Source organism: Lentzea sp. NBRC 102530, assembly GCF_030269365.1.
In the GTDB taxonomy this organism is placed as follows: Bacteria; Actinomycetota; Actinomycetes; order Mycobacteriales; family Pseudonocardiaceae; genus Lentzea.
In genome coordinates this window covers 55,609-112,817 of the sequence record NZ_BSTF01000013.1, presented here as the reverse complement: position 1 = coordinate 112,817, position 57,209 = coordinate 55,609, and the positions used below count along the sequence as shown (strand labels likewise).

The window sequence follows — 57,209 nt, the reverse complement described above, 5'->3', positions numbered from 1 at the left end:
CACTGGTCGTGGCCGGGAAGGAACTCGAACGGCTCACGGGCTGGTTGCCGAACGGTATCGCCGCGCGCGTCTCGGTGATGGGACGCGATGATGGGTGCTGGTGGGCGGCGATCGGCTGAGGAGACGTGGAATGACCCGGTGGAAGCTGGTCGCGGTGCTGACCGCGGTGGCCGCGCTCGGGGGGTGCTCTCCCGCGCAGTCCTGGGCGGTGAAGCTCACGCCGACCGGACTGCCGCAGTTCGTCGACACCGGCTGTGACGCGCCGGCGGTGGCGGACCTGCGGGTCGAGCAGGGCGAGAAGGAGATCTGGCGGCTCGAGTTCGCGCAGCCGGTGAGGATCGGCGAGGTCACCGTCGGCCAGAAGCCGGAGGGCGCGCGGGAGAAGGTCGCCTGGCAGCCGCCGAAGGGCGATCAGCCGGTCCGGCTGTCGGTGCGGCAGGACGACGACACCTCGACCGTCGAGTTCACGCTGGACGCGCTGAAGGACGGCAAGGTCAAGTTCGACGGCGACTACCTCACCACCGACGAGTTCGCCGGGAAGCGCGAGAAGTGCTGACAGGCCCGGCCGCGGACGGACGGGCCTGACAACGGAAACCGTTACGGCAGCACCTGCACCTGCTCGCCGATCATGAGGTTGTCGTAGAACACCAGCGAGGCGTCCGACGGCATGCGGATGCAGCCGTGCGACTGGACCGCGGTGTCACCCTGGTGGAACGCGATACCGGTCGTGGTGAAGTACACCGCGTTCGGCATCGGGCCGTTGTAGGGGACACTCCAGTCGTTCTTCACCTTGCGCAGCACCGAGAACGTGCCCACCGGGGTCTCGTACCCCGGCTTGCCGTGGCTGATGGTCACCGGCCCGTAGCTCACGTTGCCGTTGAAGACCAGCCACGCCTGGTTCGTGTGCTTCTCCAGGCACGCTCCGTTGTAGACGGTGCATCCCGCCTGAGCCTGTGCGGGAACAGCAAAGCCGAGGATCAGGAGCACCGTCGCGATCAGAACTCGCATCTCTCATCACCCCTCAGTGGTGGAGTAGCCACTATGGGGTGACTTCAATCACCGGATTATGGAAGTACCTGGACGCGCTCGCCGGGGAGGAGGTTGTTGTAGAAGACCTCGGAGTCGTTCCAGGAGAGCCGGACGCAGCCGTGCGACTGGGAGTTGAGGTCGCCCTGGTGGAACGCGATGCCGTCGGTGGTGAAGTACACCGCGTTGGGCATCGGGCCGTTGTAGGGGACGCTCCAGTCGTTCTTCACCTTGCGCAGCACCGGGAAGTTGCCCACGGGCGTGCCGAAGCCGGGCTTGCCGTGGCTGATCCGGACCGGGCCGTAGCTCGTCACGCCGTTGGTGACGAGCCAGGCGAGGTTCGTGTGCTTCTGCACGCACGCTCCGTTGTGGACGGTGCAGCCGGAAGCCTGTGCGGGAGCGGTGAAGCTGAGCAGGAAGAGGGCCGCGACGGCCAGGACTCTCATGGCTGATGATCATGAGACCACCTGGACGGTCTCGCCAATCGAAAGGTTGGTGAAGTAGTACTGCGCCGCCTGCGGGTCGAGGTGGATGCAGCCGTGCGACGGCACGTCCAGCTCACCCTCGTGGAACGCGATGCCGCTCTCGGTGAAGTAGGTCGACCACGGCATCGGCGCGTTGTACGGCCGGCTCCACTCGTTCTTCACCTTGCGCAGCACCGGGAAGTTGCCGAGCGGCGTCTCGAAGCCCTTGCGGCCGTGCGTGATCGGCACCGGCCCGAAGACGATCTTGTCGCCGCGCACGACCCACGACTGGTTCGTCGACAGCTGGATGCAGGCGCCGTCGCTGATCGAGCACGGCGTGGGCTTCACGACGGGCGGCGGAGGCGGCGGGGTCTCCGAAGACGGTGCCGTGGAGGACGGCGCAGTGGAGGACGGTGGGGTCGAGGACGACAGCACCGAGGACGACGAAGGTGGGCCTGACGTGGGGGTTTCCGCCTGCACGGAACTCTGTGCGCACCCCGCGAGCGACATCAACGCAACCGCTGCGACCACCATCCGCACGGCCCACCCCCTGGTCGTTCCATCCCTTGCCGAAGTAGACGACCGGAGGATCACCCGGGTTGCACAGCGGAGGCCCGCCTCCCATAACGGTTGGGAGACGGGCCTCGGAGTGCGTTACCGGGCTACCGGACTCAGACGGTGCCGGCGTACTGGCTGATCCACGAGCGGAAGTACGGGACGTCCACGTAGATCGACGGAGCGGTCGCGCAGGTCGCGCCGCCACCGGAACGGCTGGTCGCGCCGATGAGCTCCCAGCGGCCACCCACGGACTTCACCTGCGGGCCACCCGAGTCGCCGTAGCAGGCGCCCTTGTTGCCACCGGTGTTGTTGGTGCAGATCTCCGACGCGGCGCTGATGCCGGCGCAACGGCTGTCCGTCACGATCGACGTGTTCAGCTCCTGCAGGGTGACGGGAGCGCCACCGCAGCCGCGGGTCGGGCAGGTCTGGCCCCAGCCGATGATGCGGGTGGCGGTGCCGACCGCGCCGGACGACGCCGACACGGCCGCGGGGGCCTGGCTGACCGAGGTGTTGAGCTGCACGAGCGCCAGGTCGGCGGACGGGTGCGTCACGATCCGGGACGCCCCGGTGGTGGTGCCGCCGCTGGTGCGGTTGGTCGTGCCGATCCGGGTGCGGATCGACGCGGCCGACGAGCCCTGGACGCAGTGCTTCGCCGTCACGACCCAGTTGGCCTTGATCAGCGTGCCGCCGCAGAAGTGGCTGCCGGAGGTGCTCTGCAGGGAGACCATCCAGGAGTAGACCTGCGAGGCGTTGGTGCCACCGACGATCATCGGCGAGACCTCGCCGTCGGCGGTGGGAGCCGGTGCCGCGGCCGCAGCGGTGACCGTGGCGAGCAGGGCGCCCGCGGCCACGACGATTGCGGAGAACAACGAACGTGCCCTCATCGTTGAGTTTCCTTTCCTGAACCCGGCGCAGGGTTGCCGGGGTCAGGAGGGAAGTTATGGACGAAGGTCACACTGTCACTAGGGTCACTCGTCTGGTTACCGAGCGTTCACAGTTCACAGTGAATGGGACGATTACGGCAAAGGTTGCTGAACGTCCTCGGGCAGGTCGAAGTCGACCGAGGCGTATTCGCGCAGCTTGTGGAGGCTGTGGAAGCCGTCGATCATGCGGACCGTGCCGGACTTCGAGCGCATGACGATCGACTGGGTCGTGCAGCCGCCCGCGCGGTAGTGCACGCCGCGCAGGAGGTCACCATCGGTCACACCGGTCGCGCAGAAGAAGACGTTGTCACCCGAAACGAGATCGTTCGTGGTGAGCACGCGGGACAGGTCGTGGCCCGCGCCGATCGCCTTCTCGCGCTCCTCGTCGTCCTTCGGCCACAGCCGGCCCTGAATGGCGCCACCGACGCACTTGAGCGCCGCCGCCGCGATGATGCCCTCGGGGGTACCGCCGATGCCCACGAGCATGTCCACACCCGACGTGGGGCGCGCGGCGGCGATCGCACCGGCCACGTCGCCGTCGGAGATGAAGTGGATGCGCGCACCGGCCTGGCGCACCTCCCGCACGATGCTCTCGTGCCGGGGCCGGTCGAGGATGCACACGTTCACGTCGGAGACGTCGCTGTGCTTGGCCTTCGCGACGCGCCGGATGTTCTCGGCGAGCGGCGCGGTGATGTCGATGACGTCGGCCGCCTCCGGGCCCACGGCGAGCTTCTCCATGTAGAACACGGCGGACGGGTCGAACATGGCGCCGCGCTCGGCGACCGCGAGCACCGCCAGCGCGTTCGGCATCCCCTTGGCCATCAACGTGGTGCCGTCGATCGGGTCGACCGCGACGTCGCACTCGGGGCCCTCGCCGTTGCCGACCTCCTCGCCGTTGAACAGCATGGGCGCCTCGTCCTTCTCGCCCTCGCCGATCACCACGACGCCTCTCATCGAGACGGTGTGGATGAGCTTGCGCATCGCGTCGACGGCCGCGCCGTCACCGCCGTTCTTGTCGCCGCGCCCCACCCACCGGCCCGCGGCCATCGCCGCAGCCTCGGTGACGCGCACGAGCTCCAATGCCAGGTTCCGGTCGGGGGCTTCGCGACGTCGTTCCGCGGGGGTGTTCACCATTGCGCGCCTCCATGCGACTACTCAGCGTGCCGGATTTTGTGATCGGCAACTGAATCCTTGCACGGGATCACGCGTCCGAAACGTCCTCCTCGACGACAGCCAGAGCTGCATCGATTCGCTCGCGCGCACCGGCGAGATGCTGCTCACACGTCTTGGCGAGCGCCTCGCCGCGTTCCCACAGCGAGAGGGAGTCCTCCAGCGACAGGCCACCGGCCTCGAGCTTGCGGACCACCTCGACCAGCTCGTCGCGGGCGGCTTCGTAACCGAGTGTTTCCGAACTCACGCGGATTGACTCCTCAGACGGCTCAGCACGGTCGCGACGGCCAGGTCGTAGCCGACCAGCGCCTCCGCGAACTCCTCGCCGTCACCCTCTCGCACCGCCTCGTCGATGAGCGCCTCGGCCTCCGCGACGCGCCGGTACTGCACCGTGCCGGCGGTGGCCTCGCTCAGGTCGTGCAACGTCAGGACCAGCGTGCGGCGGCTCGGGGTGTCGCAGTCGCCCACCATCGCCGTCCAGCACTCCGACGCGGCGCGGTTCGCCGCCTCCGCCAACGTCTGCAGACCGGTCCCGCAGGAACCCGCAGCCTCCAGGGTGAGGGGCAGGAACACGGCATCACGCATCATCGGTACCTCCCCCTTCCTCACTGGTGACGATCGCCCGCACTGCTCCGTCAACGACGCGCACCCGCAGCTGTGTTCCGCTCGGCGCGTCCGCCACCGAGCGCAACACGCCGTCAGGCCCGTCAGGTGTGACGAGTTGCACAACGGCGTATCCGCGGGCCAGCGTGGCGGCTGGTCCGAGGGTCGTCAAGCGGGCTTTGGTCCCCGACAGGTGGACGTCTTCCCGATCGAGTCGTTGCGTGATGGCCCTGCGACCCTGGTCGCGAAAACGCTTCACTTCTTCGGAACGGCGCTCCAGTGGGCCGTGAGGGTCCGAAAGTACTGGTCGGGACCTCAACGCGTCGAGCAGTTTGCGTTCTCGATCAACCCAGCCGTGCAGCGCGCGCCGGCCGCGATCGCGCATCTGGCGAACGCGTTCACTCTCCTCAGCGACATCCGGAACCACCCGTTTGCCAGCGTCGGTCGGCGTCGAACATCGCACGTCAGCGACGTGGTCGAGCAGCGGCGTGTCCGGTTCGTGGCCGATCGCGGACAGCACCGGCGTGCGGCACTGGGCGACCGCGCGGCACAGGGCCTCGTCGGAGAACGGCAGCAGGTCCTCCACGCTGCCGCCGCCGCGGGCGATGATGATCACGTCGCACTCGGGGTCGCGTTCCAAAGTGGACAGCGCGGTCATCACCTGGGTCACCGCGGTCGGGCCCTGCACGGCGACGTTGATGACGCGGAAGTGCGCGCCGGGCCATCGGTTCCGCGCGTTCGTGAGCACGTCGCGCTCGGCCGCGGACGCCCGTCCGGTGATGAGGCCGATCTTGCCCGGCAGGAACGGGGGACGGCGCTTGCGACGCGGGTCGAACAGGCCCTCGGCGTGCAGCAGCTTGCGCAGCCGTTCGATGCGCGCCAGCAGTTCGCCGATGCCGACCGCGCGGATCTCGTCCGCGCGCAACGACAGCGTGCCCCGGTTCGGGTAGAAGCTGATCTTGCCGTGCACGATGACGCGGCTGCCTTCGGTGAGCTGCAGCTCGCGCACCAGCGACGAGTTGGCGGTGATCGACATCGACATGTCGACGCTCGCGTCGCGCAGCGTCAGGAACGCCGTGGAGCTGCGCGCGTTGAGCTGCGTGACCTGGCCCTCGACCCAGACGTCGCCGAGCCGGTTGATCCAGTCGAGCAGCTTGCGGGCGACCGTCCGCACCGGCCAGGGGTTCTCCGGCGTGGATTTTGCTTCACTCACGATTGCGCTTTGACCGTCGCGATCCGCCGGTTGAGCATGCCCACGAACTCCGGCCGTGCCTCGTGCGCCTTCTCGTAGCTCAGGAGCTCCTCGAGCTGCGCCACGCCGAGGTTGCGCAGGCGGGCGCGCAGCTGCGCGATCGACAGCTCGTCGTAGGCCGGCAGGAAGCCGGGCACCTCGGCGACGATGGCCCGTTCCTCCTCCTCCCACGGGTCGTCCGCCAGGGCGTCGACCGGGGGAGTTTCCTGAGAAGTCGTGACGGGCGTCTCGTCCTCGTCGAAGGTCGCCCACTCCGGTTCTTCCTCGGCGGGCCTCAGTCCGGAGAGGACGTCGTCGCCCTTGATGGCGAGTTCGGTCACATGCTGCTGCACGCGCATGGACAGCTGCATCGCCTCGCTGACCACCGTCAACGGGAGTCCGGCGAGCTGCTGGGGCAGCCTGCGGGCCTGTTCGAGGGCGGTCACCGCGAGGCCGGCGGCGACGCGAACACCCAAAGGCAGTGGCTTCATGGTCCTAAGCCTGCCGCAACCGCGTCTGAAATGCCTAGGAACGCAACTGGGTACCCTGGAGCCATGCCCAAGCGAGTCCTGTTGGCGAAGCCGCGTGGTTACTGCGCGGGCGTTGATCGTGCCGTCGAGACGGTCGAGCTCGCCCTCGAGAAGTACGGCGCACCTGTCTACGTGCGCAAGGAGATCGTCCACAACAAGTACGTCGTGGAGACGTTGTCCGATCGCGGCGCCATCTTCGTCAACGAGACCGACGAGGTTCCTGAGGGTGCGCTCGTGGTGTTCTCAGCGCACGGCGTGTCGCCCGCGGTGCACGCGGAGGCCGAGCAGCGCTCGTTGCGCACGATCGACGCCACCTGCCCGCTGGTGACGAAGGTCCACAAAGAAGCGGTGCGCTTCGCCAAGGAGGACTACGACATCCTCCTGATCGGCCACGAGGGGCACGAGGAGGTCGAGGGCACCGCCGGTGAGGCGCCGGACCACGTCCAGCTCGTCGACACCGCCGAGGACGCCGCGAACGTCCAGGTGCGCGACCCCAACAAGGTCATCTGGCTGTCCCAGACCACGCTGTCGGTCGACGAGACGATGGTGCGCGTGCGGCAGCTCAAGGACCGCTTCCCCGAGCTGCAGGACCCGCCGTCCGACGACATCTGCTACGCCACCTCGAACCGCCAGACCGCGGTGAAGACGATGGCGCCGTCGTGCGACCTGGTGCTGGTCGTGGGCTCCAAGAACTCCTCCAACTCGGTCCGGCTGGTCGAGGTCGCGCTGCAGCACGGCGCCAAGGCCTCGTACCTGATCGACTACGCCAAGGAGGTCGACCTGGCGTGGCTCGAGGGCGTCGAGACCGTCGGCGTCACGTCGGGCGCGTCCGTGCCGGACCTGCTGGTGATGGAACTGCTGAAGTTCCTGGAGACGCACGGCTTCGGCGAGGTCGAGGAGATCACGACGGCGAACGAGCGCATCACGTTCTCGCTGCCGCGTGAGCTCCGCAAGGACCTCGTCCGCTAGTCCAAGGCCTTCTCGGCGTCGAGCGGCCAGACGGTCATCGCGTCCGCCCCCGCGGACACCACAGCGGTGCCGTCCGGCCGCCACGCCAGGTGCGTGATCGGCTGGCTGTGGCCGCGCAACGACGCCCACAGCGACCTGGTGCCGACATCCCAGACGATCACGTCGCTGTCCCTGGCGCCGCTCGCGAGGCGTTGTCCGTCAGGGCTGAACTCCAACGCCGTCACCGCTTGCGTGTGGCCGCGCAGTTCGCCGATCCGCTGCCACGTCGTGGCGTCCCACAGCACGATGAGGCCGTTGTCGTCCGCGCTCGCCAGCACCTTGCGGTCCGGTGACATCGCCAACGCGCGCACGCTTTTCTTGTGCGGGCTGGGCAACGCCGTCTCGTCGTACGTCGTCGTGTCGCGTGCGCTGATGCCGCCGTCCTCGCGGCCGATCAGGATCTCGTTGTCGTTCCTGCCGAACACGGCGGAAGTCCGCTGACCCCAGGACAGGCCGCCGATCAACGTCGGCCGCACCCGGTCGACGGGCCACAGGCCGTCCGGCACCTCACCGCCGACCGTGAGCACCGTCCGGCCGTTGAACTCGAGCGCCACCGGCAGCGCGCCCTCGCTGCGCACGCCGATCGCCCACTGGGGGCTGACCGGCTTGCCCGTCACCACGTCCCGCACCGCGAACGGCTCGCTGGTCGCGACGAACCGGCGGTCGGGGCTGAAGCGGGCCATCCAGTTCTGCGCCACCCCCGTCTCCAGCCTCTGCGTGACGCGCAAAGCGTTGTCCCGCCGTTCGATCACACCTTCGCTGTCGATCGTGAGCACCGTGCCGTCGGCATCCGTCGCGAGTGCGCGCACCGCTTTGTTCGTCGCCCGGGGGATCGCCGCGGCGGGCCAGAACCGCATCTTGTGCTGGGACAGGATCGCGAGCGACCCGTTCGGGGCGTAGGTCACGCTGTTCACGGGTTCGCCGACCGCGAGCGTGGCGAGGGTGGTGCTGCGCGCGACGTCCCACAGCCGCACCCGGCCGTCGTGGCCGGCGATGACCAGCGTCCGCTGGTCGGGGCTCAGCGTGATGGACGTGACGGGGCCGCCGGTGTGGCTCGGTGGTGTCGCGATGATCGCGCCCGTGGTGACGTCGCGGATCTGCACGAGACCCTCGTCGGTGGAGACCGCGGCCTGCTTGGCGCCGGGCAGCAGGACGACCCGGTGGACGAAACCGGACCCCAGCGCGAAGCCGCCGACGCGGTGCCGCGTGGTCATGTCCCACACGTCGACCGAGCCGCTGGACGCGACCGCGAGCATCTCGTCCCGCATCGAGAACGGGCCGGTGATCTGCCCGACGGGCAGTTCGTCGAGCTTCCGCTTCGTGGCGATGTCGTAGGTGGTGCCGCCGACGAGGAGCGACTTGTTGTTGTTCAGGAAGCGCACGCCCATAGGCCGTGAGGTCGTCACGAACAGCACGGGCTCGGCGTTCGGCGCCCGCAGGGAGATGCGGCCGAAGCCGTCGGAGATCGCCAGCGTGCCGTCGTCCGCGACGTCCCAGCCGAAGATGTAGGTCGCTTCGCTCTTCGGGATCGCCTTGATGCGCTTGAAGGTCGTGGCGTCGTGCACGTCGAAGCCGCTGTTGCCCGCGAGCACGATGGTGTCGCCGGTGAAGCCCATGCTCCACGCGCCGTTGTGCTCCAGCGCGCGACTCGTGTCGAGGGTGAGCTCGTCGCCCCTGGACTTGGCCGCGGCCACGCTGATCACCCGGCCGCGCGCCTCGGCGGTGGGGTAGGTCCGGTACGCCTCGGCCGCGGTCTGCGCGGCCCGTTCCGGATCGGTGGTCTGCAACGACTCGGACAGCTCCGCCAGTTGCTGCGACTTGCGCACGAGTTCAAGGCGGTCGACCTCACCGCGCTGCTGCACGGCCGCGACGGTGGTGGCCGTGGTGGCGAGCAACAGCGCGGACAGGCCTGCCGCCACCCAGCGCAGTCTCCTGGCCTTGCGGCGGTGCAGGGCCTGGGAGGTGCTCAGGAACTCGCGTTCGGTGCCGGTCAGCTCGGGCCGGGCGCGGGTGAGCCACTCGGTGGTCTCGGCGAGCCTGGTGGCGCGGTAGAGCGAGTCGGGGTCGCGGCCCAGTTCCTGCCACGTGCGGGCGGCGTCGGTGAGCCTGCGGTGCGTCCGGAGGCCTTCGCGGTCCTCGTCCAGCCAGGCGCGCAGGCGGGGCCAGGCGCGGAACAACGCCTCGTGGGTGATCGCGACGGTGTGTTCGTCGACGGTGATCAGCCTGGCGTCGGCGAGGGTGTCGAGGACCTCCTCCCCGACGACCTCCTGCCGTGCGATCGAACGCCGCGTCTCGTTGCCGCTCAGGCGGAGCAGGAGTTGCCGGGCGAGGCGTTGCTGCTCGTCGTCCAGGCTCGCGAACGCCGCCTCGGCGCTCTGGGCGAGCGCGCCCTGGATGCCGCCCGCCGCCTGGTACCCGGCGAGCGTGAGCGTGTTGCCGCGCCTGCGGTGCCACGTCTCGAGCAGCGCGTGCGACACGAGCGGCAGCACCCCGCTGCGTCCCGCCGCCTCGGCCACGAGCGTGGTGAGCAGGGCCGTCTCGACCGTGCAGCCGACCGTCGCCGCGGGCTGGGTGATCGCGCGGCGCAGTTCGTCGGGGGTCATGGTGCCGAGCAGCACCTGGGCGTCCGTCAGGGCCTCCGCGAGCCGCGGGTACCGCGCGCAGTGCGGGTAGAAGTCGGACCGGACGGCGATCACGCGGCGGCAGCCGGCGGTCAGCAGGGCGTCGAGGAACGCCTGCCGTTGCACCTCGTCCTCGCAGAGCGTGAACAGCTCCTCGAACTGGTCGACGACCAGCAGGTCCGGGCCCTGGTGGAGGGCGTCGGCGATGGCCGCGTCCGGGTCGGGGCCGGGCGTGCAGACCACGGCGTTCGTGAACTGCGCCGCCACGCCCGCTCGCAGCAGCGACGACTTGCCCTCGCCGGACGCACCGAACACGGCCAGGAACGGCTGCCGTTGCAGTCGGTCGACCAACGTGTGTGTGAGCGCTTCACGGCCGAAGAAGCGGTCGGCGTCGTCACGCGTGAACGGCGTCAGGCCGACGTACGGCGACGGCCCGTCGAGCGAGCGGCTCTGCGCCAGCGTGACGGCGAGGTCGTGCCAGCGCTGCTCCCACCCGGCCTCGTCGCCGTGGCACGCGCGGACGTACGCGAGCGTCACGTCGAGTCCCGGCAGCTTCCGGCCGCCCGCCGCGTCGGACAGCGTGCTCGCCGAGAAGTGCGCGCGCCGGGCCAGTTCCCGGTAGCTCGGCTTCCCCGCGTCGGTCCGCAACCGGCGCAGGTCCGCGGCGAACTGCAGCAGCGGACCGTCGCCCTCGTCCAGTGGACGTTCTCCCCTAGGCATCGCACTCATGTTCGCAGAATGCGTGCTGGTCAGGGCGTTGTTGTGCGGGATCCGTTGTACGGCGTTCGAGGGTCCGACGGCGAACAACCAGCCCAGCGCGGCGAGCGCCTTGTCGACGTCGAGCTGCCATACGAGGAGGGCCGCTGAGACCACCGCACGGCCGTTGGGCATCCACGCGACGTGCGTGACGCCCTCGGCGTGACCGCGCAAAGTCGCCTACGCCTGTGTGGTGTTCACGTCCCAGACGACGGTCTTGTCGTTGCCGCCGCTCGCGATCCGTGGCTTGCCTCGCCGGACGCTCACAACACGGCCAGGAAGTCGTGCGTCTCCAGGCGGTGCTTCAGGGCGTTGGTGAGTTTTCGCGGCCGAAGAAACGGTCCGCGTCCTCTCTCGTGAACTCGCTCAGGCCTGGGCACGGCGAAGGGCTGGTCTTCGAGAGGGTGCAGCTCTCGTCGACCTCGTGCCAGCGTTGCGTCCACGCCTGGTCGTCGCCGCCGCACGCGCGTACGTAGGGGAGCGTGACGTCCAGGCCGGGCAGTTCGCGGCCGCCGGTGGCATCGGACAGCGTCGGGACGGAGAAGTGCGCGCGTCTGGCGAGTTCGCGGTAGGTCGGGGTGCCCGCGTCGGCGCGGAGTCGGCGCAGATTCCTCGCGAACCGCGGCAACGGGCTGTCGCCCTCGTCCAGTGGACGTTCTCCCCCAGGCATCGCACTCATGCCGGCAGAGTGCTGCTGTGCTTCCCCGAAGTTGTTCCGACCTCGTTGTTCGCGGTTGGGGGAGTGGCCGCGAACAACGCTCTAGCGGTCGTCGCGGGGCGGGCGGGGCCTGCGCTGGCCCGCCGGACGCTCGCCGCGGGCACCGTCCGGGCGGGGACGGCGGGCGGGCGCGCCCTCGGGACGCGGGCGGCGCGGGCGGTCGTCGTCGGGACGCTCGGCGCGCTCCGGGCGGGGGCGGCGCGGGCGGTCCTCACGCGCGACGTCCTCGTCGGCGTCCTCACGCGGGCGGCGGACCGGCTTGGAACGTTCCCTGATCTCGGCCTTGGCCTCGCGGACCTCGTCCTTGGACGGCCGGTTCGGGTCCTTCTGCAGGAAGATCCGCAGGATGCCGAGGCCGACCGTGACGACGGTGGTGACGGCCATGACCGGGAAGCTGTCGATCAACGGCTTGCCCAGGCCGAGCGCCATGGCGGACAGGCCGCCCTTCTGGACGCCGCCGGTGAGCAGCACGAGCGTCGGCACGGTCGCGGCGAGGACCAGCGGCGGCTGCACCATCGGCCCGAAGAGGCTGCGGCGCTGCACCAGCACGATCGCGGCCAGCGCGCCCGCGAAGAACACGACGTTGAACGTCCAGCCGACGGTCTTGCTGGAGTTGATGTCGATGAAAGCGCCGATGAACGCCGGGACCAGGGCGGCCAGGATGGCCGCCCACCAGGGGATGCCCTTGAACTCGCCGAAGAGGGCCCGGTAGTTCCACGGCACCGCGTCGTAGTCTTCGACGTCGTCATCGAAGGCCGCTGAACGCTCGCGCAACTCACTCACGACGCACACGGTAGCCGTTCGGCCATTCGGTGTTCGTCAGTCCGTTCGTTTCTCACCCAGAAGCAACCTGCGGACACAGTGCGTGCGTTTTAAGCGGACTGTTCGTCAGCCCTTCGGACGAGAGGAAGGGGCGTGGGCGTGGCGGAGGCGTCCGTCAACGGCTCCACGCTCGCCCGGAAACCCTCCAACGCCTCCAGTTCGCGGCGGCGTGCGCTCAGGAACCGCTGCAGGTGCGTGGTGGAGAGGTTGACGGCCTCGATGGCGCTGTCGGCGGCCCGGTTCGCGCGCCCGGCGGACAGCCTGACCTGCTCGACGTCCTCGGCCAGCGCGCGTTCGGTCACCGCGAACATCGCGCTCGACGCGATCACCGCGAACCCCGTCGGGCCGCACAGGAAGACGCGCCGGTCGAGCAGCCAGCGCAGCAGTTCGGGATCGGTGTCGAGCGCCGCGACGACCGCGCCGTCGTTGGGGACGAACATGATCGTGCCGTAGATGGCGTCGGCCCAGCGCTGGTAGCCCTTGCCGGCCAGTTCGGCGGCCCGCGAACGGATGTTGCGCACGTGCACGCGGAGCGCGTCCTGGCGTTCCTGCGGATCGTCCGTCTCGACGGCCTCTGCCCAGGTGGCCATGGACATCTTCGAGTCGACCGGGACCGCGCGGCCGCCGCCGACGTTCAGCACCATGTCCGGCCGGACCGCGCCGCCACCCGCCACGTCCGTCTGCAGCGTGTAGTGGAGGTTTTCCCTCAGACCGAGTGCGCGCGCCGTTTCGACGAGGACCTGTTCGCCGAGTTCGCCGCGTCCGCTCACGCTGGAGAACGCCACTTCGTAGCGCTGGAGCGCTTGCTGCTGGGAGTCGTAGCGCGCGCGTTCAGTGCTGATGGCTGCCAACGCTTCGTCGGTGCGCCGGACGCTGTCCTGGTACAGGCGCCAGACGAACAGCAGCGCCCCGGCGCTGACGAGCGCCAGGACGATCAGGGCGGTGATGATCACTGCGGTCACGGCACCGATGATGCTCCCCCAGAGATGTTGAACTCGATCGGGTGACACGCCGGGAACCCTCCCGGAGATTTGTCAGACCCCGTCTCTACGGTTGGTCCCATGCGACTCCTGCACACCTCCGACTGGCACGTGGGGCGGACGTTCCACGGCCGTGACCTGCTCGTGGAGCAGGAGTCGGTGCTGAGCGGCCTCGCTGACCTGGTGTCTTCCGAGAAAGTCGACGTCGTGGTCATCTCCGGCGACCTGTACGACCGCGCGGTGCCCTCGGCGGACGCGGTGGCGTTGTGCGCGCGGGTGCTCATGCGGATCCGGGCCGCCGGAGCGCGGATCGTGATCACCCCGGGCAACCACGACTCGGCGGCGCGGATCGGGGTGTTCGGCGAGTTCGCCGCGGCGGGCGGGCTGCACCTGCGCACGCAGATCTCGTTGCTGGACAAGCCCGTCGAGTTGGCGGACGAGCACGGTCCGGTGGCGGTGTACGGGATCCCGTTCCTCGAACCGGAACCGGCGCGGCACGTGCTCGGGGTGGCGGACAAGGGGCACGCGCCCGTGCTCGGCGAGGCCATGCGGCGGATTCGCGCCGACCTGGCGTCGCGGGATGCCCGTTCGGTGGTGCTGGCGCACGCTTTCGTGACCGGAGGGGCGCCTTCGGAGTCCGAGCGGACCATCGCGGTGGGCGGTGTGCAGGACGTGTCGATGCAGGTGTTCGCGGGCGTCGACTACGTGGCCCTGGGGCACCTGCACGGGCCGCAGACCCTGGCGGAGAACCTGCGCTACTCGGGTTCGCCGCTGGCGTACTCGTTCTCCGAGGCGCGGCACCGCAAGTCGGTGTGGCTGGTGGAGCTCGACGCCGGTGGGCTGGTCGGCGTGGAACGGCGTGATCTGCCGGTGCCGCGGCAGCTGGCGGTGGTGTCGGGAACGCTGGCCGAGGTGCTGGAGGATCCGGCGCACACGCCGCTGGAGGACCACTTCCTGTCGGTGGTGCTGACGGACCAGGTGCGCCCGATGGACGCGTTGCGGCAGCTGCAGAAGCGCTTCGAGCACGCGGTGCACGTGGAGTGGCGGCCCGAGCAGGGCCTGCAGCACGACATGACCTACGCGGAACGGGTGCGCGGCCGTTCCGACGAGGAAGTGGCGTGCTGCTTCGTGTCGGACGCGCGCGGCTCCGAGCCGACGGCCGCAGAGCAGGCGTTGTTGCGCGAGGCGTTCGCGTCGGTGGCGAGGGAGCAGGAGCAATGAGACTGCACCGCCTGGAGCTGACGGCGTTCGGGCCCTACCCGAAGCCCGAGGTCGTCGACTTCGACGAACTGGGCGCGGACGGCCTGTTCCTGCTGCACGGCGACACGGGCGCGGGCAAGACGACGCTGCTCGACGCGGTGGCGTTCGCGCTGTTCGGCCGTGTCCCGGGTGCACGCGGTGACGTGAAGAAGCTGCGCTGCGAGTACGCCGACCCCGAGGTGCCGACGGAGGTGTCGCTCGAACTCACGGTGCAGTCGCGGCGGTTCCGGATCGTGCGCTCGCCGGAGTTCGACCGCCCGAAGAAGCGCGGCGGCGGCTTCACCACCCAGCCCGCCAAGTGCAGCCTGACGTGGCTCGAGGGCTGGGACGGCGAGGGCATCACCCGCATCGACGACGTGGCCCGCGCCGTCGAGGACATGCTCGGCATGTCGTACGAGCAGTTCTTCCAGGTGGTCCTGCTGCCGCAGGGCGAGTTCGCCCGCTTCCTCCGCTCGGACACCGCCGAACGCGAGGTGCTGCTGGAGAAGCTCTTCGGCACCGAGCGCTTCCTCGACGTCGAGAAGTGGTTCCGCGACAAGCGCGTGGCCGCCGGCCGAGTGCTGGAAGAACGCCGCAGGGGCGCCGACGAGCTGCTGCACCGCGTGGCCGAGGCGGCCGCCGCCGAACCGTCCGGCGAACCGGGCTGGCTGGAATCGGTGCTGGACCGCCTCTGTGCGGCCGTGAGCGAGGCACGCACGCTCTCGGAGGAGACGGCGGGCGTGGCCGACGGCGCCGACGCGCTGCTGGCCCAGGCGCGCGTGCACGCCGACCAGGTCCGCCGCGTGCGCGAAGCCCACGACCTGCTGGCGAGGGTCGAAGCCGCCGACTCGGCGTCGTGGTTCGCCGAACGCGACGCGGCCCGCCGAGCCGTCCCGGTGGTGCCGGCCCACGGCGAGATCGCGAAACTCCAGCAGTCCTACGAGTTCGCCGTCCGCGACGAGGCCCGTGTAGCCGAGTCGGTGCACCGACTCGGCTACACGGGCACGTCGTTGCGCGAGGACGCCGAGCGCTACCGGGAGGAGGCGGGCGGCCTGGGCGAGTTGGCCGCCGAGGCCGAACGCCAGCAGGCCGACGTCCGCCGCCTCTCCGTGCTGAAGAACTCCTCGCACCAGGTGGAACGCCGCCTGCTGGCCCTGAACGCCGACCTGGAGGTGCTGCCGGAACGCCTGGCCCAGTGCCGCCTGCAACTGGACCAGGCGGTGGAAGCCTCAGCGCGCCTGGAATCCCTGAAGGCCCGCTCCGACGCGGCGCTGGCGTTGCCCGAGGCCGTGAAAGCGTTGGAGCGCACCAAGAAAGAGCTCCACGAGGCCATCGACGTCCACCAGAAGGCGAAGGACGTCCTCCAGCAGGTCCGCCACCAACGCCTGGAGAACATGGCCATCGAACTGGCCGGCGCCCTGAAACGGGGCAAGCCCTGCGCGGTCTGCGGCTCCCCGTCCCACCCCCACCCGGCGCAGCCGATGCTGGGCGGCGTGGACGCCGACGACGAGGACTCGGCGTCTGCCGAGGAACAGTCGGCCCTGGACCGCCGCAACGAGGCCGAACGCTCCGCCCACGCCGCCGAACTCCGCATCCAGGCCTGCTGGGAAGCCCTGGGCTCGGACGAGCCCGCCGTCGCCATCGCCGAGTACCGCGGCGCGTCGGAGCTGGCCCGCACCCGCTCGCAGCGCCAGACCGAGTTCGTGGGCCTCGAAGCCAAGAGCCGCGAACTGGGCGCCGAGAAGGCCCAGGTGGAACAGGACCTGGTCGTCCTGCGCACCGAACACACGTCGCTGGTGACCGTGGTGGAGCAACGAGGCGCCCGCCTCGACAAGGCCCGCGGCGACCACGAGGACGTCCTGACCCGCCGCGACCACCTGCTGCGCGTCTCCAAGGCGCTGGTCGAACTCGCCGACCGCCGTGCCGCGCGCGACGCCGCTCTCGGCCGGGTGGAGGAGCAACAGGCCCTGGTGGCGGCGTTGGCCGCCGAGGCGGGTTTCCCGGACGTCGACGCTGCTCTGGCCGCTGCCCGCCCGGCGGTGAAGCTGCAGGCGCTGGACGAGCGGATCGCTGCTTGGGAACGCGCGCGTGCCTCGGCGCTGGCGACGCTGGAGGAGCTGGACGGGGTCGACCCGGCCTCGTCGGTGGACGTCGGCGAGGTGTCCGCCGCAGCCGCGGCGGCTCGTGCCGCGGCTTCCGCCGCGGCCACCGGCTTGGCGCAGGCTCAGGCCGCGTTCGAGCGGGTCGGGCAGTTGGCGGCCCGGTTGCGTGCGGAGTGGAAGTCGCTGGAGCCGCTGGAGGCCACCTACGCCGAGCTGGACGCGTTGACCGACGTGATCAACGGCCGCGGGCAGAACTCCAAGAAGATGACCTTGCGGTCGTACGTGCTGGCGGCTCGCCTCGAAGAGGTCGCCGTCGCCGCCTCTGCCCGGCTGCACCGGATGAGCCAGGGGCGGTACAGCTTCGTGCATTCCGACTCGGCCGGTGCCCGCGGTACCCGCGGTGGGCTGAACCTCGACGTGCTGGACGACTACTCGGGGCGGGCTCGGCCGGCCAAGACCCTGTCCGGCGGGGAGTCGTTCCTGGCTTCGCTGTCGCTGGCGCTCGGGCTGGCCGACGTGGTGGCCAACGAGACCGGCGGGGCCTTGCTGGACACGCTGTTCGTGGACGAGGGGTTCGGCACGTTGGACTCCGACACCTTGGACATCGTCATGAACACCTTGGACGAACTGCGCGCCGGCGGGCGGGTCGTCGGGCTCGTGTCCCACGTGGAGGAACTGCGGCAGCGGATTCCCACCCGGTTGAGGGTGCGCAAGGCGCGTTCCGGATCCACGCTGGAGGTCTCGCTCGGTTAGGCCCCGTCCCGCAAGTCTCGTCGGGCGAGAGCGGCGGCCGAGGTCCCTTCGGGACTCTCGTCCGTGTCTCCCACCTGACGAACTTGCAGGACAGGGCCTACCCTCGGCCGGTGCTGTCCCACGTGGAAATCACCGCGCGCGTCACGGTCACCGAGGCCGCCCACTTCGGGTGGTCGAACAAGGTGGAGTACTCGCACGACTGCTTCGTGTGCCGCCGGGCGGGCCGGACCGTCAGCCTGCGGCACGGTGCGGAGCACGGCGTGTGCCACTCGTCCCAGGCACCGCTGGAGTGGCAGACCGGGCAGGCCGGGCAGACCGGGATCCGGCCGGGTACCCACCCGGCGCCCATCCGCGTCACCGGCTTCGACTCGGCCGGTGACGGTGCCGACCGGACGTTGCGCTGCCGGTTGTCCTTCTGGTGGTCGCCGTTCACCGACGTCGAGCGTCCGGCGGCGCAGACCGGTGAGCTGGGGGCCGGTCCGTGGGTCCGGTTCTACTACCGCGTCGGCTGCCACACGTGCCGTGACGCGGGCGTGGCCGACTGGTACGGCGGTGAGCAGTCCGTGCAGACGAACCTCGTGTGGCCGATCACCAGGCCGTGCGCGCGGTGTGGCACGGACCTGGTGACCATCGGCGGGCCGCCGGAGATCAACCTCGTCGGTTAGTTCTCGTGGGCCAGCAGCCAGCGCTTGACGTCGAGGCCCCAGCGGAAGCCGCCCAGGTCGCCGCCCAGGCGGATCACCCGGTGGCAGGGGACGTAGAGGGCCGCCGAGTTGCGGGCGCAGGCCGAGGCCGCCGCCCGGATCGCGGCCGGGCGGCCGGAGAGTCGCGCGTACTCGGAGTAGGTGACCGGTTCGCCGGGGCGGACGGTGCGCAGGACGTCCCAGGCGTGCTGGAGGAACGGGCCCGACTTCTGGCGGACCGGGATGCCGTCGATCGCCGTGAGGTCGCCCTCGTGGTAGGCGATCGCCGCCTTGGTGACGTCGCCGAGGTCCGGGCGCTGGGTGATCTCCGACGGCATCAGGGTGGCGTGGATCTGGGGCGTCAGCAGGGCGAGGTCGGCGGTCCAGCCGCTGGCCAGGACCGCGCCGTCGGGGGCGACGATCGCGGTGAACGGGCCCGCTGGGGTGTCCACTGTGGACGCGTGGGCGACGGTCATGATGATGTTGCTGCCTTCCTCGTCAGGTGTGCTGCCGCGTACGAACGCCACGGGCGCCAGTTCTGGGACTCGGCGGCCAGGTGCCGTGCCGAGGCGGGGAGTGCCGGGACGTCCGGGGCGCCCAGGACCCGCATGGCCACCTCGTCGGCCACTTCGGCGCCTGCGACGGTGGTGAGTTCTTCGGTCAGGTCTTCGAGGGTCCTGCCCACGTCCACGGCGAGTTCGCCGGTGGTCAGGGCCTCGGTCAGGGGGTGGTCGGCCGCCGAGTAGAGGTGGGTGAGGGTGCCGTCCGGGATCCGGAGCGGGACGCCGGCGAACGGCGCCACGAGGCGCAGGAGGGTTTCGGCGCCGTCGACGCTGCCCGGCACGCGGATGCCCGGGGTGGCCCTGACCAGCGGGCCGATGGTCGGGTCAGCGCCCAGGAACGTGTCCACGGCGACCGGGTCGGCGTCGAGGTCGAGCAGGCGGCGGACGCGGGCCACCGCCGCGCCCAGGTCCCTCATGTCGGCGAGGCGCAGGGAGCACAGGACGTGGTCCGCGGGGAACGTCAGGCGGACCGTCGCCTCGCCGTGGGGCAGGGCCAGCGTTCGCGCGTAGGAGTCGGCGGTGACCTCCTCGACGCCGGGGAGCGCGTGGGCGCGGAAGTGCAGCAGGAGGCCCTCGGCGTCGAACGGCGAGCGGTACGGCAGGCGCAGGACGATGCGGCCCGGCGTGCCGATCGGCGCCTTGCCCCGGCCCCGCATGTCGGACGGGGTGGAGGCGAAGACCATGCGGATCGTGTCGTTGAACTGGCGCACCGAGGCGAAGCCCGCGGCGAACGCGATGTCGGCGAACGGGAGTTCCGTCGTCTCGATCAGCAGGCGGGCCGCGTGGGCCCGGTGCGCGCGGGCCAGGGCGAGCGGGCCCGCGCCCAGTTCGGCGGTGAGGACGCGGGTCAGGTGGCGTTCGGAGTAGCCGAGCCTGGACGCCAGGCCCGTCACGCCGTCGCGTTCCACGACGCCGTCGCTGATCAGGCGCATCGCCCTGCCCGCGAGGTCGGCGCGGAGGTTCCACTCCGGTGAGCCGGGGACGGCGTCGGGCAGGCAGCGGCGGCAGGCGCGGAAGCCCGCGGACTGGGCGGCGGCCGCCGTCAGGAAGAAACGGCTGTTGCGGCGCTTCGGGGTCACCGCGGGGCACGACGGACGGCAGTAGATGCCGGTCGTGCGGACCGCGTGGATGAAGCACCCGTCGAAACGGGCGTCACGTGCGGAGCACACCCGGTACGCGTGTTCTTCGTCGATGACCATGCCGACGATCCTGCCAGCGAGAACGGGCGTTGGCTCGCGGGAATCGGACACGACCGTCGGCTGCCGTAGACTCGCTCCCCGTGAGTTTGACCCTCGGTATCGTCGGCCTGCCCAACGTTGGCAAGTCCACCCTCTTCAACGCGCTCACGCGCAACGACGTGCTCGCCGCGAACTACCCGTTCGCGACCATCGAGCCGAACGTGGGCGTCGTGCCGCTGCCGGACGCGCGCCTCACCAAGCTCGCCGAGATCTTCGGCTCCGAGCGCGAGGTGCCCGCCGTCGTGTCGTTCGTCGACATCGCGGGCATCGTCAAGGGCGCCTCGGAGGGCGAAGGCCTCGGCAACAAGTTCCTCGCGAACATCCGCGAAGCGAACGCGATCTGCCAGGTCATCCGCGTCTTCGACGACCCGGACGTCGTGCACGTCGACGGCCGCGTCGACCCGTCGAGCGACATCGAGACGATCAACACCGAGCTGATCCTCGCCGACCTGCAGACCCTCGAGAAGGCCATCCCGCGCATCGAGAAGGAGGCGCGGATGCAGAAGGACCGCCGCGCCGCCCTCGAGAACGCCAAGAAGGCCAAGGACGTCCTCGACTCGGGCCGCACCCTCTTCTCGGCGCAGTCCGAAGTGGACGGTGAACTGCTCCGCGAGCTCAGCCTGCTCACCACCAAGCCGTTCCTCTACGTCTTCAACGCCGACGAGGGCGTCCTGAGCGACGAGGCCCGCGTGAAGGAACTGCGCGAGCTCGTGGCCCCGGCCGACGCGGTCTTCCTCGACGCCAAGGTCGAGTCGGAGCTGCTCGAACTCGACGAGGAGTCGGCGCTCGAACTGCTCGAGTCGATCGGCCAGGCCGAGCCGGGCCTGCACGCCCTGGCCCGCGCGGGCTTCCACACCCTCGGCCTGCAGACCTACCTGACGGCGGGTCCGAAGGAGGCGCGGGCGTGGACGATCCCGCAGGGCGCCACCGCCCCGCAGGCCGCCGGCGTGATCCACACGGACTTCGAGAAGGGCTTCATCAAGGCCGAGGTCGTGTCGTTCGACGACCTGGTGGCCTCGGGCTCGAAGGCCGACGCGAAGGCGGCGGGCAAGGTCCGCATGGAGGGCAAGGACTACGTCATGTCCGATGGCGACGTGGTGGAGTTCCGCTTCAACGTCTGAGCCGCGGGTGCCGGACCGGGAACGGGCCGGCACCTGACGCCGGCCGATCCCCGCCACCACCCCGGTTCCGCGCGGCGCCCCTAGACTTCTGCACCGTGAGGGCTGAGTACCGGGTGCTGGGGCCGTTGGAAGTCGTTCTCGACGGGACGCCCGTGGCGGTGCCCGCGGGGCGGGGACGAGTTCTGCTCGCCACACTTCTGTTGCGCGCCAACCGGTTCGTGTCGGTGGACGAACTGGTCGAGCGGATCTGGGACGGGGAGCCACCGGATCTGGACCGGGCGCACAAGACGTTGCAGATGGTCGTGACCAGGCTGCGGCAGGCGCTGGGCGAGGCGAACTGCGTGCACACCGAACGGGGTGGGTACCTCGTCCGGATCGAGCCGGAGCAGCTCGACCTCGCGAGGTTCCGCCGGCTCGTCGAACGCGAGGAGTTCGCGGCCGCGCTCGCACTCTGGCGGGGACCGGTGCTCGCCGACGTGACCTCCGAGTCGTTGCACCGCGACGAGGTGCCGTTGCTGGTGGAGGAACGGCTCGCGGCGGTCGAGAAGCGGATCGAGGCCGATCTGGCCGCCGGTCGGTCGGTCGAACTGGTGCCGGAGCTGCAGGAGCTCACGCGCGAGCACCCGTTGCGCGACCGGTTCTGGCACCAGCTCATGCTGGCGTTGTACCGGTCCGGGCGCCAGGCGGGGGCGTTGGCCGCCTACCGGCAGGTCAGCGAGATGCTCGCGGACGAACTGGGGATCGACCCGACGCCCGAGCTGAGCGCGCTGCACGACCAGATCCTGCGCGGCGAGGTCGCGGCGCCCCAGGAGAAGCGGGTCACGCCCCGGCAGTTGCCGCCGGACCTCGCCACGTTCGCGGGGCGGGAGCGGGACGTCGAACGGCTCGCCGCCAGCGAGGCACGGGTCGTCGTCATCTCCGGGACCGGAGGTGTCGGCAAGACCTCGCTCGCCGTCCACTGGGCGCACCGGATCGCGCGGCGGTTCGAGGACGGGCAGATCTTCGTCAACCTGCGCGGCCAGGACCAGGTGCGTGCGATGGCGCCGCAGGAAGCGCTGATGCTCGTGCTGAAGGGGCTCGGCGTCGACAACGCCTCGGGCAGCCTCGACGAGCAGGTCGCGCTGTACCGGTCGCTCGTGGCGGACCGGAAGTTGTTGCTGTTGCTGGACAACGCGGCCAGTGCCGAGCAGGTGCGGCCGTTGCTGCCCGCGTCGGCCGGGGCGCTGACGATCGTCACGAGCAGGGGCGACCTGCGCGGGCTCACGCTCAACGACGCCGACCTCGTGCGGCTGCCGACGCTCACCGACGAGGGCGGCATGCGGTTGCTCGAACGCGTCCTCGGCGTGCAGAAGGTGCACGCGGAGAAGGAGGCGGCGGCCGCGCTCGTGCGGTTGTGCGGAGGGTTGCCGCTGGCGTTGCGCATCGCGGCGGCGGACCTGCGCGCCCAGGAGGACATGACCATCACGCGCAAGGTCGCGCGGCTCGGCGCGGACCGGCTCGGTGAGCTGGCGGTGCCCGGCGATCCGGCGGCCGCGGTCGGCATCGTGTTCGACGAGAGCTACGCCGCGTTGCCCGAGCCGGCACAACGCGTGCTGCGCCGGCTCGGTGTGCTGCCCGGCGCCGACTTCACCGCGCACGACGCCGCCGTGATCGCCGGCCTGCCCGACGCGCGCGAGCAGCTCGACCTGCTCGTCGCCGTGCACCTCGTGGAAGGCCACGGCGACCGCTTCGCCCTGCACGACCTGCTGCGCGTGTACGCCCACGCGAAGTGCGCCCGGGACGAGGCCGGGGAGGCCCTCACCAGGCTGTACGACTTCTACCGCCGCATGACCGACGACGCAGGCGAGCTGTTGTTCCCCGACCAGCGCCGGTTCCCGCTCCGGACCACCACGACCCAGTTGCCCGGCGTCGTGTTGAAGACGTCCGAAGAGGCCTACGCGTGGATGGCCGCCGAGTACCAGAACCTGTTCTCGACGGTGGTGCTGGCGGCCGAGCGCGGCGAGCACTGGCCCGCCAACCAGATCGGCGCCGTGCTCAGCGCGTACTGCTACGAGCTCAGCGACCTGACGAACTGGCAGCCGCTGTGCGAGGTCCGGGACCGTTCCGCCCAGGCCTCCGGCGAGGACGAGCTGATCGCCGACGCGAACCTGTCCCACGCGATCTTCCACATGTACCAGGGCAATCTCGACCGGGTCCGGGAACTCACGGACGTGGCGCTCGAACTGAGCATCCGGACCGGCGGGCTGAAAGCGCAGGCGACCGCGCACAAGCTCCTGGGCGGGCTGTCCCGCATGACCGGCGGGGACGGGCTCCACCACCAGCGACAGGCCCTGGAGATCCACGAGCGGATGGGCGATCGGGAAGGTCAGGCGGTCGCCCTGCTCAACATCGCTTCCGCGCTGTTCCAGCGGCCCGATCTCCCCGGTACGGAGCAGGCGTTGCTCAGGGCCCTGGAACTCGCCGGTTCAGCCGCGGTGAAGGTGCACGTGCGCGCGTCGCTGACCGGTGTCCTGGCCGAGCTGGGCAGGTTGCCCGAGGCCATCGCCAACCACGAGGACCACCGGGCGTTGCAGGCCGAGCTGGGGAACCCCCAGCCGATCACGATCGGCACCATCGCCGTGGCGAGGGCGAAGCTGCACCTCGAGCTGGCCGACGAGGCGTTCGACATCATGCTCGACGTGCTCGAAGGGTTGCGGGCGCGGTCCAGCTTCGAGGAGCAGAGCGATGCCTGGGAGCTGATGGCCGACCTGTTGAACCACGCCGGCGACCACGAGGACGCGCTGGCCGTAGCGCGCATCCTGCTCGAAGCCGCCTCCCAGGTCGACGTGCTCCAGAACACGGCCGAGGCCAACTTCGTGGCCGCGCGGGCTCACCGCAACCTCGGCGATCTCGAACGGGCGGCGCATCACCTGGACCAGATGCGCGCGGGTTCGGGCACCGGAGCCGGGTTGTGCCTGGGTGACGAAGCGCAGGAGCGCGCGTTGCTGCACCTCGCCCGGGGTGAGGTCGAGGAGGCGCTTCGGCACGCGGAGGACGCCGTCGCCCAGCACCGGCACTACCACCAGCGCCTCAACGAGGCGCGGTCGCTCGACGCGCTGGCCGTCGTGCGCCGCGCCGCGGGGGACGTGGCCGGTGCCGGGGAAGCGCAGGCGCAGGCTGTCGCCCTTCGTCGCGCGTGCGGTGTGCCCGAACGCACCTAGACTCGCCGTCGTGATCGTCGAGTACCGAGTTCTCGGGCCGTTGGAGGTGCTCCGCAACGGTGCGCCGGTCGCTGTCCCGGCCGGTCGCGGTCGGGTGCTGCTCGCCACGCTCCTGTTGCGCCCCAACGAGTTCGTGCCGGTCGACGAACTGGTCGAGCGGGTCTGGGACGGTGCTCCGCCCGACCCCGACCGCGCGCACAAGACGCTGCAGACGGTCGTGCTGCGGCTGCGGCAGTCGTTGGGGGAGGCCAACTGCGTCCGGACGTCGACGCGCGGGTACCAGGCCGAGGTCGCGCCGGAGCAGCTCGACCTCCTGCGGTTCCGGCTGCTCGCGGCGCAGGGGGCGCACGGTGCGGCGCTGGAGCTGTGGCGGGGTCCGGTGCTCGCGAACGTCAGGTCCGACTCGCTGCACGCCGAGGACGTGCCGAGGCTCGTCGAGGAGCACGTCCTCGCCCTGGAACGCCGGATCGACGCCGATCTCGCCCGCTCCACCGACGTGCTGGTGCCGGAGCTGCGGTCGCTGGTCAGGGAACACCCGTTGCGCGAGACGTTCTGGGCGCAGTTGATGCTCGCCCTGCACCGCACGGGCCGGCAGGCGGAGGCGCTCGCGGCCTACCAGGAGATCCGCACGCTCCTCGCCGACGAACTCGGTGCCGATCCCGGCCCGCGGTTGCGGCAGGCGCAGGAGCAGGTGCTCGCCGGCGACGTCTCGGCCACGGTGCTGGTGCCGCGCCAGCTCCCGCCGGTGCACCCGCACTTCGTCGGCCGGGAAGCCGAACTCGGCCAGCTGACCGAGATGCTCAGGGCACGGCCGGGCGAACCGGTGCTGATCTCCGCCATCAACGGCATCGGCGGGGTCGGGAAGACGGTGCTCGCCGTGCGGTGGGCGCACCAGCTGGCCGACCGCTTTCCCGACGGCCAGCTGTACGTGAACCTGCGCGGGTTCGACCTGCGCGCCGAGCCGCTCGACCCGGTCGCGGCGGCGCGCGACTTCCTCGTGGCGCTCGGCGTGCCCGCGCAGGGACTGCCGAGGTCCGACGACGCCGTGATCGCGGCGTACCGGTCCCTGCTGGCGCAGCGCCGGGTCCTGGTGCTGCTCGACAACGCGCGGAACGTCGAGCAGGTGCGTCCGCTGCTGCCCGGCGGCGGCGGGAGCCTGGTGCTGGTCACCAGCCGCAACCGGCTGAGCGGGCTCGTCGTGCGGGAGGGCGCCCAGGCCGTCGCGCTCGACGTGATGGACGAGCAGGTGGCGACCGACCTGCTGACCGGGCGGATCGGCGCGGCACGGGTCGCGGCCGAGCGGGACGCCGTGTCGAGGCTCGTCAGGCGGTGTGCCGGTCTGCCGCTGGCGCTGGGCATCGTGGCGGCCCGCGCCACCTACGGCGACTCCCTCACGGCACTCGCGGACGAGCTGGAGCGGGAACGGCTGGGCGCGCTCGACATCGACGACCCCGCGACCGGTGTCGGCGCGGTCTTCTCCTGGTCGCTGCGGTGCGTCAGCGAGAGCGCGGCCAGGCTGTTCGTCACGCTGGGAGCCCATCCCGGTCCGGACTTCACCGCGGACGCCGCCGCGAGCCTCGCCGCGGTGCCGCCCACCACAGCACGGCGCGCGCTGGACGAACTGGTCGCGGGCAGTCTCGTCGCCCGCACCGGCACGGGCCGGTTCGCGCTGCACGACCTGCTCCGCGACTACGCCGCCGCGCGTTTCGCCGAACTGCCGGGGGAACAGCAGACCGCGGCTCAGCGGCGGATGTTCGACCACTACCTGCACACCGCCCTGGCCGCGAACCGGTGCGCGGAGCCCCGCGTCGTCTGGACGCCGCTCGCGCCACCGTCACCGGAGGCCGTCGTCCTGCCCGTGCCGGACGTGCCGTCGGCGAGGCAGTGGATCCTCCGCGAGCACCGGGTGTTGCTGGGAGTCCTGCGCGACATGGCGGCGGCGGGTGCGGACGACCTCGTCTGGCGGCTCGCCTACACGATGCACCTGACGATGCTGCGCGAGGTGTTGCTGACCGAGATCGAGGCGGCGGAACTGCTCGGGCTGGAGGCCGCGCGACGACGGGACGACGTGTTCGGCGTGAAGCGCATGCACCGGGCGCTCGCCGGGGTCAACATCTCCAAGCAGGACTACCCCGAGGCCGAGGTCCACCTCCGCGCCGCCCTCCGGTGCGAGCAGGAGATGGGCAACGTCAACGGGCAGGCGGACGTCTCGCGCGGCCTGGCGCACGTCTACGAGGAGACGGGGCAGCCCGATCGCGCTCTGCGGCTGCTGGACTCGCTGTACCCGAGGATCGCCGAACTGGACGCGTACCAGCGGGCGTGCTTCGTCGGGGCGTACGGCAGGGCCCACCACCAGGTCGGCCGGCTGGACCGCGCGCTGGAGCTCTGCCTGCAGGCGCAGGCGCTGTTCGCCGAGATCTCGCAGGGTGGCGAGCCGGCCATGCCCGAGTCGAACAACATCGAGTCGATCGCGGACATCTACGCGGACCTGGGCCGGTACCGGGAGGCCGCGGAGCACTACCGCGCGGGCATCGCGGTGCTGCGGAGGATGAACCACCACCTCCACATCGCGAGCGGACTCGTCCGCCTGGCGAAGCTCAGCACCACCGCGGGAGAACCCGCCACCGCCGCGGAACTGCTCACCGAGGCGCTCGCCGTCTACGAGCGGCTCGACCGGCCGGAGGCGGCCGAGGTCCGGGAGCTGCTCGCGGCTCTGCCCGAGGCGTGAACGGCCAATAGACTCGCCGCGTGATCGTCGAGTACCGCGTTCTGGGGCCGCTGGAAGTTCTCCTCGACGGTGAGCAGGTCGACGTCCCGGCCGGGCGCGGACGCGTGCTGCTCGCCACACTCCTGTTGCGCCCCAACGAGTTCGTGCCGGTGGACGAACTCGTCGACCGGGTCTGGGACGGCCACCCGCCCGCCATCGACCGGGCGCGCCAGACGTTGCAGATGGTCGTCGCGAGGCTGCGGCAGTCACTGGGGGCGGCCAACTGCGTCCGCACCGGGACCCGCGGTTACACGGCGGAGGTCCACGACGGACAGCTCGACCTCACGCGGTTCCGCCGGCTCACCGAGCAGGGTGCGTACCGGGAGGCGCTGGCGCTGTGGCGCGGTCCCGTGCTCGCCGACGTCCAGTCGGATTCGCTGCGGCGCGACGACGTGCCGCCGATCGAACACGAGCGGATCGTCGCCCTGGAACGCCGGATCGACGCGGACCTCGCCGGTGTCACCGACGTGCTGGTGCCGGAACTCCGTTCGCTCGTGCGGCAGCACCCCGACCGGGAGACGTTCTGGGCGCAGCTGATGCTGGCCCTGAACCAGGCGGGGCAGCAGGCCGAGGCGCTCGCGGTCTACCAGGAGGTCCGCGCACGCCTCGCCGACGAGCTGGGTGTCGATCCCGGCGCGCGGCTGCGGGAGGCGCACGCGCGGGTGCTGGCCGGCGAGGTGCCCGCGGCCGCGGAGGTACCTCGGCAGCTCCCGCCCGCGCACCCGCACTTCGTCGGCCGCGAGCAGGAGCTCGAGACCCTGACCGAGATGCTCAGGACCAGGCCGGGCGAGCCCGTGGTGATCTCCGCCCTGAACGGTATCGGCGGGGTCGGGAAGACGGCCCTCGCGCTGCAGTGGGCGCACCAGGTCGCCGGCCGCTTCCCGGACGGCCAGCTGCACGTCAACCTGCGCGGCTTCGACCTCGACGCCGACCCGCTCGACCCGTTCGCCGTGGCCCGCGACTTCCTGCTGGCGCTGGGCGTCCCCGAGGGAGACCTCCCGTCGGCCGGTCCCGCGCTGATCGCCGAGTACCGGTCGGCGCTGGCCGGGCGCAGGCTGCTGGTCCTGCTCGACAACGCGCGCGACGTCGACCAGGTCCGCCCGCTGCTGCCCGGCGGTGCGGGCAACCTGGTGCTGGTCACCAGCCGCAACCGGCTGAGCGGCCTGGTCGTGCGGGAGGGCGCGCGGCCGCTCGCCGTCGAGGTGCTGGACGACCACGCGGCGACCGTGCTGCTGACCGCGAGGATCGGTGCCGACCGCGTCGCCGCCGAGCCGCAGGCCGTCGCCCGCCTGGTCGAACGGTGTGCGGGCCTGCCGCTCGCGCTGGGCATCGTGGCCGCCCGCGCGGCCTACGGCGACCTGCTCACCACCCTCGCCGACGAGCTGGAGCGAGAACGGCTCGACGCGCTCGACATCGAGGACCCGGCGACGGCCGTGCGCGCCGTCTTCTCCTGGTCGTTGCGGTCGGTCAGCGAGACCGCGGCGGAGCTGTTCGTGCTGCTGGGTCTGCACCCCGGCCCCGACTTCGGCGTCGAGGTCGCGGCGAGCCTCGCCGGCCTGCCCGCGGCGCGAACCAGGAAAGCCCTCACCGAGCTCGTCGGCGGGAGCCTGCTCACCGCGGTGCCCGGCGGCCGGTACACCCGTCACGACCTGTTGCGGGACTACGCCGCCGAACGCGCGGGCGAGCTGCCGGCCGGTCCGCGCGCCGAGGCCCTGAGCAGGATGTTCGGTCACTACCTGCACACGACGCTGGCCGCGCACGCGATCCTGGAGCCCCTGGTGAAGTGGACGCCGCTGGTGTCCCCGCCGGAACCGGCGGTGTCCGTGCCGATCGCGGACCGCTCCGCCGCCACCGCCTGGTACGACGCCGAGTTCCAGGTGCTGCGGGGTGTGGTGTCCTCGATGGTCGCCGCGGGGGAGGACGACCTCGCCTGGCGGATGGGGTACATGCTGCACCTCGACCTGTTCAACCGAGGCCGCCTCGGCGAGGCGGAGGCGACCGAACTGGTCGCCCTGGGCGCGGCGACGAGGCGGGACGACGTCTTCGCGATGGCCAGGCTGCACCGTTCACTGGCCGGGGTGCTGATCGCGCGGAGCGACTTCGCGCGGGCCGAGGAGCAGCTGAGCGCCGCCCTGCGCTGCGAGGAGCTCCTGAACAGGCCGGAGGGCCTGTCGATCGTCGTGCGCGGGCTGGCTTACGTGCGTGAGTTGCAGGGCCGTGACGCCGAGGCGCTGGAGGTCCTGCTGACGCTGCTGCCGACCCTCGCGGAGCGGCACGTCGTGGAGCAGGCCACCTACCAGGCCGCGCTCGGGCGCGCGTACCACCGGGTGGGGCAGGACGAGCGCGGACTCGAGCTCTGCCGCCAGGCCGACGCCCTCTTCTCCGGACAGGACCGCTCCGCGCTGGCGGACCCGGTGACGAAGAACAGGCGGACGATCGGCGACATCCTGCTGAAGCTCGACAGGCCCGCGGAGGCGATCCACCACTACGAGGTGGCTGTCGAGATGTCCCGGACCGTGCGGGACCTCCCCTACCTGGCCGCCTCGCTGGTCGAACTGGGCACCGCTCATCTGGCGGCGGGCGACCGCACCTCGGCGCGTGCGGCCTTCAGCGAGGCGCTGTCCGTCTACGAGGACCTGGGTGACGAGAAGGCGGCGTCGGTGCGGGAGCGGATTTCATCGGAAACCAATGTATGAAGCGAGGTTTGTACCGACCTCCCAGGGGTAATCCAGAAGAGGATTCCCCACCTGGAGGTGTCATGATCGTCCTTGGTCTCATCCTGCTCGTCGTCGGCTGGCTGACAAGCATCAGCATCCTGACGACGCTCGGCGTGGTGCTTCTGGTGATCGGCGCGATCCTCGCCGTTTTGGGCGCGGTCGGCAAGCCGATCGGCGGGCGTGCGCACTACTTCTGATCGGCCGTTCCCTCCCCCCTCGGAACGGCGAAAGGGCCAACCTCCTTTGTGGAGGTTGGCCCTTTCTTCGTTCTCACAACTGGTTCACACGTGGTTCTTCGTGCGCGCGGCAGCCGCGAACACTCCGAACGCGACCCCCAGCATGACCAGAGCGGCGACAGCGGCGACGACAACATCAACTGACATGATCGAAAAAACTCCCTCTTGCGATCTCTCCCGTTCAGTTGACGCCGGGGTACCCCGTTTCGTTGCCTCGGGTAACGTTTTCGGGGTGAAACTCCGTGCTGTGGAAGCGCGTGTGCTCTCCGTAGCGCCGTGGCTGTTCGGGTTGTCGGTGCTCGGGCACCTGTTCATGGTCGCGTTCCAGACGAAGATGACCATGATCGACCTGCTGGTGTACCGCAACGGGTCGCCGCACCTGTTCTCCGGCGACCTCTACGAGTGGCGGCTCGACCAGTACGCGGACGTGTTCCCGCTGCCGTTCACCTACCCGCCGTTCGCCGCCGCGATCTTCACCCCGATGAGCTGGGTGCCGTGGGAGGCGTCGCGCTGGATCTGGCAGCTGATCTGCCTGGGCTGCCTCTACTACATCGTGCACGTCACCCTGAAACTGCTGAAGCTGCAGGACCCGCGCCGCGTGATGCTGTGGACCGCGCTGACGCTGTGGATCGAGCCGGTGCGCACCACGCTGAACTACGGCCAGATCAACCTCGTGCTCGTCGCGATCCTGATCGGCACGCTCGCCAGCGCGCGCAACTGGGTCGGCGGCGCCGGGGTGGGTTTCGCCGCGGGCATCAAGCTCACGCCCGCGATCTCGGGGCTGTTCTTCCTGATCCAACGCCGGTGGATGGCCGCTGTGTGGTCGTTCGTCGCCTTCGTCGTCGTTTACGGCATCGGCTGGGCGATCTCCCCGTCGCAGTCGGACAAGTTCTGGTTCCAGCTGCTGGGTGACGCGAGTCGCGTCGGCCCGGTCGGCAGCGCCATCAACCAGTCGATGCGCGGCGCGTTGAGCCGGACCGTCGGCTACGACGTGAAGACCGGGCCCCTCTACATCGTCGCCGTGCTCGTCGCGGCCGCGTTGACGTGGTTCGCGGTCAGCAAGACCAAGGACGTGCTGGCGTTGATCGTCAGCGTCCAGATGCTCGGCCTGCTCGTGTCGCCGATCTCGTGGAGCCACCACTGGGTGTGGATGGTGCCCGCCCTGCTGTGGCTGGTCTACGAGGGCGGGCACCTGCTCTGCAAGATCACCGCCGGTCTGTGGGTGCTGCTGACCGGCGGCTACCTGATCTCGTTCCTGCTGCTCGCCCAGCCGAACATCTGGGACTTCCCGCGGCCGTTCGTCTTCGTGGTGCTCGGCTGGGGTTATCCGGCGGCGGGCGTGCTCACGCTGGTCGCGATCGGCCTAGCAGCCCGGCGTAAGAGGGACGATCTGCTGCCCCGCGACGAGGAAGCTGCCGACGGCGAACCCAGCCGAGTCGCCGGCTGACGCGGGCTTCCAGGAGTTGCGGGCCGCGGTCCAGCCGAGCAGTCCGTCGGCGTCGAACGCGGTCAGCAACGCCTGCCAGCCCTTCCGCACCTGCGGCAGGTACGTCGCCTTGTCGAGCACGCCCGCGTTGATGCCGGCCGCGATCGCGTAGGTGATCATCGCGGTGGCCGCGGAGTCCTTGCCCGTGGCACCCCAGAAGCCGTCGTGGCGTTGCAGGAGCTTGAGGGTCTTCAGGCTCCTGGCCAACGTCCTGGCGTACTCGGCGCGGTACGGGTGGTCGGCCGGGAGTGCGAGCACCGCCTTGGCGAGACCCTGCACGGCCCAGCCGTTCGTCTGCACGTTCAGGCTCCACAGGCCCGTGAACTCGTTGAAGGTCCTCGCCTTCAGCGCTTGGTAGGACTTGAACGAGTAGTCGAGCATCGCCTTGTCGTTGTCCGCCAGGGCGATCCGCGTGAACGACGGCAGCGCCATGTTCAGCGCGTCCGGCTGCGTCCAGTGGTTCTCCCCGTCCGCCACCTGGGCGCGCAGGTTGTCCCGCAACGGTTGCAGCACCTCGGGTTCCGGGTGGAAGAACGCCACGTCGAGGTACGGCTCACCGGTCGCCTGCGCGTCCGGGGCGAAGGGGTTCGCGGGGTCGATCGGGAGCAGGTAGGAGTTCGCCTGCACCCACGGCCACGTCTTGTGGTTGCTGATCCCGGTGGTGCGCACCCGGGCGAGGTTGCCGACGTGGAAGCCGGCGTTGGACCAGTTGTTCGCGGCCTGGTCGGTGCCGTGGTCGACCCAGGCCTGACTGGCCTTGATCATCGTGTCCGTCACGGCACACGGCACGGCCTGGGCCCCGGTCGGAATCACGGTAAGAGTGCCGGTCAAAACCAGAGAGAAAAGTGATGTGCGCAACCGCATGAGGGTGTTCCCTCTCATCTCCGCGGGCGGCGGCAGCGCACATCTTGACCGAATCAGCCCAGCGCGTCCAGGACCCCGTCGATCTCCTCGGCGAGGCTCACGTCGAGCGCGGTGATTCCTCCCTTGTAATGCGTGGACAGGCGAAATGTCAGTGTCTTGTAACGGATGTCGATGTCCGGGTGGTGGTTGTCGTTCTCGGCGATCTCCGCGACCCGGTTCACGACCATGATCGCTTTCGGGAAGCTCTCCAGCTCCACGGTCCGCACGAGCGCCGCGTCCTGGGCGCTCCAGTCGGGCAGCTTGGGCAGCACGTCGTCCAACTGATCGTCGCTCAACAGCTCGGCCATGTCCTGATCGTCCCACCACGTGACGTAAGCTGCGCGTTTACCACGGGAGTCCGGTGAAGCGCCGGGCTGAGAGGAGGGCTCGCAAGCCCTCGACCGTCCACCTGATCCGGGTCATACCGGCGTAGGGAGAGGTCTGATGAGAAGGATTCTGGCTGTTTGCGCTGCTCTCGTGCTGGCCGGTTGCTCGGCCGGCACGTCGACCGCACCGCAGTCGCGCGAGGTCACGCTGGTCACCCACGACTCGTTCGCGGTGAAGCCCGAGGTGCTGGAGGAGTTCCAGAAGTCCTCGGGCATCACGGTGAAGCAGCTCGCCAGCGGTGACGCCGGCGAGCTGACGAACAAGCTGGTGCTGACCAAGGCGAACCCGATCGGCGACGTCGCGTTCGGCGTCGACTCGACGTTCGCGTCGCGGGCGTTGAGCGAGGGCGTGTTCGCCGAGTACGCCTCACCCGAGGCCGCGAAGGGTGCCCAGCGGTACAAGGCCGACGACACCAACCGGCTGCAGGCCGTCGACGTCGGGGACGTGTGCCTCAACATCGACCCGGCCAAGCTCGGCGGCGTCGAGCCCAGGTCGTACGACGACCTGGCCGACCCGAAGTTCAAGGACATGCTGGTCGTCGAGAACCCGGCCACGTCCTCGCCCGGTCTCGCGTTCCTGCTCGGCACGATCGCGAAGTACGGCGAGAACGGCTGGCAGGACTACTGGACCAAGCTCAAGGCCAACGGCGTCAAGGTCGTGAGCGGCTGGGAAGAGGCCTACAACCAGGAGTTCTCCGCCACCAAGGGCACGCGGCCGATCGTCGTGTCGTACGCGTCGTCGCCGTCGGCCGAGGGCGGCAAGACCAAGGCGGTGCTGGACACCTGCTACCGCCAGGTCGAGTACGCGGGCGTGCTTTCGGGCGCCAAGAACCCCGAGGACGCGAAGAAGGTGCTGGACTTCCTGCTGGGCGAGAAGTTCCAGGCCCAGGTGGCCGAGCAGATGTACGTGTACCCGTCACGTGAGGGCGTCGCGCTGCCCGAGTCGTGGGCCAAGGACGCTCCGCTGCCTTCCGCGCCGCAGTCGTTGCCTGCGGACAAGGTGAAGGACAACCGCGAGGCTTGGGTCGAGCAGTGGCGCAAGCTGGTGCAGGGCTGAGTTCCCGGACGGGGTGGTCCGCGGCCGCGTTGCTGCCGCTGGCCTTCCTCGCCCTCTTCTTCGCCTGGCCCGTCCTCGCGATCATCAACCTGGGGCTGCGCGAAGGCGGTGTGCTGAAGGCACTCGTCGAGGCCGACACCTGGGAGCTCGTCGGCTTCACCCTCGGCCAGGCCCTCGCCTCGACCGTCGTGGCGGTTCTCGCCGGCATGCCGCTCGCGTTCGTGCTGGCCCGCTGCAAGATCCGCGGCCTCGGTGTGGTCCGGGCGGCGGTGATGGTGCCGTTCGTGCTGCCGACCGTGGTGGTGGGCCTGGCTTTCCGGACGTTCTGGCCGGACGGCGGGGTGCTGCCGATCGTGCTGGCCAACGCGTTCTTCAACGTGGCCGTGGTCGCGCGGACCGTCGGCGGGCTGTGGGCGCACACGGATCGCCGTGCCGAAGACGCGGCACGGGCTCTTGGCGCGTCACGGCCGCGCGCGTTCGCGTCGGTCGTGCTGCCCGCGCTGGCGCCGGCGATCGGGTCGGCGGCGGCGGTGGTGTTCCTGTTCTGCGCCACCAGTTTCGGTGTCGTGCTGGTGCTCGGCGGGTCGCGGTACCGGACCCTGGAGACCGAGATCTACCTGCGGACCGTCGAGCTGTTCGACCTGTCCGGGGCGGCGGCGTTGTCGTTGCTGCAGTTCGCGGCGGTGCTCGCGGTGCTGGTGCTGGGAGCGTTGGCCCGCAGGCGCCGGGAGACGGCGCTGGCGTTGCGGGGCAGGGAGGAGCTGGCGCGCAGGCCGTCCGGTGGCGAGTGGTACGTCGTGGGGGCCGCATTCGCCGTGGTGGCCTTGTTGTTGCTGCCGGTGGTCGGGCTGATCACGCGATCACTGTCCACTCGGGACGGATGGAGCCTCGCCGGGTACGTGGCGCTGAACACCAGGGGTGACCGCGGCACGCTGGCGGTGACCGGGATCGACGCGGCGGTGAACTCGGTGCGCACGGCCTTCGACGCGACGCTGGTGGCGTTGGTGGTCGGGGTGTTCTCGGCGGTGGTGCTGGTCGGGCTGCGGCGGTCGGGGGCGCGGTTCGCCGAGGTGCTCGACACGGCGCTGATGCTGCCGCTCGGGGTGTCCGCGGTGACGGTCGGCTTCGGCTACCTGATCACGATGGACGCGTTGCCCGGCGACTTCCGCACCTCGCCGATGCTGGTGCCGCTGGCGCAGGCGCTGGTGGTGACGCCGTTGATCGTGCGGATGGTGCTGCCGGTGTTGCGGGCGGTCGACGAACGGCTGCGGCAGGCGGCGGCGACGCTGGGTGCCTCGCCCGCGCGGGTGTGGCGCGAGGTGGACCTGCCGCTGGTCGGCCGGTCGTTGGCCGCCGCCGCCGGGTTCGGGTACGTGGTGGCGTTGGGCGAGTTCGGGGCGACGAGCTTCCTCGCCCGGCCGGACGCGCCGACGTTGCCGGTGGTGATCGCGCGGCTGATGTCGCGGCCGGGGGAGTTGAACAGCCAGATGGCCTACGCGGCGTGCGCGCTGCTGATGGTCGTGACGGTCGGGTGCGTGCTGCTGATCGAACGGCTGCGCGTGCCGAGCAGCGGGGAGTTCTGATGGCACTGGAACTGGACTCGATCACCGTCCGCTATGGACGGACGACGGCGGTCTCCGGCGTGTCCCTGACCGTGGCGGACGGTGAGGTCGTGGCGCTGCTCGGGCCGTCGGGTTGCGGCAAGTCGACGTTGCTGCGCACGGTCGCGGGCCTGGAGAAGCCGTCCTCCGGTGCGGTGCGGTGGGATGCGGCCGACCTCGCGGGCGTGCCCGTGCACCGGCGCGAGTTCGGGCTGGTGTTCCAGGACGGGCAGCTGTTCCCGCACCGGACGGTCGCGGGCAACGTGGCGTTCGGCCTGCGCATGCAGAAGGTCGAACGCGAGGCGCGCGACAAGCGGGTGCTGTCGTTGCTGGAACTGGTGGGGCTGGAGGGGTACGCGGACCGTCGCGTGACGCAGTTGTCCGGCGGCGAGCAGCAACGCGTCGCCCTGGCCCGTGCGCTGGCCCCGTCACCCCGGTTGCTGCTGCTGGACGAACCGCTCTCGGCGCTGGACCGGGCGTTGCGCGAACAACTCGCCGTCGACCTGGCCCGGCTGCTGCGCGAGGCGGCGACCACGGCGCTGGTCGTGACGCACGACCACGACGAGGCGTTCACCCTGGCCGACCGCGTGGCGATCATGTCGCGCGGCCGCGTCGTCCAGGTCGGCCCGCCGGCCGAGGTGTGGTCGTCACCGGTCGACGTGGAGACCGCGAAGTTCCTGGGCTGCAGCAAGTTCGTGCCCGGCTCGTTCGTCGGCCTGGACGTGGAACGCGTCGGGCTGCGCGCCACGGCGCTGCGGGTGGACCCGGACGGCCTGCTGGAAGGCACCGTGCTGGAACGGGTGCACCGGCGCGACCACGTGCGGCTGCTGGTGGAGATCGGCGGCGAGGAGTACGAGGCCGTCGGTCCGGTGTCCGTCGGCGACCGCGTGCGGCTCGCAATCGACTTGGACGGCGTCGCGCGCGTCGGGTAGTTGTTAGGTCCTATGGGACAACTCGGGGGACGCGTCGCGCTGGTCACCGGCGTGAGCAGGCGGCAGGGCATCGGCCACGCCATCGCGCAGCGCCTGATCGGGCTGGGCGCGGAGGTGTTCGTACAACACCACGTCGCGCATGACGCCGGACAGCCGTGGGGCGCCGACGACGTGGGCGAGGTGCTGGCGGACCTCGGCGTGCAGGGCCTGGGCGTCGACCTGGCGAGGTCCGAGGCACCGGCGGAGCTGATGGCCGCGGCGGTCGAGGCTCACGGACGGGTCGACGTGCTGGTGTGCAACCACGCGCGCTCCGGCGGCGACGGCTCGCTGGCCGAGATGAACGCGACCAGGCTCGACGAGCACTACGCCGTGAACACCCGCTCGTCGATCCTGCTCGCGCAGGCGTTTGCCCGGCAGTGGGCCAGGACCGATGGCGGGCGGATCGTGTTCATGACCTCCGGCCAGAACCTCGGCCCGATGCCCGGCGAGGTGGCCTACGCGGCCTCGAAGGGTGCCCTGGCGGCCATCGTCGCGACTTTGTCGCACGAACTCGCGGACCGGGGCATCACGGTCAACGCGGTGAACCCGGGGCCGACCGACACGGGCTGGGCGGGGCCGGAGCTCACGGAGTTCGTGAACGAGCGGATGCCGGCGAAGCGCTGGGGCGCGCCGGACGACGCGGCCCGGCTGATCTCGTGGCTGTGCTCGCCGGACGGCGCGTGGATCACCGGGCAGGTGCTGAACAGCGAGGGAGGCTTCCGGCGGTGATCAGCCACGCGCCGCACGGGTACGAGTGCCCGTTCTGCTTCCTGCTGGCAGGCGGGGAGACCGAGATCGACAGCCAGGCCGACGTCGTGCTCCGTCACGAACGCGCCACCGCCTTCCTGGCCTCGCAGTGGTGGGCGAACAACGAGGGCCATGTCATCGTGATCCCGAACGCACACCACGAGAACATCTACGACCTGCCCGCGGAGTACGGCCACGCCGTGCACGACGCGGTGCGCGAGATCGCCGTGGCCATGCGCACCGCGTACGGCTGCGAAGGCATCTCCACCCGGCAGCACAACGAGCCGGCCGGCGGCCAGGACGCGTGGCACTTCCACGTCCACGTCATCCCGCGGTACAGCGGCGACGGCCTCTACGGGTCGTCGCCGCTGCCGGGTTTCGCCACCGCCGCGCAGCGGCGGCCCTTCGCCGAGAAACTGCTAGCTGTCCTTCGTGACCAGGCGGATGGCCGCCAGGCCCGTGCCGATCAGCAGGTAGCACCCGGCCAGGAGCGTGCTGTCGCCGATCTGGTCCCACGGGATCGGGTCGCGCATCACGTCGACCAGCCCCGGGAAGCCCGTCGTGATCAGGAACGGGTGCAGCCAGTCGAGTGAGCTGAACTGCCCGAGCACCTGGAACACGATGATCGTCACCATCGTCGCCGCCTGCACCACGAGCGGGTGCTCGGTGGTGGCGGAGACGGCGAGGGCGACCGCGCCCACCGACACCATCTGGAACGTCACCAGCACCACGAACAACGCGATGCGGACCAGGCCCTCACCGGTGGACAGGGTGGTGCCGGACAGCGTCGCCATGCCGTCGGAGCCGAGGAACGCGGTGCCGGCGATGATGCCGACCACGGCCATCAGCGTGACGGCGAACAACGACATCGCGGCCAGGCCGAAGAGCTTCACGAACAACAGCCGCACGCGCGACACCGGGGCGACGAGCAGACCGCGCAACGTGCCGTGCTGGGCCTCGCCCGCCAGGCCGTCCGCCGCCCAGATCGACGCCACCAGCGGCAGCAGCAGGTTGAGCGACAGGAACAACGTGAAGATCGGCACGACCAGGCCGTTGCCCTGGATGATCGCGGAGAGACCGGGGCCACCGCCGCCGTCCTCGCCCGCCGTCCAGATGCCGAAGCTGATCACGATCGGCACGAGGACCAGGCCGAACAGCCCGATCAACGTGCGCGGGCGGCGCAGCATCCACCGCACCTCGGAACCCAACTGGCGCGTGATCACCGGCGTCCCCCGTCCAGGGTGTCCACAGCGGACATCCCGCGCTCTGCCTCCTCGGCCTCGGTGAGCCGCGCGAACAGCTCCTCGAGGCCCGTCTTCCACCGCGTGGCCTCGAAAACCCGGGCCTCGCCCTTCACCAGCGTCTCGATCACCTGCGGCGCGCTCGTCCCCGCGAGCTCGACGCGCAGTCCGTCACCCAGCGGGCGAGCGGAGATCTTGGCCTGGCGCAACGCGCTCAGCGCCTTCTCGACGTCCGGGGTGATGACCTGGAGCGCCGAACCGCCCGCCTGCAGCAGTTCGGTCAGTTCTCCCTGTGCCACCACGGTTCCCCGGTGCAGCACGGCGACGTGCGTGCAGGTCGCCTCGACCTCGCTCAGCAGGTGGCTCGACACCACCACCGTGCTGCCGGCCGCGTGCAGGTCCGCGATGATCCTGCGGATCTCCCGCGTGCCCGCCGGGTCGAGGCCGTTGGTCGGCTCGTCGAGCACGACCAGCTTGCGCGGCACGAGCAACGCCGCGGCCAGGCCGAGGCGTTGCTTCATGCCGAGCGAGTACCCCCGGTACCTGCGGTGGGCCGCCTGGGCGAGCCCGACGCGTTCGATGGCGTCCTCGACCGCCTGCTTGATCTCCTTGCGGGGCAGCAGGGGTTCGAACGCGGCACAGCGGACGAGGTTCTCCCGCCCGCTGAGGAACGGGTGGAACCCCGGACCCTCGACCAGCGCGCCCACGTGCGGCAGCGACTGCTCTGCACCGTCCGGCAGCGGCCGGCCGAGCAGTTCGATCTCCCCCTGCGTGGGGCGGACCAACCCGAGCAGCATCCGGATCGTGGTCGTCTTGCCGGACCCGTTGGGGCCCAGCATGCCGAGCACGGCTCCTTCCGGCACCTCGAGATCGACGCGGTCCACGGCGACCGTGCTCCCGTACTCCTTGCGCAGACCCCTGGTCCGCGCGGCGACAGCGGTCTTGGCAGGCGCTGTCACCGGCGCGCTGGTCGAGGTGGTCACTTCACCTGTCCGATCGTGTCGAACAGCACCTGCTCGGGAACGGCGCCCGCGACCACGCGGCCGTCGTCCGCGATCAGGATCGTGGCGACCTTCGTGGTGAAGATCTGACCGCTACCCCAGGCACCGCTGACCTTCTTCGTGAACTTGTCGACCAGGCCCTGCGCCTCGGCGGGGACCTGGGTCATGGCCTCGGCCGGAATGCGCGCACCGACGACCGTGTCCCAGCCCGTGCCGAAGAACTGCGGGTCCTTGCCCTGCAACGCCTGCTCGATGCCCAGTTCGGGCTTCTGGCCGCGTCGCTCCTCCTTCGCCTCGGGCGTGGTGACCTTGGCGTTGGCGGGCGGCGTGAACTCGAAGAGCTTGGCGTCCTGCGGGCCGACGTTGATCTCGCTGAAGCCGACCGTGCCCGCGGGCTCGCTCGTGCCGTTGGTGAGCACCTGAACGCGCAACGGCATCTTCAGCTCCGAGTCGACGGCGATCCGCACCTCGCGGATCAGCGTCTTCTCGCTGGCCTTCGGGGTCAGCACCAACTCGTAGGCGGCACGGTTCGCGACGCGCGCGGTGCCGTCGACGGTGATGTCGCTGAACTCCTTGGTCATGCCGACGACCTGCTTGGCCGCCTCGGCCGGGTTGACCGACTCGGACTTGTCCTCGGCAGGCCGCGGCTGGTCGGCCTTGTGCTCGGACTTCGTGACCTCGTTGTCGGCGGAGTTCCACGACCAGGTGGTCGTGCCGTCGTCGACGATGGTCTGCTCGGACTGGCCGTTCGGCAGGGCGGCGCGGAACTTGCCGTTGCCGTCGGTCCAGATCCGCGCGCTGTGCTTGCCGTCGGCGAGCTGCGGGATCTCCGCGATGGACGGGAGGCCGAGCTTGTTGTCGACCTCCACGGTGCCGCCGAACGCACCGGGCTTGCTCGTGAGCACCTGCTCGACGAGCGACTCGGCGGACACGTCGGGCAGGGTGGGCGGCTGGCCCGCACCCGCCGGCATGGCGAGCAGGCTCAGGCCTGCCGCGCCGGTGATCACACCGGCCGCCGCAGCGGCCAGGGTCACCTTTCGCTTGTTCATCAGTGGTCCCCTCCTCCAAGGGCTTGTGCTCTTAGCTTGGTGGTGGGTTGCTGAGATGGTGCTGAGACTACGCCCACCTGCGGTTATGTGCCCTCTCCGCAGTGTTTTCTGAGAGTCGGCTGAGATCTTGCGGGCAGCGGGCAGCCGCGCGCGGCATGCTGTGACCCGTGAAGCCTCGTGTGCTGGTCGTGGACGACGAAGTCGGCGTGCGCCGGGCGTTGGAGCGCGGGCTCTCGGCCGAGGGCATGGAGGTCGTCACGGCCTCCGACGGGCCCACGGCGTTGCGGGTCGCGCTGACCGGGGCGTTCGACGTCGTGCTGCTGGACATCATGCTGCCGGGCCTCTCGGGGTACCGGGTGCTGCAACGCATGCGGGCCGACGGGGTGCGCACGCCGGTGCTGATGGTGTCGGCGAAGGACGGCGAGATCGACCAGGCGGACGGCCTCGACCTCGGCGCCGACGGGTACCTGGTCAAGCCGTTCAGCTTCGTCGTGCTGGTCGCGCAGGTCAGGGCGTTGCTGCGGCGCGGGGGAGGCGCTCGCCGCAAGCTCACGCTCGGCAGCCTCGTGATCGACCGCGGACTGCGCGAGGTCAGCTGGGGCGGGCAGGACGTGTCGCTGTCGCCGCGCGAGTACGCGGTGCTCGACGTGCTGGCGTCGCGCGCCGGGTCCGTGGTGACCAAGGACGAACTGCTGCGCACGGTCTGGGGCGACGAGCAGGCCGCGACGCGCAACGCCGTCGAGGTCTACGTCGGGTACCTGCGGCGCAAGCTGGAGGCCGTCGGCGCGGGCGAGGTCGTGCGGACGATCCGCGGCCACGGCTACATCGCGTCCACCCCGGACCTCGACAACGCGCTGGGCAACAGGTGACCCCTGGCTGGTGGCTGCGGCGCACCCTGCGCTTCCGCATCACCGTGGTGGCGACGGGTGTGGCGTTGCTGTGCCTGCTCGCGTTCACCAGCATCGCGCCGGCGTTGATCGGGCTGATCCAGATCACCGCGGTGGACCAGGAACTGGAGAAGGCACCGCCGCGCGTGCTCGACGTGGCCGGGGCGCCGGTGGACGGCGGGCCGCCGCTTCCGTTGACGTCACAGGACATCCGGTCGTTGAAGTCCGGCGAACCCGTGCTGCGCATGGAGGGCGCGTCGGCGTTGCGGTTCAGCGGGCGGGTGGTGTTCACCGGCGACGGGACGCCGCGCCTCGAGGTGTACGCGAGCACGTTGCTGGGCTACCAGAACGCCAACGCGCTGGGCACCCGCTGGCTGGCCGTCGCCGCCGTGCTGGTGGCCGGGCTGGTGGGGGTCGCGACGTGGCTCGCGGTGCGGTCGTCGTTGCGGCCGGTCGAACGGATGCGGGTCGCGGCGGGGGAGTTGCCGCACGGCGAACGGTTGCCGGTACCGCCGTCGCGCGACGAGTTGCAGGCGCTGGCCGAGGCGTTGAACGCGCTGCTGGCCCGCCGGGACGACGCCTCGGACCGGTTGCGGCGCTTCACCGGGGACGCGGCGCACGAGCTGCGGTCGCCGGTCGCGTCGGTGCGCGCGCAGGCGGAGGTCGCCGTGGCGCACCCGGACCCGGACTTCTCGATCGAGGTGCTGGAGTCCGTGGTCGAGGAGTCGATCAGGCTCAGCGCGCTGGTGGACTCGTTGCTGATCCTCGCCCGCGCGGACACCGGGGCACCGCCGCGCGCCGAGGCCGTCGACCTGGTGCTGGAGGCCGAGGCCGCGATCTCCCGGCTGGACGCGGAACTGCTGGTGCGGCTGAACGCGCCGCCGTCGGCGTGCCTGGTGTCGGCCACCCGGTCCGAGGTCGAGCTGGTGCTGGACAACCTGCTGCGCAACGCCGCCCGGTACGCGTACTCCACGATCACCGTGACGCTCGCGCCGGTCGGGCGGGACGTGCGGCTGATCGTGGACGACGACGGGCACGGCATCCCCGTGGAGCACCGGGCGAAGGTGTTCGACCGCTTCTACCGGGTGGACGAGGACCGCGGCCGTCGTTCCGGCGGGTTCGGTCTCGGGCTCGCGCTGGTGGCGCACCTCGTGCAGCGACGCGGAGGGAGCGTGCTGGCCGCCGAGTCACCCGCCGGTGGTGCGCGTTTGGAGATCCGCTGGCCGTCCTGGTAGCAAGCTCCGGTGCCAGAGTTGCGAGCGTCGGCACTGGTCGACGCGCCCGTTGCCGCCGTAGCCGGTGCCCTGCTCGACACCTCGCTGATCGCGGGGTTCGGCGTGCGGGTGCGAGGACCGTTGCTGTGCCTGGGGGACGAGCTCGTCGGGCCGTTCGGTGTCCGGCTGGTGGTGACCCGCGCCGATCTGTCCGGTGTGTCCGCCGCCGGTGACTTCCTGGAGCTGCACACGGATCTCGTCGTGACCGGGGCCGGGACGATGGTGGTCGACCGGGTCTCGTGGAAGGCCGTCGGCGGGGTCGTCGGGCGGTTCGCGGACGTGACGGTCGGGCGCGGGATGGCGTTGCGCGTGCTGCAGAAGCGGTCCGCGCTGCTGGCCACCCGCTGCGCCGAGCTGGTGTCGGCGCGGGTCGTGGTCGGGGCGGCGATCGTCCGGGGTGGACGGATGCTGGCCCAGCAACGGTCGTTTCCCGTTGACACGGCGGGGAAGTGGGAACTGCCGGGCGGCCGGGTCGAGCCCGGCGAGAAGCCCGCCGACGCGCTGGTGCGCGAATGCCTGGAGGAGCTGGGGGCCACGGTCGTGGCCGGCGAGCAGGTCGGGCCGGACGTGCCGTTGAAGCGCGATCTCGTGCTGCGGATCTTCGCCGCGGAACTCGCCGACGGTGAGCCGGAAGCGTTGGAGCACAACGCTGTCCGGTGGTTCACCGCCGACGAGCTGCCCTCGGTGGACTGGCTGCCCGCCGATCGCGTGCTGGTGCCCGCCCTTCAGGCCCTCCTCAACTGAGACCGGACAACCGCAGCGCCGCGGTGAGCCGGTGCTGGGCGCGGTCCCGCGCCCGCTGCGCACCGGCCTGGCGGATCCGGTCCAGCTCAGCCGGGTCGTTGAGCAACGCCAGCGTGCGTTCGCGCACCGGCCGCAGTTCCTCGATCACGGCCTCCGCCACGTCGTCCTTCAGCTCGGAGAACCTGCTCGTGTAGTCCTCGGGCTCCTTGCCGGTGCAGGAGGCGAGGACCTCGGTCAGGTTCGCGACGCCCTCCGTCGACGTCACGGCCCTGCGCACCTTGCGCCGCACCAGGTCCGGGTCGTCGAGCACGAAGACCACTCCCGCGGAGTTCTGCGCCGACTTGTCCATCTTGCGCGCGGGGTCCGCGAGGTCCTTGATGCGCGCGCCGACCTTCGGCACCACCGCCGTGGGCACGATGAACGCATCCCCGTAGGCGTGGTTGAACCTGCGTGCCAACGCCCGCGCGAGTTCGACGTGCTGGAGCTGGTCCTCGCCGACCGGCACCTCGGCCGTGCCCTGCAACAGGATGTCCGCGGCCATCAGCACCGGATAGGTGAGCAGGCTGAGCCGCACGGACTCGCGGCCGAGCGACTTCTCTCTGAACTGGATCATCCGCGCGGCCTCGCCGTAGGTGCAGGTGCACTCCAGCACCCAGTTCAGGGCTCCCAGCTCGCGGATGAGGTCGCTCTGCACGCACACGCTCGCCGGGTCGATGCCGGACGCGACGAGCACGGCCAGCTGCTCGCGCGTCATGGATCGCAGGCGTTGCGGGTTGTGCGACGACGTCATCGCGTGCAGGTCGCTGATGAAGTACACGTCCTCGTCGGTGCCCTCGGTCGCCCACGTGCGCAGCGCCCCGAGGTAGTTGCCGAGGTGCACCTGGCCGGAGGGCGTGATGGCGGAGAGCCTGATCATGGTGGTCCTTCCCTGGGGTTTCGGTGACCACCCCGGGGCGAACGCATGAAAAAAGCCGCCCGTCGGGGCGGCCTGCGTCTCTTACGAGCGCGCGTCTACTCCGGCCGCCGGAAAGCGGCCCACCAGAAGGCGTTGAGGATGCGCACGATCATGAGTATAGGTCTACCGTCAACGCATGTTCATCGTGCTGCTGAAGTACGCCGCGCCACTGGAACAGATCGACTACGCCCTCCCCGACCACCGAGCATGGGTCGAGAAGCAGTACGAGCGGGGACTCTTCCTCGCCTCGGGGCGTCAGGTGCCGAGGACGGGCGGCGTGATCATCACGCGGCCGATGCCCCGGGGCAAGCTCGAAGCGCTGCTCGCGACGGACCCGTGGGCGGAGCAGAAGCTCGTGAAGTACGAGATCTGCGAGTTCGAGGCGACTCGGACGGCGCCGGAGCTGGTGAAGCTGAACGAGGCCGTGCTCCAGCACTAGGCTCCGGCTTCGATCCACTCGATGGCCTTGGTGAGCGCGTCGTCTGTTGACACGTGCGGGGCTATCGGGGCGTTGCCGTACGTCCTGCCGGTGCGGTCGGCCATGACGGCGGTGGTGATGGCGAGCCGTGCGCCGTCCTTGAGTCGGTAGGTCTGGTTCGCCGTCGCGAAGCCTGCGGTGGGCGCGCCGAAGGTCTTCACGCCGGGTACGCCCAGGAACGAGACCAGCACCGCTTCACCCGAACTGGCGGTCCTGCCGTCGACGAGCAGCGCCACCGGGCCTGGTCGTGATCGCGGAACCCGGTGCAGGCGGTACGAGCGCCGGCCGCCGCTGCAGAGGTGCCGGCGTCTGATGCCCCAGCCGGTCTCACCGTGCGGGCCGACGAACCTCCCGCACTCGCCTTCACCGAGCAGCGGGGCCACGACCGTGAGCATCGGGTGCATGGCACCGCCGCGGTTGCCGCGCAGGTCCACGACCCACCCGGCTGGTTCCGCCGCGACGAGGGCGCGCATCAGCCGGAGGCCTCGTGAGACGTAGGTGCGGCCGTGGCTCGCGTGGATCTCGGGGAGGCGCACGACGGCGGTCGTCCCGGTCAGCTGACCGGTCGGCACGACGGGCGGCGGGGAGGCGGCCCGCTCGGCCGTGATCAGGTGGGTGTGCGGGTTGCCGAGGGCCGCGATCGCGTGCCGGACCGCCTCGTGAGCGTTCTCGGCGGCGTGAGCTTGAGCACGTAATGCGGGCCAGACGGCGTGGGCGCTCTCGATCGAGTGACGCTGCAGGAGGTCGAGCGCGCTGTCGACGTACGCGCACTCCTCCGGTCTCAAGCGGCCTTCTTCAGAGCCTTCTTGGCGGCCTTCTCAGCCTTCTTCGCCGCCTTCTTCCTGGCCTTGTCGCGCTCCTTGAGCAGGAACGGGACCGGGCAGCGCTTGCACTGGGGCTTCGACCGGCAGCACTTCTTCTTGAGCTTTTTACCCACTGGTTGAACTCCACTCCGCCACGTATCGCTAGAGTAGGTGAGGCTCACTTCACTGGCACTCTTGTGTGGTAATGGCGACGCAGCCGGTAGTATCAAACGCGGCCCTGCGCATCGAAGTGTCCGGCGCGAGCCCCTCCAACGCCTTCGAAGCTCTAGGAGTTCTGCGTGCCCACGGCCACCGCGTCTGCCCTCCAGACGCGCACTGACCTGCGAAATGTCGCGATCGTCGCGCACGTCGACCACGGCAAGACCACCCTGGTCGACGCGATGTTGCGCCAGTCCGGCGCCTTCTCCGCGCGTGCCGAGCTCGTCGACCGGGTCATGGACTCGGGCGAGCTCGAGCGTGAGAAGGGCATCACGATCCTCGCCAAGAACACGGCTGTGCGCAGGCACACGCCGGACGGCGACGTGATCATCAACGTCGTCGACACCCCCGGCCACGCCGACTTCGGCGGCGAGGTCGAGCGTGCGCTGTCCATGGTCGACGGCGTCGTCCTGCTCGTCGACGCGTCCGAGGGCCCGCTGCCCCAGACGCGCTTCGTGCTGCGCAAGACCCTGGCCGCCGGCCTGCCGGTGATCCTGCTGGTCAACAAGGTCGACCGCCCCGACGCCCGGATCTCCGAGGTCGTCGAGGAGGCCCACGACCTGCTGCTCGACCTCGCGACCGAGGTGGGCGCCGACGAGTCCGTCCTGGACCTGCCGGTCGTCTACGCCTCCGCGCGCGCCGGTCGTGCGTCGCTCACCCAGCCCGAGGACGGCGGCCTGCCGGACGAGGAGAACCTCGACACCCTGTTCCAGGTGCTGCTCGAGCACATCCCGGCTCCTCAGGTCGACATCGACGGCCCGCTCCAGGCGCTCGTCACGAACCTCGACGCCTCGACGTTCCTCGGCCGCATCGCGCTGTGCCGCATCCACCAGGGCACGCTGCGCAAGGGCGAGACCGTCGCCTGGTGCCGCGAGGACGGCGAGCCCGTCAAGGTCCGCATCACCGAACTCCTCATCACCGAGGCCCTCGACCGCCAGCCGGCCGAGCTGGCCCGCGCGGGTGACCTGGTCGCCATCGCCGGCATCCCGGACATCACGATCGGCGACACCCTCGCCGACGCCGAGGCCCCGGTCGCGCTGCCCCGCATCACGGTCGACGAGCCCGCGATCTCGATGACCGTCGGTGTGAACACCTCGCCGCTGGCGGGTCGCAACGGTGGCACCAAGCTCACCGCCCGCATGCTCAAGACCCGCCTCGACTCGGAGCTCATCGGCAACGTGTCCGTGCGCGTCCTCCCGACCGAGCGCCCGGACACCTGGGAGGTGCAGGGCCGCGGCGAGCTCGCCCTGGCCATCCTGGTCGAGCAGATGCGCCGCGAGGGCTTCGAGCTCACCGTGGGCAAGCCCCAGGTGGTGACGAGGACCGTCGACGGCAAGGTGCACGAGCCGTTCGAGCGCCTCTCCGTCGACTGCCCCGAGGAGCACCTCGGCGCCGTCACGCAGCTGCTGGCGAACCGCAAGGGCCGCATGGAGAACATGTCGGGCCACGGCACCGGCCGCATCAAGCTCGACTACGTGGTCCCGTCGCGAGGCCTCATCGGCTTCCGCACCGAGTTCCTCACCGAGACCCGCGGCACCGGCATCGCCAACGCCGTCTCCGAGGGCTACGGCCCGTGGGCGGGCGAGATCCGCACCCGCCACAACGGCTCCCTGGTCGCCGACCGCAGCGGCTCCATCACCGCCTACGCGATGATCCAGCTGGCCGACCGCGGCACCTTCTTCGTGGAGCCCGGCGCCGACGCCTACGAGGGCATGGTCGTGGGCGAGAACCCGCGCGCCGAGGACCTCGACGTCAACGTCACCCGCGAGAAGAAGCTCACCAACATGCGTTCCTCCACGGCGGACGTGATGGAGACCCTGGCCCGCCCCCGCAAGCTCTCGCTGGAGGAGGCGCTGGAGTTCTGCGCCTTCGACGAGTGCGTGGAGGTGGCCCCGGAGGTCGTCCGCGTCCGCAAGGTGATCCTGGACGCGAACCTGCGAGGCCGCGAGCGCTCGCGCCTCAAGAACCGCGTCTGACCGCACCACCGCTGACCGAAGGGCGGCAGGACCCCACCAGGGTTCTGCCGCCCTTCGGCGTTCCTGGGGGCTACGAGGTGAGTGGCAGAGCACCGCGCCACAGGGCTCCAGACGAGCGCTGGGCGGCTGAACCCGGGCAGCCACGAGCCACTGTCCAAGCCCGAAATGCGCCGACTGCGTCGCACCGCCCCCCGGCGTGTCCCGCCACGCCACGCCGTGCGGTCACACGGCGAAGATCGGGTCGGGTACTGGATTTCGGTGCGGGACTGTGTGGCCGTCGCTTCTGGCCTTTGGGGGAGGTGGCGGGGAGGAGCAACCCCGCGCCACCCGCACGCGTCCCACGAGTGGCAAGGGTGACAAAACCTGGGTTGCCCGAACACCGCCACCACCCTTCTGGCAATGTGAGGACCATGAGGCGACTCGGGGGAGTGCTGGCCGCCGCGGTGCTGTGCACCACAGCCGCGGCGTGCACGAACGCGCCCCCTCCACCTCTGGTGCCGAAGACCGAGGCCCCGGTCATCACGACGACGGGCCCGAAGGTCACCGAGATAGTCGTGGGCGTGGACGACGTGGCAGGCGGTTACAACCCGCACTCCCTCGCGGCCCAGAGCCCCATCACCACCGCGCTGAGCTCGCTCCTGCTGCCGTCCCCGTTCAGGCCGGGCAACGACGGCGCGCCCCAGCTGGACCGCAACCTGATGGTGAGCGCCAAGGTCACCAAGGCCGAGCCGTTCACGGTCACCTACACGATCCGCAAGGACGCCAGCTGGTCGGACAGCGCGCCGATCGCCGCCGAGGACTTCTACTACCTCTGGCAGCGTATGCGCACCGAGCCGGGTGTCGTGGATCCGGCGGGTTACAGGCTCATCAACAACATCAGCGCGAGGGAGGGCGGCAAGGTCGTCGAGGTCGCCTTCGGGAAGCCGTTCCCGGGCTGGCGGAGCCTCTTCTCGAACCTGCTGCCCGCGCACCTGCTCAAGGACGCGCCCGGCACGTGGTCGAACGTGCTCGCGACCGGCTTCCCGGCCACGGCGGGCCCGTTCCAGGTGCGCAGCCTCGACGAACCACGAGGCGAGGTCGTGCTCGAGCGCAGCGACCGGTACTGGGAGGTGCCGACGACGCTCGACCGGGTCGTGATCCGCCGTGCCACGCACAGTCAGATGGCCGAGTCACTGTCCAAAGGCGACAACCAGGCGGCGCTGCTGCGGGCCGACGCGGCCGACGTGAACCTGCTGAAGACCATCGAGCAGGTCACCACGCAACCCGTGCCGCGCAACGAGGTCGTGCAGGTCCTGCTCAGGCCCGCCAGCACCCAGCTCAAGGACGTCAAGGTGCGGAAGGCGGTGCTCGCCGCGCTCGACCGGGAGGCGTTGATCGCGTCCGGCACGCAGAGCGGGCCCAGTGCCTCGTTCCGCGCCGACTCCTACGTCGTGCCGCCGAGCCGCGCCGGGTACGCGAAGTCCATCACCGCGAACACGCTCGACGCGGCGCTGAGCGATCAGCTGCTGACCGAGTCCGGGTTCGTGAAGTCCGCCGGCGGGTGGCAGAAGGACGGCAAGCCGCTCAAGCTCCGGATCGCGGCGCCGGAGAAGTCCGAGCCGTACGTGAGCCTCGCGAACCGCATCAAGGTGCAGCTGAAGGACCGGGGGATCGACTCCGAGGTCGTCACCCCGACCGCCGAGGACCTCTTCAGCAAGGAACTGGTCGAGAGCAACCTCGACATCGCTGTCGTGCCGCGCGTCGACGCCGGTGACTCGGCGGCGGCGCTCGCGAGCGAGTTCGGGTGCGCCGGGGACGCGCCGGACGGTGCGACGCCGAGCCCCGGCAACCCCGCCGGCTTCTGCGACCCGGCCCTGCAGAGCGACATCGACGCCGCGCTGAACGGCAAGGCGTTGCTGTCCGACGTCCTCGCGCGGGTCGAGCCGTTGATCGCGGCCCAGGCGGTGTCGGTGCCGCTGTTCCAGGTGGTCGATCTGCTCGGAGTTCTCCCCACGATGGTTTCGGGAGTCGGAACCGGGGCACCCCTCGCGGGCGTGCTCAGCGATGCACCCGAATGGCGGCGCCTCGACAAGTAGTCGGGGGGCCGTAAATCGTTTGCGCGGGTTGTTCGGCCGTTGCTACGTTCGGCCGTTCTCGTTGACAGAATTTCTGGCGCCCGGTCAACGAACGCTTTCGCCCGGTAATCGGGCCATTGCGCCGCGCTACAACCTGTTTCCATTGGGTCACGATCGCCCTCCCAGGTAGTGACCACCACCTCAGCGGGTTCTTACCGTGCTGCCCACGATGTGCCGGTTCGGGGCGCGTATGGCACATCACGGTTATGGGCGTGCAAGCCGACCAGGCCACGGCCGCCCAGTGCTAGGAGGGCACGTGTCGATGAGGAGAACCAAAGCACTGCCGGCGATCGCGCTGGTGGCCAGCGCGTCACTCGTGCTGGGTGCCTGCGGTGGCGGCGGAGGTGGCAGCAGCGACGCCAACGGTGGCGACGCCACCATCGCGGAGATGGCTGTCGCACGCGGTGAGTCCGGGGACGGGTACACCGCGCCGGACACCAAGCAGAGCGACCAGATCGTCGTCTCTACGGACAAGGCGTTCACGTCGTACAACAACGCGACCGAGGACGCCAACCAGTCCTACAACACGTTCGCGCTGGTTCTCGCACAGCCGGGTGCGCACATCCTGAACGGCAACAACAAGTACAGCCTCAACAAGGACACCATGGAGAGCGTCGAGGTCACCTCGAAGTCTCCGCAGGTCGTCACGTGGAAGCTGAAGAAGGGCGTCACCTGGTCCGACGGCGAGGCCTGGGACTGCGACGACTTCTACATGGCCTGGTTCACCCAGAGCAACTCCGCCAAGAAGGCCGACGCAGGCAAGTACTTCAAGCCGGCCGGCACCACCGGGTACGACCTGATGACCGGTGAGTGCAAGGACGACCAGACGTTCGTCGGCTCGTTCTCGGCGCCGTACCCGGACTACATCGGCATGTTCAACAACGACGTTCTCCCCGCGCACATCCTGGAGAAGAACGCCGGCATCGCCGACATCACCAAGCTGAACAAGGACTCCGCTCCCGCCGACATCCAGAAGGCTGCTGACTTCTGGAACGAGAAGTGGAACGGCTTCACGAAGGACCTCATGCCGGGCGCGGGCCCGTACATGCTGACCGCCTTCGAGCCGAACCAGTCGGTCACGCTCGAGCGCAACCCGAAGTGGGCCGGCAAGCCCGGTGGCCCCGCCAAGATCATCCTGAAGGCGGTGCCGGACCCCGTCGCGCAGGCGCAGGCGCTGGAGAACGGTGAGGTCGCCGTCAACTCCATGGCCCAGCCCGACGCGAACGCCGCGACGAAGCTGAAGGGCCTGAGCGCCCAGGGCATCACGTTCGGCGCGGGCCCCGGCCTGTCGTTCGAGCACCTGGACATCCAGTTCAAGAACCCGGTGCTGGCCAAGGAAGAGATCCGCAAGGCGTTCTTCATGTGCGTCAAGCGCCAGGACATCATCGACAAGCTGATCACCGAGGTCCAGGCCGACGCGAAGCCGCTCGGCAGCCTGATCTTCTTCCCGAAGGACGAGGGCTACAAGGACGTCTACGCCGACAAGGCCAAGGGTGACCCGGCCGAGGCGAAGAAGATCCTCACCGACGCCGGCTGGGCGCAGGGTGCGGACGGCGTGTTCGCGAAGGACGGCGTGCGCGCCTCCTTCCGGATCAGCCACACCGACATCCCGCGGCGCAAGCAGACCGTCGAGCTGATCCAGGGCCAGTGCAAGGAAGCCGGCATCGAGGTCAAGGACGACACCGACCCGAACTTCCTCGACGAGCGCGTCTCGCAGGGTGACTACGACGTCGCGCTGTTCGCGTGGTCCGGTGGCCCGCTGAAGAGCGACAAGAAGTCGATCTACGAGACCGGCGGTGGCCAGAACTGGCAGAACCTGAGCGTCCCGGCTGCTGACGCCGCCATGAAGGAGGCCGTCTCGCAGACGTCGATCTCCGAGTCGCTCAAGTTCTTCGCGAAGGCCGACGAGGAGATCGCGAACGCCTACGGTTCGCTTCCGCTCTTCCAGATGCCGAACATGTGGGCGTTCAAGGAGCTCGACCGCGTGTACTTCCAGAGCTACTACGGCGCGCTGTGGAACGCCAACGAGTGGCAGACCAAGTAAATCGCCATAGCTGAAGTGCGCAACGCCTGACCGGGCGGGGCCGGACCACGAGTCCGGCCCCGCCCGAGCCGGGTTGCCCCCTAGGAGCCCGCCCGTGATCCGCTACATCATCCGGCGCCTGCTGATCTCCATACCCATCCTGCTGATCGGCAGCTTCGCCTGTTACGTCCTCGTCGCCACCGCCGGAAACCCCTTGGCGGAGATGCGATTCCGGCCCGGCGTCACCGAAGCCGACATCAAGGCGGCGGAAGTCTCGCTCGGTTTGGACAAGCCCGTCTTCATCCGCTACTGGAACTGGCTCACCGACTTCCTGTCCGGTGACTGGGGCCAGAGCATCGCCCTCGGTCAGGCCAAGACCGCCGTCTTCCCGGCCGTCACCGACGCGCTGTGGACCACCGGCCGCCTCGTCATCGGCGCCGAACTCCTCGCTCTCACACTGGGCGTCTCGGTCGGCGTGCTCGCCGCCGTGCGCCAGTACTCGATCTTCGACTACCTCGCCACCAGCACCGCGTTCCTCATGTTCTCGATGCCGATCTTCTGCGTCGCGGTCATCGTGAAGAACTACGGCATCCAGTTCAACAACGTCCTGGAGTCGATGGGGCTGGACCGCTGGCTCACCACCGCGGGCCCCCGGCCCGGAGGGTTCACCGGCAGCTTCGGCGAAGTGATCTTCAAGTACACCGGCACGTTCCTGCTGCCGACGGTCGCGCTGATGCTGATCAGCTTCGCCGCCTACAGCCGGTTCGAACGCGCCTCGATGCTGGAGATCCTGCACTCGGACTTCGTGCGCACCGCGCGGGCGAAGGGCATCTCGCAGAGCCGTGTGATCTTCAAGCACGCGTTCCGCAACGCGCTCATCCCCGTGTCGACGCTGTTCTCGCTGAACTTCGGTGCCGTGCTGTCCGGCGCGATCATCACCGAGACCGTGTTCGGCTGGGCCGGCATGGGCACGCTGCTGGTCAACTCGGTGCGGCAGTTCGACCCGCCGATGCTGATGGGCTGGCTCGCGGTCACGGCCACCCTGATCGTGCTGTTCAACCTGATCGCCGACGTCGTGTACGGCATCCTCGACCCTAGGATTCGCCTTGGCTAACATCAACTTGGCGTCCGAGGGCGGCGTGGTGAACAGCGCTCCCCAGTCCGACTCCCACGAGTTCGACGCCACCAAGACCCGCACGCAGGGCCAGTTGGTCATGCGGCGCTTCCTGCGCCACCGGCTCGCCATGGTGAGCCTCGGCGTCTTCGTCTTCCTCGTGCTGTTCGCGTTCCTCGGACCGTTCATCTGGACGTTCGACTACGAGGACGTGAGCAGCAAGTCCTACCAGCCGATGAGCGGCACGCACCCGCTCGGCACCACCCAGGTCGGCAAGGACATGCTCGCGCTGCTCATGCGCGGCACCGGCTACTCGCTGCAGATCGCGTTGATCGTGGCCGCGCTGGCGACCGCGATCGGCGTGACGTTCGGCGCGCTCGCCGGTTACCTGCGCGGCTTCGTGGACACGGCGCTGATGCGTCTGGTCGACCTGCTGCTGATCATCCCCCAGATCGCGGTCGCCGCGATCGTCGTCAAGGGGTTCTCGGGCAGCTGGTACGTCGTCGCGCTGGTGCTCGCCGCGTTCGCCTGGATGTCGATCGCCCGCATCACCCGGGGTGAAACGCTTTCCTTGGCACAGCGGGAGTTCGTCGAGGCCGCGCGCGCGTGCGGCGCCTCGACGCCGCGGATCATCTTCAAGCACCTCGTGCCGAACATGATCGGCAGCATCACCGTCAACGCCACGCTCGCGATCGCCGCCGCGGTGCTCACCGAGGCCGCGCTGTCGTTCCTGGGACTGGGCGTCCAGCCCCCGGACACCTCGCTCGGCGTGATCGTGCTGGAGAACTACGGGCAGTTCATGAACCGGCCGTGGCTCTTCTGGGGTCCGTTCATCGTGCTCGTGTCGCTCTCCCTGGCCGTCAACTTCATCGGTGACGGCCTGCGCGACGCGTTCGACCCGAGGCAGACGAAGGTGCGTGCCTGATGAGTGTTTCCGAACTGACGGAGGACTTCCTGCCCTCCGGCACCACCGCGCCGTTGCTCTCGGTCAAGGACCTCAGCGTCACCTTCCCGACCGACGACGGCGACGTCCGCGCCGTGCGCAACGTCTCGTTCGACCTCAACCCCGGCGACGTGCTGGGCATCGTCGGCGAGTCGGGCTCCGGCAAGTCGGTGTCCTCCATGGCGATCATGGGCCTGCTGCCCAAGAACGCCGTCATCGAAGGCTCGATCCGCTACCGCGGTGAGGAGCTGAACGGCCGCACCTACAAGCAGATGCAGCCGTTCCGCAGCAAGCACATCTCGATGATCTTCCAGGACCCGATGACGTCGCTGAACCCCGTCTACACGGTGGGGTGGCAGCTCGCCGAGACCTACCGCGCGCACCACGACGTCTCGAAGAAGGCGGCGTGGGCCAAGGCGGTCGAGGCGCTCGAACTCGTCGGCATCCCGCAGCCGGACAAGCGCGCGGCCCAGTACCCGCACGAGTTCTCCGGCGGCATGCGGCAGCGCGTGGTCATCGCGATGGCGATCATCAACGACCCCAGCGTGATCATCGCGGACGAGCCGACCACCGCGCTCGACGTGACGGTGCAGGCGCAGATCCTCGACACGATGCTGCGCCTGCAGTCCGAGACCGACGCGGCGATCGTCATGATCACGCACGACCTCGGCGTGGTCGCGGGCATGGTCAACCGCGTGCAGGTGATGTACGGCGGCACCGTGGTCGAGTCCGGCCCGGTCGACGACGTCTTCGAACGGCCGCGGATGCCTTACACCGTGGGACTCCTGGGCTCCGTGCCCAACCCGTCCACGCTGGGCAAGCGGCTCACCCCGATCAAGGGCGCGCCCCCGTCGCTGGTGAACCTGCCGTCCGGCTGCTCGTTCTCGCCGCGCTGCCCGCTCGTCACCGACGTGTGCCACGAGTGGGAGCCGGAGCTCGAGGAGGCCGGCGCGGCGAACCACACGACGCGCTGCCACCGCTGGGAGCACCTGGCGACGATCGAGACGCCACAACGGCTGTTCCTGCACGACGAGATCGGCACGATCGAGAACCCGGCGGCGTTCGCCGAGGCCAACCCCGACGAGTCGCTCGAAGTGACGGCCGTGCACGGCTCGCTGGTTTCTGAAGAGGAGGCGAAGTGACCGCTCCGCTGCTGGAGGTCACCGACCTCGTCAAGGAGTTCCCGGTGCGCGGCAAGGGGATCATCCCGCGCAACGTCGGCACGGTGCAGGCCGTGTCCGGGGTGTCGTTCACCCTGCACCCCGGTGAGACGCTCGGTCTCGTCGGCGAGTCCGGCTGCGGCAAGTCCACGACCGGGCGCGCGATCCTGCAGCTGCACAAGCCGACCTCGGGCTCGGTGAAGTTCGAGGGCCGCGAGCTCACGTCCATGAGCACCAAGCAGTTGCGGCCGTTGCGCAAGGACATCCAGATCGTCTTCCAGGACCCGTACGCGTCGCTGAACCCCAAGTGGCAGGTCAACGACATCATCGCGGAACCCCTGGTGATCCACGGTGTCGAAGGCGGCGTGCAGCGGCGGGTCAACGAGCTGATGGAGCTCGTGGGCCTCAACCCCGAGCACCGCAGCCGGTACGCGCACGAGTTCTCCGGCGGCCAGCGCCAGCGCATCGGCATCGCCCGCGCCCTGGCGTTGAACCCGCGGTTCCTGGTGCTGGACGAGCCGGTGTCCGCTTTGGACGTCTCGGTGCAGGCCGGTGTCGTGAACCTGTTGGAGGAGCTGCAGGAACGGCTCGGGCTCGCGTACCTGTTCGTCGCGCACGACCTCTCGGTGGTGCGGCACATCTCGGACCGGGTCGCGGTCATGTACCTCGGCAAGATCATCGAGATGGGTGAGCGCGAGGCCATCTACAACAAGCCGATGCACCCCTACACGCAGGCGCTGCTGTCGGCCGTGCCGATGCCCGACCCCAAGGCGGAGCGCAAGCGCCAGCGGATCGTGCTGACCGGTGACGTGCCGTCGCCCGTCAACCCGCCGTCGGGCTGCCGCTTCCGCACGCGGTGCTGGAAGGCGCAGGACATCTGCGCCACCGAAGAACCCCGGCTGGAAAGGCGTGGTGGGCCGGACGGCACGTTGTCCGCGTGCCACTTCGCCGAGGAACGTTCGGTGGTGTAGCGGTCAGACCGCTGTCTTCGGACCGTTAGCAAAGGCCGCCTTTATCAACCGATGAAGGCGGCCTTTACTCTTTTCCGGTGACCCTGACTGCCCCACCGCGGTTGCTCTTCGTGCACGCCCACCCCGACGACGAAAGTCTGTGGACCGGCGGCACCATCGCGCGTTACGCCTCGGCGGGCGCGCACGTCACCGTCGTCACCTGCACGCTGGGCGAGGAGGGCGAGATCATCCCGCCCGCGCTCGCCCACCTGGCCGCTGACGAGGCCGATCAGCTCGGCGGGTACCGGGTCGGTGAGCTGAGGTCCGCGTGCGCGGCCCTCGGCGTGACCGACCACCGGTTCCTCGGCGGGATCGGCCGCTGGCGCGACTCCGGCATGGTCGACGTGCCGTCCAACGCCAAGGCGCGCGCGTTCATCCAGGGATCGCTCGACGACCAGACCGCCCAGCTGGTCGAGATCCTGCGCGAGGTCAAGCCCCAGGTCGTCGTGAGCTACGACGCGTTCGGCGGCTACGGACACCCGGACCACATCCGCGCGCACGAGATCACGGTCGCCGCGTGCGCCCAGGTCTCCGAGGTCGAGCGGGTCTTCTACGCGGTGACGTCCCGCGACGCGACCGAGGCCGGTGTGGCCGCGCTGGAGAACTTCCCCGAGGCGTTCCGGCTGCCCGAGCCGGGCGAGCTCCCGGTGACGCCGGATGAAGAGATCACAACGGTTGTCGACGTTTCGGAGCACCTGACGGCCAAACGGCGTGCGTTGAGGGCACACTCGACGCAGGTCAGTGTGTGGGACGACGGGTACGCGCTGTCGAACAACATCGCTCAGCCGCTCGTCGGCGGCGAGTTCTACGTGCTGGCGAAGGGCTCGCCCGAGGGGGCGGCGACGGATCTGTTCGGAGGACTGGGTGACCGCTAGCCGGCGAGTGTTCTTGTTGCTGCTCTTGTGCGTCGAGGCGGCAATGCTCGCTGTGCTCGAAGTGATCTACCTGCCCCTCCGCTTCGACGGCACGCTGCTGCCGAGGGTGGCCGACCTGCCGTTCCCGATCACGATCGTGGTGGCCGCCGTCATGACACCGCTG

52 protein-coding genes and 1 pseudogene (2 of these 53 only partly in view) are annotated in these 57,209 nt (G+C 70.1%); 30 read left to right on the top strand and 23 right to left on the bottom strand.

What is annotated here, in order from left to right:
• Both QSK25_RS31145 and QSK25_RS31140 read left to right on the top strand, forming a co-directional pair.
• On the top strand, positions 1-119 hold the 3' end of the coding sequence (locus QSK25_RS31145; RefSeq protein WP_285643522.1) for a hypothetical protein. Its footprint begins 616 nt before the window's first position; 119 of the gene's 735 nt are visible here — the last part of the coding sequence; the start codon falls outside the window, past its left edge; the stop codon is at positions 117-119.
• 11 nt (positions 120-130) lie between these two features.
• Entirely contained in the window at positions 131-556 is a 426-nt protein-coding gene (locus tag QSK25_RS31140; RefSeq protein ID WP_285643521.1) for a hypothetical protein, read from the top strand.
• 41 nt (positions 557-597) lie between these two features.
• Here the strand turns inward: QSK25_RS31140 and QSK25_RS31135 are convergent, their stop codons facing one another.
• The 9 genes from QSK25_RS31135 to QSK25_RS31095 form a co-directional block, all read right to left on the bottom strand.
• Complete coding sequence (locus tag QSK25_RS31135) at positions 598-1,008, bottom strand: L,D-transpeptidase (RefSeq protein WP_285643520.1); 411 nt, start codon at positions 1,006-1,008, stop codon at positions 598-600.
• Between the two features lie 56 nt (positions 1,009-1,064).
• Positions 1,065-1,472, bottom strand: coding sequence for a L,D-transpeptidase (locus tag QSK25_RS31130; RefSeq protein ID WP_285643519.1), 408 nt, complete (start codon positions 1,470-1,472; stop codon positions 1,065-1,067).
• 9 nt (positions 1,473-1,481) lie between these two features.
• Entirely contained in the window at positions 1,482-1,838 is a 357-nt protein-coding gene (locus QSK25_RS31125; RefSeq protein WP_285643518.1) for a L,D-transpeptidase, read from the bottom strand.
• Between the two features lie 323 nt (positions 1,839-2,161).
• Positions 2,162-2,932 (bottom strand): S1 family peptidase, encoded by a 771-nt coding sequence (locus QSK25_RS31120; protein ID WP_285643517.1) that lies wholly within the window; start codon positions 2,930-2,932, stop codon positions 2,162-2,164.
• A gap of 132 nt (positions 2,933-3,064) precedes the next feature.
• Positions 3,065-4,105 carry a class II fructose-bisphosphatase gene (glpX, locus tag QSK25_RS31115; protein WP_285643516.1) on the bottom strand — a complete coding sequence of 347 codons (1,041 nt, stop codon included), beginning with the start codon at positions 4,103-4,105 and terminating at the stop codon, positions 3,065-3,067.
• A 67-nt stretch (positions 4,106-4,172) separates the two neighbouring features.
• Positions 4,173-4,388, bottom strand: coding sequence for an exodeoxyribonuclease VII small subunit (locus QSK25_RS31110; protein WP_285643515.1), 216 nt, complete (start codon positions 4,386-4,388; stop codon positions 4,173-4,175).
• A complete protein-coding gene (locus QSK25_RS31105) occupies positions 4,385-4,729 on the bottom strand; it encodes a sugar ABC transporter substrate-binding protein (protein WP_285643514.1) in 345 nt (114 codons plus the stop codon). Before QSK25_RS31105 ends, QSK25_RS31110 begins: the two co-directional genes overlap by 4 nt.
• The gene (gene xseA / locus QSK25_RS31100) at positions 4,719-5,957 is read right to left on the bottom strand and encodes an exodeoxyribonuclease VII large subunit (RefSeq protein WP_502881909.1); all 1,239 of its coding nucleotides are present in this window, start codon (positions 5,955-5,957) and stop codon (positions 4,719-4,721) included. The genes QSK25_RS31105 and xseA overlap by 11 nt, the downstream gene beginning before the upstream one ends.
• Complete coding sequence (locus QSK25_RS31095; RefSeq protein WP_285643513.1) at positions 5,954-6,466, bottom strand: lipid droplet-associated protein; 513 nt, start codon at positions 6,464-6,466, stop codon at positions 5,954-5,956. Before QSK25_RS31095 ends, xseA begins: the two co-directional genes overlap by 4 nt.
• A 30-nt stretch (positions 6,467-6,496) precedes the next feature.
• Here QSK25_RS31095 and QSK25_RS31090 point away from each other — a divergent pair, with 30 nt between their 5' ends.
• On the top strand, positions 6,497-7,474 hold the full coding sequence (locus tag QSK25_RS31090) for a 4-hydroxy-3-methylbut-2-enyl diphosphate reductase (RefSeq protein ID WP_502881908.1): 978 nt from the start codon (positions 6,497-6,499) through the stop codon (positions 7,472-7,474).
• Here the strand turns inward: QSK25_RS31090 and QSK25_RS31085 are convergent.
• From QSK25_RS31085 to QSK25_RS31070, 4 genes are all read right to left on the bottom strand, one after another.
• A complete protein-coding gene (locus tag QSK25_RS31085; protein ID WP_285643510.1) occupies positions 7,471-11,064 on the bottom strand; it encodes an nSTAND1 domain-containing NTPase in 3,594 nt (1,197 codons plus the stop codon). The genes QSK25_RS31090 and QSK25_RS31085 overlap by 4 nt on opposite strands.
• Positions 11,065-11,194: 130 nt before the next feature.
• The gene (locus QSK25_RS31080) at positions 11,195-11,569 is read right to left on the bottom strand and encodes a helix-turn-helix domain-containing protein (protein ID WP_285643508.1); all 375 of its coding nucleotides are present in this window, start codon (positions 11,567-11,569) and stop codon (positions 11,195-11,197) included.
• 81 nt (positions 11,570-11,650) lie between these two features.
• A complete protein-coding gene (locus QSK25_RS31075; protein ID WP_285643507.1) occupies positions 11,651-12,391 on the bottom strand; it encodes a DUF6542 domain-containing protein in 741 nt (246 codons plus the stop codon).
• An 89-nt stretch (positions 12,392-12,480) separates the two neighbouring features.
• Complete coding sequence (locus tag QSK25_RS31070) at positions 12,481-13,392, bottom strand: DNA recombination protein RmuC (protein ID WP_285643506.1); 912 nt, start codon at positions 13,390-13,392, stop codon at positions 12,481-12,483.
• Between the two features lie 99 nt (positions 13,393-13,491).
• On the opposite strand from QSK25_RS31070, the gene QSK25_RS31065 reads away from it, so the two are divergent.
• The 3 genes from QSK25_RS31065 to QSK25_RS31055 all read left to right on the top strand — a co-directional run bounded on the left by QSK25_RS31065 (position 13,492) and on the right by QSK25_RS31055 (position 18,169).
• Positions 13,492-14,631, top strand: a complete 1,140-nt coding sequence (locus tag QSK25_RS31065; RefSeq protein WP_285643505.1) for an exonuclease SbcCD subunit D — start codon at positions 13,492-13,494, stop codon at positions 14,629-14,631.
• Positions 14,628-17,504 carry an AAA family ATPase gene (locus QSK25_RS31060; protein ID WP_285643503.1) on the top strand — a complete coding sequence of 959 codons (2,877 nt, stop codon included), beginning with the start codon at positions 14,628-14,630 and terminating at the stop codon, positions 17,502-17,504. Before QSK25_RS31065 ends, QSK25_RS31060 begins: the two co-directional genes overlap by 4 nt.
• Positions 17,505-17,614: 110 nt before the next feature.
• Positions 17,615-18,169, top strand: coding sequence for a hypothetical protein (locus QSK25_RS31055; RefSeq protein ID WP_285643501.1), 555 nt, complete (start codon positions 17,615-17,617; stop codon positions 18,167-18,169).
• Here QSK25_RS31055 and QSK25_RS31050 read toward each other — a convergent pair.
• Both QSK25_RS31050 and QSK25_RS31045 read right to left on the bottom strand, forming a co-directional pair.
• Entirely contained in the window at positions 18,166-18,663 is a 498-nt protein-coding gene (locus QSK25_RS31050) for a methylated-DNA--[protein]-cysteine S-methyltransferase (RefSeq protein WP_285643498.1), read from the bottom strand. The two genes, QSK25_RS31055 and QSK25_RS31050, sit on opposite strands and share 4 nt — an antisense overlap.
• Positions 18,660-19,949, bottom strand: a complete 1,290-nt coding sequence (locus QSK25_RS31045; protein ID WP_285643497.1) for a bifunctional transcriptional activator/DNA repair enzyme AdaA — start codon at positions 19,947-19,949, stop codon at positions 18,660-18,662. Before QSK25_RS31045 ends, QSK25_RS31050 begins: the two co-directional genes overlap by 4 nt.
• Positions 19,950-20,029: 80 nt before the next feature.
• On the opposite strand from QSK25_RS31045, the gene ychF reads away from it, so the two are divergent.
• The 6 genes from ychF (at position 20,030) to QSK25_RS31015 (ending at position 31,476) form a co-directional block, all read left to right on the top strand.
• Positions 20,030-21,109 carry a redox-regulated ATPase YchF gene (gene ychF, locus QSK25_RS31040; protein WP_285643494.1) on the top strand — a complete coding sequence of 360 codons (1,080 nt, stop codon included), beginning with the start codon at positions 20,030-20,032 and terminating at the stop codon, positions 21,107-21,109.
• Between the two features lie 95 nt (positions 21,110-21,204).
• Entirely contained in the window at positions 21,205-24,309 is a 3,105-nt protein-coding gene (locus QSK25_RS31035) for an AfsR/SARP family transcriptional regulator (RefSeq protein WP_285643493.1), read from the top strand.
• A 10-nt stretch (positions 24,310-24,319) separates the two neighbouring features.
• Positions 24,320-27,037: an AfsR/SARP family transcriptional regulator gene (locus tag QSK25_RS31030; protein WP_285643492.1), complete on the top strand. Its 2,718-nt coding sequence runs from the start codon at positions 24,320-24,322 to the stop codon at positions 27,035-27,037.
• Positions 27,038-27,057: 20 nt separating this feature from the next.
• A complete protein-coding gene (locus QSK25_RS31025; RefSeq protein ID WP_285643490.1) occupies positions 27,058-29,772 on the top strand; it encodes an AfsR/SARP family transcriptional regulator in 2,715 nt (904 codons plus the stop codon).
• 62 nt (positions 29,773-29,834) lie between these two features.
• Positions 29,835-29,990, top strand: coding sequence for a DUF6131 family protein (locus QSK25_RS31020; protein ID WP_285643488.1), 156 nt, complete (start codon positions 29,835-29,837; stop codon positions 29,988-29,990).
• Between the two features lie 271 nt (positions 29,991-30,261).
• Complete coding sequence (locus tag QSK25_RS31015) at positions 30,262-31,476, top strand: mannosyltransferase (protein WP_285643486.1); 1,215 nt, start codon at positions 30,262-30,264, stop codon at positions 31,474-31,476.
• On the opposite strand, the gene QSK25_RS31010 is transcribed toward QSK25_RS31015, so the two are convergent.
• Positions 31,393-32,328 carry a glycoside hydrolase family 88 protein gene (locus QSK25_RS31010; protein ID WP_285643484.1) on the bottom strand — a complete coding sequence of 312 codons (936 nt, stop codon included), beginning with the start codon at positions 32,326-32,328 and terminating at the stop codon, positions 31,393-31,395. The genes QSK25_RS31015 and QSK25_RS31010 overlap by 84 nt on opposite strands.
• A gap of 104 nt (positions 32,329-32,432) precedes the next feature.
• The gene (locus QSK25_RS31005) at positions 32,433-32,726 is read right to left on the bottom strand and encodes a 4a-hydroxytetrahydrobiopterin dehydratase (protein WP_285643482.1); all 294 of its coding nucleotides are present in this window, start codon (positions 32,724-32,726) and stop codon (positions 32,433-32,435) included.
• A 136-nt stretch (positions 32,727-32,862) separates the two neighbouring features.
• Here QSK25_RS31005 and QSK25_RS31000 point away from each other — a divergent pair, with 136 nt between their 5' ends.
• From QSK25_RS31000 to QSK25_RS30980, 5 genes and pseudogenes are all read left to right on the top strand, one after another.
• Complete coding sequence (locus QSK25_RS31000) at positions 32,863-33,861, top strand: thiamine ABC transporter substrate-binding protein (protein WP_285643480.1); 999 nt, start codon at positions 32,863-32,865, stop codon at positions 33,859-33,861.
• Positions 33,837-35,444 (top strand): ABC transporter permease, encoded by a 1,608-nt coding sequence (locus QSK25_RS30995; protein WP_285643479.1) that lies wholly within the window; start codon positions 33,837-33,839, stop codon positions 35,442-35,444. The genes QSK25_RS31000 and QSK25_RS30995 overlap by 25 nt, the downstream gene beginning before the upstream one ends.
• The gene (locus QSK25_RS30990; RefSeq protein ID WP_285643477.1) at positions 35,444-36,394 is read left to right on the top strand and encodes an ABC transporter ATP-binding protein; all 951 of its coding nucleotides are present in this window, start codon (positions 35,444-35,446) and stop codon (positions 36,392-36,394) included. Before QSK25_RS30995 ends, QSK25_RS30990 begins: the two co-directional genes overlap by 1 nt.
• 12 nt (positions 36,395-36,406) lie before the next feature.
• Positions 36,407-37,162 (top strand): SDR family oxidoreductase, encoded by a 756-nt coding sequence (locus tag QSK25_RS30985; RefSeq protein ID WP_285643476.1) that lies wholly within the window; start codon positions 36,407-36,409, stop codon positions 37,160-37,162.
• Positions 37,090-37,509, top strand: a pseudogene (locus QSK25_RS30980) (HIT family protein); the annotation flags it as partial. The gene QSK25_RS30985 and the pseudogene QSK25_RS30980, both read left to right, overlap by 73 nt.
• A gap of 90 nt (positions 37,510-37,599) precedes the next feature.
• Here QSK25_RS30980 and QSK25_RS30975 read toward each other — a convergent pair.
• The 3 genes from QSK25_RS30975 to QSK25_RS30965 are packed head-to-tail and all read right to left on the bottom strand — an operon-like array spanning position 37,600 to position 40,471.
• Positions 37,600-38,403, bottom strand: a complete 804-nt coding sequence (locus QSK25_RS30975; protein ID WP_285643475.1) for an ABC transporter permease — start codon at positions 38,401-38,403, stop codon at positions 37,600-37,602.
• Complete coding sequence (locus QSK25_RS30970; protein WP_285643473.1) at positions 38,400-39,404, bottom strand: ABC transporter ATP-binding protein; 1,005 nt, start codon at positions 39,402-39,404, stop codon at positions 38,400-38,402. The genes QSK25_RS30975 and QSK25_RS30970 overlap by 4 nt, the downstream gene beginning before the upstream one ends.
• Positions 39,401-40,471: a LolA family protein gene (locus tag QSK25_RS30965; RefSeq protein ID WP_285643471.1), complete on the bottom strand. Its 1,071-nt coding sequence runs from the start codon at positions 40,469-40,471 to the stop codon at positions 39,401-39,403. The genes QSK25_RS30970 and QSK25_RS30965 overlap by 4 nt, the downstream gene beginning before the upstream one ends.
• Before the next feature lie 167 nt (positions 40,472-40,638).
• On the opposite strand from QSK25_RS30965, the gene QSK25_RS30960 reads away from it, so the two are divergent.
• From QSK25_RS30960 to QSK25_RS30950, 3 genes are read left to right on the top strand one after another with little or no spacing between them, the layout of a single operon-like run.
• A complete protein-coding gene (locus QSK25_RS30960) occupies positions 40,639-41,340 on the top strand; it encodes a response regulator transcription factor (protein ID WP_285643467.1) in 702 nt (233 codons plus the stop codon).
• On the top strand, positions 41,337-42,593 hold the full coding sequence (locus QSK25_RS30955; RefSeq protein WP_285643466.1) for a sensor histidine kinase: 1,257 nt from the start codon (positions 41,337-41,339) through the stop codon (positions 42,591-42,593). The genes QSK25_RS30960 and QSK25_RS30955 overlap by 4 nt, the downstream gene beginning before the upstream one ends.
• 9 nt (positions 42,594-42,602) lie before the next feature.
• Positions 42,603-43,376 (top strand): (deoxy)nucleoside triphosphate pyrophosphohydrolase, encoded by a 774-nt coding sequence (locus QSK25_RS30950; RefSeq protein ID WP_285643465.1) that lies wholly within the window; start codon positions 42,603-42,605, stop codon positions 43,374-43,376.
• Here QSK25_RS30950 and trpS read toward each other — a convergent pair.
• On the bottom strand, positions 43,369-44,292 hold the full coding sequence (gene trpS, locus QSK25_RS30945; RefSeq protein ID WP_285643464.1) for a tryptophan--tRNA ligase: 924 nt from the start codon (positions 44,290-44,292) through the stop codon (positions 43,369-43,371). The two genes, QSK25_RS30950 and trpS, sit on opposite strands and share 8 nt — an antisense overlap.
• Before the next feature lie 175 nt (positions 44,293-44,467).
• On the opposite strand from trpS, the gene QSK25_RS30940 reads away from it, so the two are divergent.
• Complete coding sequence (locus QSK25_RS30940; protein WP_285643463.1) at positions 44,468-44,770, top strand: YciI family protein; 303 nt, start codon at positions 44,468-44,470, stop codon at positions 44,768-44,770.
• On the opposite strand, the gene QSK25_RS30935 is transcribed toward QSK25_RS30940, so the two are convergent.
• Together QSK25_RS30935 and QSK25_RS30930 are read right to left on the bottom strand one after the other, a co-directional pair.
• Entirely contained in the window at positions 44,767-45,594 is an 828-nt protein-coding gene (locus tag QSK25_RS30935) for a S41 family peptidase (protein WP_285643462.1), read from the bottom strand. The two genes, QSK25_RS30940 and QSK25_RS30935, sit on opposite strands and share 4 nt — an antisense overlap.
• Positions 45,591-45,746 carry a hypothetical protein gene (locus tag QSK25_RS30930; RefSeq protein WP_167974072.1) on the bottom strand — a complete coding sequence of 52 codons (156 nt, stop codon included), beginning with the start codon at positions 45,744-45,746 and terminating at the stop codon, positions 45,591-45,593. The genes QSK25_RS30935 and QSK25_RS30930 overlap by 4 nt, the downstream gene beginning before the upstream one ends.
• Positions 45,747-45,911: 165 nt before the next feature.
• On the opposite strand from QSK25_RS30930, the gene typA reads away from it, so the two are divergent.
• The 9 genes from typA to QSK25_RS30885 form a co-directional block, all read left to right on the top strand.
• A complete protein-coding gene (gene typA, locus QSK25_RS30925) occupies positions 45,912-47,807 on the top strand; it encodes a translational GTPase TypA (protein WP_285643457.1) in 1,896 nt (631 codons plus the stop codon).
• Between the two features lie 410 nt (positions 47,808-48,217).
• The gene (locus QSK25_RS30920; RefSeq protein ID WP_285643456.1) at positions 48,218-49,882 is read left to right on the top strand and encodes an ABC transporter family substrate-binding protein; all 1,665 of its coding nucleotides are present in this window, start codon (positions 48,218-48,220) and stop codon (positions 49,880-49,882) included.
• 301 nt (positions 49,883-50,183) lie between these two features.
• The gene (locus QSK25_RS30915) at positions 50,184-51,965 is read left to right on the top strand and encodes an ABC transporter family substrate-binding protein (RefSeq protein WP_285643455.1); all 1,782 of its coding nucleotides are present in this window, start codon (positions 50,184-50,186) and stop codon (positions 51,963-51,965) included.
• Positions 51,966-52,059: 94 nt separating this feature from the next.
• A complete protein-coding gene (locus QSK25_RS30910) occupies positions 52,060-53,058 on the top strand; it encodes an ABC transporter permease (RefSeq protein WP_285643454.1) in 999 nt (332 codons plus the stop codon).
• 28 nt (positions 53,059-53,086) lie between these two features.
• Positions 53,087-53,983 (top strand): ABC transporter permease, encoded by an 897-nt coding sequence (locus QSK25_RS30905; RefSeq protein WP_502881913.1) that lies wholly within the window; start codon positions 53,087-53,089, stop codon positions 53,981-53,983.
• A complete protein-coding gene (locus QSK25_RS30900; protein WP_285643453.1) occupies positions 53,983-55,143 on the top strand; it encodes an ABC transporter ATP-binding protein in 1,161 nt (386 codons plus the stop codon). The genes QSK25_RS30905 and QSK25_RS30900 overlap by 1 nt, the downstream gene beginning before the upstream one ends.
• Positions 55,140-56,132, top strand: coding sequence for an ABC transporter ATP-binding protein (locus tag QSK25_RS30895; RefSeq protein ID WP_285643452.1), 993 nt, complete (start codon positions 55,140-55,142; stop codon positions 56,130-56,132). The genes QSK25_RS30900 and QSK25_RS30895 overlap by 4 nt, the downstream gene beginning before the upstream one ends.
• A gap of 77 nt (positions 56,133-56,209) precedes the next feature.
• Complete coding sequence (mshB, locus tag QSK25_RS30890; RefSeq protein WP_285643451.1) at positions 56,210-57,046, top strand: N-acetyl-1-D-myo-inositol-2-amino-2-deoxy-alpha-D-glucopyranoside deacetylase; 837 nt, start codon at positions 56,210-56,212, stop codon at positions 57,044-57,046.
• Between the two features lie 43 nt (positions 57,047-57,089).
• Positions 57,090-57,209, top strand: partial view of a hypothetical protein gene (locus QSK25_RS30885; protein WP_285643450.1) — the beginning only. Its footprint extends 258 nt past the window's final position; the window shows 120 of its 378 coding nt (coding positions 1-120); it begins with the start codon at positions 57,090-57,092; its stop codon lies off the right edge, out of view.

Excerpts from the sequence above, each read along its gene's own strand:
- QSK25_RS31140 (WP_285643521.1), top strand. The coding sequence starts at position 131 with ATGACCCGGTGGAAGCTGGTCGCGGTGCTGACCGCGGTGGCCGCGCTC.
- QSK25_RS31135 (WP_285643520.1), bottom strand. The coding sequence starts at position 1,008 with ATGCGAGTTCTGATCGCGACGGTGCTCCTGATCCTCGGCTTTGCTGTT.
- QSK25_RS31130 (WP_285643519.1), bottom strand. The coding sequence starts at position 1,472 with ATGAGAGTCCTGGCCGTCGCGGCCCTCTTCCTGCTCAGCTTCACCGCT.
- QSK25_RS31120 (WP_285643517.1), bottom strand. The coding sequence starts at position 2,932 with ATGAGGGCACGTTCGTTGTTCTCCGCAATCGTCGTGGCCGCGGGCGCC.
- glpX (WP_285643516.1), bottom strand. The coding sequence starts at position 4,105 with ATGGTGAACACCCCCGCGGAACGACGTCGCGAAGCCCCCGACCGGAAC.
- QSK25_RS31105 (WP_285643514.1), bottom strand. The coding sequence starts at position 4,729 with ATGATGCGTGATGCCGTGTTCCTGCCCCTCACCCTGGAGGCTGCGGGT.
- QSK25_RS31095 (WP_285643513.1), bottom strand. The coding sequence starts at position 6,466 with ATGAAGCCACTGCCTTTGGGTGTTCGCGTCGCCGCCGGCCTCGCGGTG.
- QSK25_RS31090 (WP_502881908.1), top strand. The coding sequence starts at position 6,497 with ATGCCTAGGAACGCAACTGGGTACCCTGGAGCCATGCCCAAGCGAGTC.
- QSK25_RS31080 (WP_285643508.1), bottom strand. The coding sequence starts at position 11,569 with ATGAGTGCGATGCCTGGGGGAGAACGTCCACTGGACGAGGGCGACAGC.
- QSK25_RS31065 (WP_285643505.1), top strand. The coding sequence starts at position 13,492 with ATGCGACTCCTGCACACCTCCGACTGGCACGTGGGGCGGACGTTCCAC.
- QSK25_RS31060 (WP_285643503.1), top strand. The coding sequence starts at position 14,628 with ATGAGACTGCACCGCCTGGAGCTGACGGCGTTCGGGCCCTACCCGAAG.
- QSK25_RS31050 (WP_285643498.1), bottom strand. The coding sequence starts at position 18,663 with ATGACCGTCGCCCACGCGTCCACAGTGGACACCCCAGCGGGCCCGTTC.
- QSK25_RS31045 (WP_285643497.1), bottom strand. The coding sequence starts at position 19,949 with ATGGTCATCGACGAAGAACACGCGTACCGGGTGTGCTCCGCACGTGAC.
- QSK25_RS31020 (WP_285643488.1), top strand. The coding sequence starts at position 29,835 with ATGATCGTCCTTGGTCTCATCCTGCTCGTCGTCGGCTGGCTGACAAGC.
- QSK25_RS31005 (WP_285643482.1), bottom strand. The coding sequence starts at position 32,726 with ATGGCCGAGCTGTTGAGCGACGATCAGTTGGACGACGTGCTGCCCAAG.
- QSK25_RS31000 (WP_285643480.1), top strand. The coding sequence starts at position 32,863 with ATGAGAAGGATTCTGGCTGTTTGCGCTGCTCTCGTGCTGGCCGGTTGC.
- QSK25_RS30990 (WP_285643477.1), top strand. The coding sequence starts at position 35,444 with ATGGCACTGGAACTGGACTCGATCACCGTCCGCTATGGACGGACGACG.
- QSK25_RS30985 (WP_285643476.1), top strand. The coding sequence starts at position 36,407 with ATGGGACAACTCGGGGGACGCGTCGCGCTGGTCACCGGCGTGAGCAGG.
- QSK25_RS30965 (WP_285643471.1), bottom strand. The coding sequence starts at position 40,471 with ATGAACAAGCGAAAGGTGACCCTGGCCGCTGCGGCGGCCGGTGTGATC.
- trpS (WP_285643464.1), bottom strand. The coding sequence starts at position 44,292 with ATGATCAGGCTCTCCGCCATCACGCCCTCCGGCCAGGTGCACCTCGGC.
- QSK25_RS30940 (WP_285643463.1), top strand. The coding sequence starts at position 44,468 with ATGTTCATCGTGCTGCTGAAGTACGCCGCGCCACTGGAACAGATCGAC.
- QSK25_RS30920 (WP_285643456.1), top strand. The coding sequence starts at position 48,218 with ATGAGGCGACTCGGGGGAGTGCTGGCCGCCGCGGTGCTGTGCACCACA.
- QSK25_RS30915 (WP_285643455.1), top strand. The coding sequence starts at position 50,184 with ATGAGGAGAACCAAAGCACTGCCGGCGATCGCGCTGGTGGCCAGCGCG.
- QSK25_RS30900 (WP_285643453.1), top strand. The coding sequence starts at position 53,983 with ATGAGTGTTTCCGAACTGACGGAGGACTTCCTGCCCTCCGGCACCACC.